At 50.4% G+C, this 57,671-nt stretch carries 42 protein-coding genes (2 of these 42 cut by a window edge); 23 read left to right on the top strand and 19 right to left on the bottom strand.

Annotation, left to right across the window (positions count from 1 at the left end):
- From hypD to BZK41_RS15725, 4 genes are all read left to right on the top strand, one after another.
- A protein-coding gene (gene hypD, locus BZK41_RS15740) for a hydrogenase formation protein HypD (protein ID WP_038633106.1) crosses the window boundary here: on the top strand, positions 1–528 show its 3' portion. 594 nt of this gene lie to the left of the window's left edge; 528 of the gene's 1,122 nt are visible here — the last part of the coding sequence; the start codon falls outside the window, past its left edge; its stop codon occupies positions 526–528.
- The gene (hypE, locus tag BZK41_RS15735) at positions 525–1,535 is read left to right on the top strand and encodes a hydrogenase expression/formation protein HypE (protein ID WP_079938761.1); all 1,011 of its coding nucleotides are present in this window, start codon (positions 525–527) and stop codon (positions 1,533–1,535) included. Before hypD ends, hypE begins: the two co-directional genes overlap by 4 nt.
- Before the next feature lie 219 nt (positions 1,536–1,754).
- Entirely contained in the window at positions 1,755–3,833 is a 2,079-nt protein-coding gene (flhA, locus tag BZK41_RS15730; RefSeq protein WP_032944751.1) for a formate hydrogenlyase transcriptional activator FlhA, read from the top strand.
- 44 nt (positions 3,834–3,877) lie between these two features.
- Positions 3,878–4,306 carry a TOBE domain-containing protein gene (locus tag BZK41_RS15725; protein ID WP_003825890.1) on the top strand — a complete coding sequence of 143 codons (429 nt, stop codon included), beginning with the start codon at positions 3,878–3,880 and terminating at the stop codon, positions 4,304–4,306.
- A 122-nt stretch (positions 4,307–4,428) separates the two neighbouring features.
- On the opposite strand, the gene BZK41_RS15720 is transcribed toward BZK41_RS15725, so the two are convergent.
- From BZK41_RS15720 to dcuC, 3 genes are all read right to left on the bottom strand, one after another.
- A complete protein-coding gene (locus tag BZK41_RS15720) occupies positions 4,429–4,773 on the bottom strand; it encodes a nitrous oxide-stimulated promoter family protein (RefSeq protein WP_003825888.1) in 345 nt (114 codons plus the stop codon).
- 86 nt (positions 4,774–4,859) lie between these two features.
- Positions 4,860–6,554 carry an NAD-dependent malic enzyme gene (locus BZK41_RS15715; protein ID WP_079938760.1) on the bottom strand — a complete coding sequence of 565 codons (1,695 nt, stop codon included), beginning with the start codon at positions 6,552–6,554 and terminating at the stop codon, positions 4,860–4,862.
- 51 nt (positions 6,555–6,605) lie between these two features.
- Positions 6,606–7,973, bottom strand: coding sequence for a C4-dicarboxylate transporter DcuC (gene dcuC / locus BZK41_RS15710; protein WP_079938759.1), 1,368 nt, complete (start codon positions 7,971–7,973; stop codon positions 6,606–6,608).
- Between the two features lie 353 nt (positions 7,974–8,326).
- On the opposite strand from dcuC, the gene BZK41_RS15705 reads away from it, so the two are divergent.
- Positions 8,327–9,220 carry a MurR/RpiR family transcriptional regulator gene (locus tag BZK41_RS15705; protein ID WP_079938758.1) on the top strand — a complete coding sequence of 298 codons (894 nt, stop codon included), beginning with the start codon at positions 8,327–8,329 and terminating at the stop codon, positions 9,218–9,220.
- Between the two features lie 46 nt (positions 9,221–9,266).
- Here the strand turns inward: BZK41_RS15705 and BZK41_RS15700 are convergent, their stop codons facing one another.
- Entirely contained in the window at positions 9,267–10,637 is a 1,371-nt protein-coding gene (locus BZK41_RS15700) for an adenylosuccinate lyase family protein (protein WP_079938757.1), read from the bottom strand.
- A 406-nt stretch (positions 10,638–11,043) separates the two neighbouring features.
- Here BZK41_RS15700 and BZK41_RS15695 point away from each other — a divergent pair, with 406 nt between their 5' ends.
- The 8 genes from BZK41_RS15695 (at position 11,044) to BZK41_RS15660 (ending at position 19,091) form a co-directional block, all read left to right on the top strand.
- Positions 11,044–12,084, top strand: a complete 1,041-nt coding sequence (locus BZK41_RS15695) for a porin (protein ID WP_032944758.1) — start codon at positions 11,044–11,046, stop codon at positions 12,082–12,084.
- Between the two features lie 10 nt (positions 12,085–12,094).
- Positions 12,095–12,868, top strand: coding sequence for a DUF4886 domain-containing protein (locus tag BZK41_RS15690; protein WP_079938756.1), 774 nt, complete (start codon positions 12,095–12,097; stop codon positions 12,866–12,868).
- 182 nt (positions 12,869–13,050) lie between these two features.
- Positions 13,051–13,968: a metal ABC transporter substrate-binding protein gene (locus BZK41_RS15685; protein ID WP_079938755.1), complete on the top strand. Its 918-nt coding sequence runs from the start codon at positions 13,051–13,053 to the stop codon at positions 13,966–13,968.
- Positions 13,965–14,780, top strand: a complete 816-nt coding sequence (gene sitB, locus BZK41_RS15680; protein ID WP_003825870.1) for an iron/manganese ABC transporter ATP-binding protein SitB — start codon at positions 13,965–13,967, stop codon at positions 14,778–14,780. Before BZK41_RS15685 ends, sitB begins: the two co-directional genes overlap by 4 nt.
- 2 nt (positions 14,781–14,782) lie before the next feature.
- Entirely contained in the window at positions 14,783–15,640 is an 858-nt protein-coding gene (gene sitC / locus BZK41_RS15675) for an iron/manganese ABC transporter permease subunit SitC (RefSeq protein WP_079938754.1), read from the top strand.
- Positions 15,637–16,488: an iron/manganese ABC transporter permease subunit SitD gene (gene sitD, locus BZK41_RS15670; protein ID WP_032944764.1), complete on the top strand. Its 852-nt coding sequence runs from the start codon at positions 15,637–15,639 to the stop codon at positions 16,486–16,488. The genes sitC and sitD overlap by 4 nt, the downstream gene beginning before the upstream one ends.
- A gap of 163 nt (positions 16,489–16,651) precedes the next feature.
- Positions 16,652–17,374: a cysteine hydrolase gene (locus tag BZK41_RS15665; RefSeq protein ID WP_079938753.1), complete on the top strand. Its 723-nt coding sequence runs from the start codon at positions 16,652–16,654 to the stop codon at positions 17,372–17,374.
- A gap of 94 nt (positions 17,375–17,468) precedes the next feature.
- Positions 17,469–19,091 (top strand): serine hydrolase, encoded by a 1,623-nt coding sequence (locus BZK41_RS15660; protein ID WP_079938752.1) that lies wholly within the window; start codon positions 17,469–17,471, stop codon positions 19,089–19,091.
- Positions 19,092–19,150: 59 nt separating this feature from the next.
- On the opposite strand, the gene BZK41_RS15655 is transcribed toward BZK41_RS15660, so the two are convergent.
- From BZK41_RS15655 to BZK41_RS15615, 9 genes are read right to left on the bottom strand one after another with little or no spacing between them, the layout of a single operon-like run.
- A complete protein-coding gene (locus BZK41_RS15655; protein ID WP_079938751.1) occupies positions 19,151–19,510 on the bottom strand; it encodes a hypothetical protein in 360 nt (119 codons plus the stop codon).
- Positions 19,494–20,018, bottom strand: a complete 525-nt coding sequence (locus tag BZK41_RS15650; protein ID WP_079938750.1) for a chemotaxis protein CheW — start codon at positions 20,016–20,018, stop codon at positions 19,494–19,496. Before BZK41_RS15650 ends, BZK41_RS15655 begins: the two co-directional genes overlap by 17 nt.
- An 11-nt stretch (positions 20,019–20,029) precedes the next feature.
- Entirely contained in the window at positions 20,030–21,706 is a 1,677-nt protein-coding gene (locus BZK41_RS15645; RefSeq protein WP_079938749.1) for a diguanylate cyclase, read from the bottom strand.
- Positions 21,707–21,723: 17 nt separating this feature from the next.
- Positions 21,724–22,083: a response regulator gene (locus tag BZK41_RS15640; protein ID WP_079938748.1), complete on the bottom strand. Its 360-nt coding sequence runs from the start codon at positions 22,081–22,083 to the stop codon at positions 21,724–21,726.
- Positions 22,084–22,105: 22 nt separating this feature from the next.
- A complete protein-coding gene (locus BZK41_RS15635) occupies positions 22,106–24,238 on the bottom strand; it encodes a response regulator (RefSeq protein WP_079938747.1) in 2,133 nt (710 codons plus the stop codon).
- Between the two features lie 11 nt (positions 24,239–24,249).
- Complete coding sequence (locus BZK41_RS15630; RefSeq protein ID WP_079938746.1) at positions 24,250–25,662, bottom strand: protein-glutamate O-methyltransferase CheR; 1,413 nt, start codon at positions 25,660–25,662, stop codon at positions 24,250–24,252.
- Positions 25,659–26,726, bottom strand: a complete 1,068-nt coding sequence (locus BZK41_RS15625) for a chemotaxis protein CheB (protein WP_079938745.1) — start codon at positions 26,724–26,726, stop codon at positions 25,659–25,661. The genes BZK41_RS15630 and BZK41_RS15625 overlap by 4 nt, the downstream gene beginning before the upstream one ends.
- Entirely contained in the window at positions 26,723–28,813 is a 2,091-nt protein-coding gene (locus BZK41_RS15620) for a Cache 3/Cache 2 fusion domain-containing protein (RefSeq protein ID WP_079938744.1), read from the bottom strand. The genes BZK41_RS15625 and BZK41_RS15620 overlap by 4 nt, the downstream gene beginning before the upstream one ends.
- Before the next feature lie 45 nt (positions 28,814–28,858).
- A complete protein-coding gene (locus BZK41_RS15615; RefSeq protein WP_079938743.1) occupies positions 28,859–31,069 on the bottom strand; it encodes an EAL domain-containing protein in 2,211 nt (736 codons plus the stop codon).
- Positions 31,070–31,678: 609 nt separating this feature from the next.
- On the opposite strand from BZK41_RS15615, the gene BZK41_RS15610 reads away from it, so the two are divergent.
- Genes BZK41_RS15610 through lapD form a run of 5 tightly spaced genes read left to right on the top strand, consistent with a single transcriptional unit; the run spans position 31,679 to position 38,312 of the window.
- On the top strand, positions 31,679–33,871 hold the full coding sequence (locus BZK41_RS15610) for an EAL domain-containing protein (protein ID WP_079938742.1): 2,193 nt from the start codon (positions 31,679–31,681) through the stop codon (positions 33,869–33,871).
- On the top strand, positions 33,864–34,796 hold the full coding sequence (locus tag BZK41_RS15605; RefSeq protein ID WP_079938741.1) for an amino acid ABC transporter substrate-binding protein: 933 nt from the start codon (positions 33,864–33,866) through the stop codon (positions 34,794–34,796). Before BZK41_RS15610 ends, BZK41_RS15605 begins: the two co-directional genes overlap by 8 nt.
- Positions 34,780–35,673, top strand: coding sequence for a transporter substrate-binding domain-containing protein (locus tag BZK41_RS15600; RefSeq protein WP_079938740.1), 894 nt, complete (start codon positions 34,780–34,782; stop codon positions 35,671–35,673). Before BZK41_RS15605 ends, BZK41_RS15600 begins: the two co-directional genes overlap by 17 nt.
- Positions 35,670–36,368, top strand: a complete 699-nt coding sequence (gene lapG, locus BZK41_RS15595; protein ID WP_079938739.1) for a cysteine protease LapG — start codon at positions 35,670–35,672, stop codon at positions 36,366–36,368. Before BZK41_RS15600 ends, lapG begins: the two co-directional genes overlap by 4 nt.
- 9 nt (positions 36,369–36,377) lie before the next feature.
- Entirely contained in the window at positions 36,378–38,312 is a 1,935-nt protein-coding gene (gene lapD / locus BZK41_RS15590; RefSeq protein ID WP_079938738.1) for a cyclic di-GMP receptor LapD, read from the top strand.
- A gap of 77 nt (positions 38,313–38,389) precedes the next feature.
- Here lapD and BZK41_RS15585 read toward each other — a convergent pair whose 3' ends face one another.
- Both BZK41_RS15585 and BZK41_RS15580 read right to left on the bottom strand, forming a co-directional pair.
- Entirely contained in the window at positions 38,390–38,665 is a 276-nt protein-coding gene (locus BZK41_RS15585; protein ID WP_079938737.1) for a hypothetical protein, read from the bottom strand.
- A gap of 62 nt (positions 38,666–38,727) precedes the next feature.
- Complete coding sequence (locus BZK41_RS15580; protein WP_079938736.1) at positions 38,728–47,829, bottom strand: retention module-containing protein; 9,102 nt, start codon at positions 47,827–47,829, stop codon at positions 38,728–38,730.
- A gap of 332 nt (positions 47,830–48,161) precedes the next feature.
- Here BZK41_RS15580 and BZK41_RS15575 point away from each other — a divergent pair, with 332 nt between their 5' ends.
- The 3 genes from BZK41_RS15575 (at position 48,162) to BZK41_RS15565 (ending at position 53,148) form a co-directional block, all read left to right on the top strand.
- Positions 48,162–49,505 carry a TolC family outer membrane protein gene (locus tag BZK41_RS15575; RefSeq protein ID WP_079938735.1) on the top strand — a complete coding sequence of 448 codons (1,344 nt, stop codon included), beginning with the start codon at positions 48,162–48,164 and terminating at the stop codon, positions 49,503–49,505.
- A gap of 90 nt (positions 49,506–49,595) precedes the next feature.
- Entirely contained in the window at positions 49,596–51,788 is a 2,193-nt protein-coding gene (locus BZK41_RS15570; RefSeq protein WP_253193769.1) for a type I secretion system permease/ATPase, read from the top strand.
- Positions 51,775–53,148, top strand: a complete 1,374-nt coding sequence (locus BZK41_RS15565; RefSeq protein WP_079938733.1) for an HlyD family type I secretion periplasmic adaptor subunit — start codon at positions 51,775–51,777, stop codon at positions 53,146–53,148. Before BZK41_RS15570 ends, BZK41_RS15565 begins: the two co-directional genes overlap by 14 nt.
- Positions 53,149–53,190: 42 nt before the next feature.
- Here the strand turns inward: BZK41_RS15565 and BZK41_RS15560 are convergent, their stop codons facing one another.
- Positions 53,191–53,796 (bottom strand): helix-turn-helix domain-containing protein, encoded by a 606-nt coding sequence (locus tag BZK41_RS15560; protein WP_071687043.1) that lies wholly within the window; start codon positions 53,794–53,796, stop codon positions 53,191–53,193.
- 455 nt (positions 53,797–54,251) lie between these two features.
- On the opposite strand from BZK41_RS15560, the gene BZK41_RS15555 reads away from it, so the two are divergent.
- Both BZK41_RS15555 and BZK41_RS15550 read left to right on the top strand, forming a co-directional pair.
- Positions 54,252–55,037, top strand: a complete 786-nt coding sequence (locus tag BZK41_RS15555; RefSeq protein WP_079938732.1) for a winged helix-turn-helix domain-containing protein — start codon at positions 54,252–54,254, stop codon at positions 55,035–55,037.
- Complete coding sequence (locus BZK41_RS15550; protein ID WP_079938731.1) at positions 55,037–55,549, top strand: hypothetical protein; 513 nt, start codon at positions 55,037–55,039, stop codon at positions 55,547–55,549. Before BZK41_RS15555 ends, BZK41_RS15550 begins: the two co-directional genes overlap by 1 nt.
- Before the next feature lie 152 nt (positions 55,550–55,701).
- Here BZK41_RS15550 and BZK41_RS15545 read toward each other — a convergent pair whose 3' ends face one another.
- From BZK41_RS15545 to BZK41_RS15535, 3 genes are all read right to left on the bottom strand, one after another.
- Entirely contained in the window at positions 55,702–56,235 is a 534-nt protein-coding gene (locus BZK41_RS15545) for a 4Fe-4S dicluster domain-containing protein (RefSeq protein ID WP_079938730.1), read from the bottom strand.
- Positions 56,232–56,828, bottom strand: a complete 597-nt coding sequence (locus tag BZK41_RS15540; protein ID WP_079938729.1) for a molecular chaperone — start codon at positions 56,826–56,828, stop codon at positions 56,232–56,234. The genes BZK41_RS15545 and BZK41_RS15540 overlap by 4 nt, the downstream gene beginning before the upstream one ends.
- Positions 56,829–56,912: 84 nt before the next feature.
- Positions 56,913–57,671, bottom strand: the 3' portion of a protein-coding gene (locus BZK41_RS15535; protein ID WP_079938728.1) for a DmsC/YnfH family molybdoenzyme membrane anchor subunit. 15 nt of this gene lie beyond the right edge of the window; the window shows 759 of its 774 coding nt (coding positions 16–774); its start codon lies off the right edge, out of view; the stop codon is at positions 56,913–56,915.

The raw sequence follows: 57,671 nt of genomic DNA, 5'->3' as shown, positions 1-57,671 counted from the left end.
CCGGGCCACGTCAGCATGGTAATTGGCACCGACGCCTATAACTTCATTGCTTCAGATTTCCATCGCCCGTTGGTGGTCGCTGGTTTTGAACCGCTCGATCTCCTGCAAGGCGTGGTGATGTTAATTGAACAGAAAATTGCAGCCCAAAGCCAGGTAGAAAACCAGTACCGCCGCGTGGTACCGGATGCCGGTAACGCGTTAGCGCAACAGGCCATTGCCGAGGTGTTCTGCGTCAATGGCGACAGCGAATGGCGCGGTCTGGGCGTTATCGAATCCTCTGGCGTTCACCTGACGCCGGACTATCAGCGCTTTGATGCCGAAGCACATTTCCAGCCAGCGCCGCAGCAGGTGTATGACGATCCGCGCGCGCGTTGTGGGGAAGTGCTGACGGGCAGATGTAAACCACATCAGTGCCCGTTATTTGGCAAAACGTGTAACCCGGAGACCGCGTTTGGCGCCCTGATGGTCTCCTCAGAAGGTGCATGTGCCGCCTGGTATCAGTATCGTCAGCAGGAGTGTGAAGCATGAGCAGCGTACAACTCGCCCACGGTAGCGGCGGTCAGGCTATGCAGCAGTTGATCAACAGTCTGTTTATGGAAGCTTTCGCGAATCCATGGCTGGCGGAACAAGAAGATCAGGCGCGTCTGGAACTGGCACAACTGGTGGCAGAAGGCGACCGTCTGGCGTTTTCAACCGACAGCTACGTTATCGATCCGTTGTTCTTCCCCGGCGGAAATATCGGCAAGCTGGCCATCTGTGGTACGGCTAACGATGTGGCGGTCAGCGGGGCTATTCCGCGCTACCTCTCCTGCGGTTTTATCCTCGAAGAGGGTCTGCCGATGGAAACGCTGAAAACCGTTGTTAACAGCATGGCGGCAACCGCGCGCGAAGCAGGCATCGCCATCGTGACCGGCGATACCAAAGTCGTGCAACGTGGTGCTGCAGACAAGCTGTTCATTAACACTGCCGGAATGGGGGCAATACCCGCCAACATTCACTGGGGCGCACAGACTCTCAGCGTGGGTGATGTGCTGCTGGTAAGTGGCTCTCTTGGCGATCACGGCGCAACCATCCTTAACCTACGCGAGCAATTGGGTCTTGATGGCGAACTGGTCAGCGACTGTGCGGTGTTAACGCCACTTATCCAGACGCTGCGTGATATTCCTGGCGTGAAGGCGCTGCGTGACGCTACTCGCGGCGGCGTGAATGCGGTAACGCATGAATTTGCCGCTTCATGCGGATTTGGTATTGAGCTGTCTGAAGCAGCCCTGCCCGTGAAGCCTGCGGTGCGTGGCGTATGCGAGCTGCTGGGTCTGGATGCGCTCAACTTTGCTAACGAAGGCAAACTGGTGATTGCCGTTGAACGCCAGGCCGCTGAAACCGTACTTGCCGCGCTGCGCGCGCATCCGTTAGGCTGCGATGCCGCAATGATTGGTGAAGTGGTCGAACGCAAAGGTGTTCGTCTTGCCGGACTCTACGGCGTGAAACGAACCCTCGATTTACCACACGCCGAACCATTACCTCGTATATGCTAGCAGCCGGTTGGCAGCATGCTGTAGCCGGATAAGACGCATTTGCGTCGATATCCGGCGTTAATGCTGCATTATCGCCTGATACCGCTTTGCCGATCGGGCCAACGGATTGTATATCCTGGCCAGTTCAGGGCAGGCCATCCGGCAATAATTTACGACTTATACCTATAATTCATTTACCGTTTTCGCACCGTTCTGCGGTGCTTTCCCTGGAAAAGCAATATGTCGTATACACCGATGAGTGACCTCGGACAGCAAGGCCTGTTCGATATTACTCGTACATTATTACAGCAGCCCGATCTCCCGTCTCTTAGTGAGGCGCTTTCGCAGCTGGTCAAGCGTTCAGCGCTGGCCGACTGCGCGGCTATTGTCTTATGGCAGGCACAAACGCAACGTGCGCGTTATTTTGCAACGCGTGAAAATGGTAAACCCATCGATTATGAAGACGAAACGGTGCTGGCACATGGTCCGGTACGCCGTATTTTGTCTCGCCCCGATGCGTTGCACTGCAACTATCATGAGTTCACGGAAACCTGGCCACAGTTGGCTTCAGGTGGACTGTATTCTGAATTTGGCCACTACTGCCTGCTGCCGCTGGCGGCAGATGGGCGCATCTTTGGCGGTTGCGAATTCATCCGTAACGAAGATCGTCCGTGGAGTGAAAAAGAATATAACCGTCTACAGACCTTCACTCAGATAGTCGGCGTCGTTGCTGAACAAATTCAAAGCAGAGTCAGCAACAACGTCGATTACGATCTGCTGTGTCGTGAGCGTGACAACTTTCGTATCCTGGTCGCCATCACCAATGCCGTGCTCTCCCGGCTGGATATTGATGAGCTGGTCAGCGAAGTCGCCAAAGAGATCCACCACTACTTCGACATCGATGCCATCAGTATCGTGTTACGCAGCGATCGCAAAAATAAACTCAGTATCTATTCCACTCACTATCTGGATGAACATCATCCGGCACACGAACAGAGTGAAGTGGACGAAGCGGGCACGCTCTCTGAACGGGTCTTCAAAAGCAAAGAGATGCTGCTGATTAACCTGAGCGAGCGTGACATCCTTGCCCCTTATGAACGCATGCTGTTCGAAACCTGGGGCAACCAGTTACAAACCCTGTGCCTGCTACCGTTGATGTCCGGCAATACTATGCTCGGCGTACTCAAGCTGGCACAGTGCGAAGAGAAAGTGTTCACTACCGCCAACCTCAAGCTATTGCGCCAAATCGCCGAGCGTGTGGCAATTGCCGTGGATAACGCGCTTGCCTACCAGGAGATTCACCGCCTGAAGGAACGTCTGGTCGATGAAAACCTGGCGTTGACTGAACAACTCAACAACGTAGAGAGTGAGTTCGGTGAAATCATCGGTCGCAGCGAAGCGATGTACAGCGTACTCAAGCAGGTCGAAATGGTGGCGCAAAGCGACAGCACCGTCTTGATTCTGGGTGAGACCGGAACAGGTAAAGAGCTGATCGCACGGGCTATTCACAACCTGAGCGGACGTAACGCCCGTCGGATGGTGAAAATGAACTGCGCGGCAATGCCTGCCGGATTACTGGAAAGCGATCTTTTCGGTCATGAGCGTGGCGCATTTACCGGTGCCAGCACGCAGCGGATTGGTCGTTTCGAGCTGGCAGATAAAAGTTCGCTGTTCCTCGATGAAGTTGGCGATATGCCTCTGGAGCTTCAGCCTAAGCTACTGCGCGTACTGCAAGAGCAGGAGTTTGAACGCCTGGGCAGTAATAAGCTGATCCAGACCGACGTGCGCCTGATCGCCGCTACCAACCGCGATCTGAAGAAGATGGTTGCCGATCGCGAATTTCGTAACGATCTGTACTACCGGCTGAACGTCTTCCCGATCCATCTGCCGCCGCTGCGTGAGCGCCCGGAAGATATTCCGCTGCTGGTAAAAGCCTTCACCTTTAAAATTGCTCGTCGGATGGGACGCAATATCGACAGTATTCCTGCCGAGGCTCTGCGCACGCTGAGCTGTATGGAATGGCCGGGTAACGTGCGTGAGCTGGAAAACGTGGTAGAACGTGCGGTTCTGCTCACCCGGGGCAACGTACTGCAACTGTCCCTTCCGGATATTGCCCCTTTGACGCCGTCTACGCCTCCGGTGGCAACCGAAGTCGCGCAGGACGGCGAAGATGAATACCAGTTGATTATGCGCGTATTGAAAGAAACCAACGGTGTGGTTGCCGGTCCCAAAGGCGCGGCACAAAGGCTGGGGCTGAAACGTACAACGTTACTCTCACGCATGAAGCGATTGGGTATTGATAAGGATGCGCTGGTTTAGTAAGTGCGGCTATACTGGGTCATATCTCAACGAAAGGAGGCAGTATGGCGGTATCAGCACGCAATCAATTAACCGGTACGGTGAGCGCAGTCGCTACGGGTGCAGTGAATGATGAAGTTGAACTGACGCTGGCTGGCGGCGCGAAACTGGTCGCTATTGTAACCCATAGCAGCCAGCAGGCGCTGGGTCTGGCGAAAGGGAAAGAAGCAATTGCCCTGATTAAAGCGCCATGGGTGACGCTGGCAACTGAAGACTGCGGTCTGAAGTTCTCTGCCCGCAACCAGTTTGCTGGCAGTGTTTCCCAGGTCACCGAAGGCGCAGTCAACGCCACGGTACATATCAAAACTGACGCAGGCTTTGAGATTGTTGCCGTCGTCACCAATGAAAGTCAGCAAGAAATGAAACTGAGCCAGGGAAGCCGCGTTGTTGCGCTGATCAAAGCCTCAGCTATTCTGATTGCCACCAAAGCGTAATCGCCATTCGGTACCGGATAGTTAATGCCCGATGGCGCTACGCTTATCGGGCCTACGCAACAATGCACTTGCTCTTGTAGGCCGGATAAGGCATCGCCGCCATCCGGCACAAAATTACCAGATTACTTCTTGCGCTGATATTTCTCAGGTAATTCCGGCACCGGACGTTTGTCATCAATCAGATGACGCACGGTCAGGATCGGGTGACGCCAGAGCATTCTCGGCCCAGCCCAACGCATGATTTGCTTCATCTCTTCGCGTTTAGCCGGCTGATAACAGTGTACCGGGCACTGTTTACAGGCCGGTTTTTCCTCACCAAACACGCACTTGTCCAGACGCTTTTGCGCATAGGCAAACAACGCATCGTAATGCCCCGGTTCGTCTGAAGCCTGCGGGCACTGGCTCTCATAGAGCGAAATCATTCTCTGGATCGTCATTTTTTCACGTGCAATACGTTTGCCGGACATGATGCCTCCATAGTTAAGTTGCATAAATAATACACCTTAATCATGAAGGCAACCAAGACCCGAGTACCGCTTACTCGTCACAACGGCTAAATTGCCCTGCGTTTATAAGGACGGTAGTGCGGTAACCAAAAGTTATCTTTGATGCTTTGCAACAGCGCGTCGTCGCTCATCTTCTCTGCCACGCTCGACTGCTGCGCTGCCTTACCGACCTCAAAGGCAATGCTGCGGGTCACCTCGCAGATTGTCCCAATCTCCGGCAACAGAGCGCCTTCCCCGTTACGCACTAACGGGGAAGCATCGGCCAGCGCACGGCTTGCCGCCATCAGCATAGCCTCTGTTACGCGTGTCGCGCCGCTGGCGATAGCCCCCAGACCGATGGCCGGGAAAACATACACGTTATTGCACTGCGCCACCGGAATGGAGCGTCCATTAAATTCAATCACACCGCAGGGACTGCCGGTCGCGATGATGGCCTGCCCCTCGGTCCAGCGAATGATATCTTCTGGTCGCGCTTCCATTCTCGAAGTGGGATTCGACAACGGCATAACGATCGGGCGCTCGCAGTATTGGTACATCGTGCTAATGACCTCCTGCGAGAACAATCCAGCCTGACCCGACACCCCCAGCATCACCGTGGGTTTGGCATTATGGATCACCTCCAATAATGACGGTGCCAGCCCCTCATACTGCCAGTCAGATACGGCCTCGGGAGACTGCGTCAGCGGCTGCTGGAAATCAGCTAAAGCATTATTGGTGGTCATCACCAGACCGTCGCGATCCACCATAAAAATGGTCCGTCTGGCTTCGGCGTCGCTCATTCCTTCACTGATGCGGCAGGCAATAATATGCCGGGCGATCCCACATCCTGCAGCCCCTGCCCCCACAATTACGATTGATTGCTGACGGAAGTCACGACCGCTGCCCCGGCAGGCAGCAACCAGAGTCGCCAGAGCCACCGACGCCGTGCCCTGAATATCATCGTTAAAACAGCACAGCTCATCGCGATAACGGTCCAGCAGCGGCACCGCGGTATGCTGGGCAAAATCTTCAAACTGCAGCAGAACGTTAGGCCAGCGCCGTTTTACGGCAGCAATAAACATTCCAATAAATGCGAAATAGTCTTCACCAGTTATGCGCGGATGACGCCAGCCGATATAGCGCGGGTCGTCCAGCAGTCGCGCATTATTCGTGCCGACATCCAGTAAAATAGGTAGCGTATTCGCCGGATTTACCCCGCCACAGACGGTATAGAGAGAAAGTTTCCCGATAGGAATCCCCATGCCGCCAACGCCCTGGTCGCCCAGCCCCAGAATGCGCTCGCCATCGGTGACGACGATGACCTTGATATCGTGCCGTGGAATATCATGCAAAATATCGTCAATACGATCGCGATCGGGCCAGGAGATAAAGACACCGCGTGCACGACGATAAATCCACGAGAATTTTTCACAGGCAGCCCCGACTACCGGGGTATAAACGATGGGCAGCATCTCTGGAAGATGCTTTTTCAACAGGTAATAAAATAACGTTTCGTTAGTATCCTGGATATTACGCAGGTAAATATGTCGAGCGTTGTGGGATTCAGCCTCAAGATATTGTTGATACGCCCGTTCGGCTTGTTCATCAATATTCTCAATGGCGCAAGGCAGTAGCCCACTCAGGTTAAAGTCATGCCTTTCTTGCTGCGTGAAGCTGCTTCCCTTATTTAATAATGGAGATTCAAGCAGTAACTTCCCCGTAAACGGGACGTATAAAACATCGTTTGTCACGTTGCCATCCATAAATTACAACCAGATAAAAAATAAGAGCCTGCATTTGCAGGCTCTCGGGATTCAAATCAGGACATAGTTGGCAACCAGCATCGCCGCGATACCGGCCAGCGCTGGAAGCAGCGTTCTTCTGACGATCATAAACGGTGAACATTCTCCTGCTTTACTCACCGCAATAATGATTCCAGCCACTGGGGACATTGAGCGCCCCATTCCCGCCATTAACTGCATAGGCAGGATCATATTGACGGCGCTCTCACCAAATTTTGCCGCAATGGAGGGGGCCAGGCCGGAGAAGGAGAAAAAGGCGGCAACGCCAGAGCCCGTCAGGACGGCGGTTACGCCCACCAGCGCGGTCATCACCAGGGTCATGCTGGTAAAGCCCAGTCCTGCGTTTTGCACAGACTGTAACAGGTAGTCCACCGCGCCAATTTTCTGCAGCCCCTGGGCATAGATATCAGCACACACCAGCAAGGAAACGATGCTGGTAAACATGCTGCCCATTCCTTTGAAAAAGACCTGTATCCCTTTGCAGCAGCTTTTGAAATCTCGGGTAGCCACCAGTTCAAAGAAAAATGCGACGACAGCGCCAAGGATCATCGCCGTGACCACGTCTATTTTGATGGACTTGATAACCAAAGGGCTAAAGACCAGCACTAGTACGACAGGCAGGACGGGTAACAGCGCGTAAATAGCGGGTACCTTTCGGCCTTCTTCTTCCGCTTGCGCCACGCTTTGCGCCCCCGGTACGAAGCCATCTTTTTTGTCGAAATACTTCGCGCTGAAGTAAATCACCACCGCCACGGCCAGCATCACCACCACCGCCACCGGCATCTGGTAATGCGCAAAGTAGATAGCACTTTCCATGCCAGCATGTTTAGCCGCCAGATTCGCCGTACCTACCGCGGGCCCTAGATCCATAAACGCGCACAGACCAATCATCGCGGCCGCAGAGGCTTTACTGACCCCCAGACGAACCAGAACCGGGAAGAATGTCACCAGCAGCAACATCGCCAGTCCCGCCGCACTTGAAATTGCCACATGCAGAAGCTGTGCGCAGATATACCCCAGCGCGAGGATCAGATAAGGCGCTTTAATTACCTGCAGCGGACGAATGCACATATTGACCATCGCATTCGACGCTTTAATGTGATCCATATAGCTGGCAAATCCACCCGCAGCCATGATGATAAGACCAATACCAGCAATTTGTGTGGTAAGCGATTCCTTTGCAAAGCTAAAGATATCCAACCAGGTTGACCCAGTGGATTTCGCTTTATCATAGAGAATACTGTTTTCAGGATAAAACAGTACGGTAATGGTCAATAATGCCAGTCCAGCGAGTAATAAAACAGTTTGCGGCTGATAATTTTTCACAATTAACCATGCAGCAATAACTGTTATCACTATTGCTATAATAAACGCCGTCATAATAACAATTCCTATGCCATACAAATCTGGTAGGGTTACCCGTCATATCATCATATCTTATGTAGGATTGTAAAAAACCACACCCATATATAAGCAGCAATAATATGTCCGTAAATTTATCGTATTACATACTCAAATATTAAGATTTAATTGTAATGGGTTATGTGGCTGTAAAATATGGGAAAGGTGTTTTCCCACCCCTTTTTGTGAGTAAGATCGCAACTCATCTGAATACGATTGTACCTTCCAAAGAAGGCCGGATACGGGTTTCCAACATATTCATTCTATGATTGACGTCGAAAGCGTATTACCCTATAACAACGTTGATATACAACAGCCATCGGGTGTTATCTATGTACAAAAAAAATACATTAAGTCTGGATGAGTATAACTCACTTACTCTTAATATGGGTGATCTGACTGAATCTGAGTGCCGACTTAATGAGTATATTAATAAACACTTCAATGAACTTCCCTATCATGGCATTGTTGATCTCTCACAAAATGCGATGGTAAGTAAAGCAACTATTGGCCGATTTTTAAATAAAATTGGGTTTACGGGTTATGCTGCTTTCCGCAAAGCATTAGACATTACTCTGTCAAAAAATAAAATATCTGCACCTTTTGAGAAAAACATCAAACTACGTAACAATCCTTGCATCACAACCGAAACTATCGTTACTGATTTCACCCATAAAGTATCAGAATTATTTAATCAATTTAAAAATAATATCGATATTGAAAGTCTTAATGCGTTTATCGATCTGGTACTGAACAATCAGCGTCATATTTATGTCGTCGGCCCGTCATCATCTCATGCAATGGCGACACATTTTTGTACACTGTTAAAGTACTTTCGCAGTGACATCACTCTGTTACCGACGGACATCAGCGAACTCCCCAAATGTCTCATCAATATTGAGGAAGAGGATGTCCTGATCGTGTTCTCCTACTATCGATTTAATCGGGTTGCCCTCAATATTGCAAAGTGGTTCAGAAAAAAGAATGCCGTCGTGGTACTGGTTACCAATTCAGAAGCGAACCCTTACGGTAAATTCTGCGATCTGCAGTTTGTTCTTCCCAGCGACGTACAGTCCATTTTTCAAAGCCGTATACTCGGCTTCTTTTTTATCGAACTCATATTGCATCTGGCTTATGAGAAAGGAGATAACGAGGGGAATTTTGCACAACTGGAGGAATTATTTGTCTTTTTCGAAACGTTTTCTGCATCAGCACACAACACTTAGCACCGCCAGCCGCCAGGAGAGTTATCCCTCCCGGCAGCAAGACGAATCAGGCAATCTCTACCGTTTTCACGCGATCGAACTCAGCTAAAGTTTCAGCGATTAGCGCGTCGTTAGCCCCGATATATGACAGCGGCTCGCAGGCGGCGGTAATTTCCTCTACAGACAATGATGCGCGGATTTCCGGGCTAGCCTGCACGATCTCCATGAAGCTGTGCTCTCCAGTAGCATGCTTTAGCAGGTTTTTCACTAAGTTATAGGCGGACTCTCTGCCGATTTTGGCGGCAAGTTTCATCGTCAGTGATTCCGACATAATAAAGTGCTTCGAGCAATCGAAATTAGCACGCATCTTCTCTTCATTAATGATGAGATGCGAAAGCAGATTCTTTGCGCGTGTCAGGCTGGTCGATAAAGCATTAGAGGCCTCCGGGAGGATTGTCCAGTTTAATACCCTCATTGAGGCGGCTCGCACATCCTGTTGATCCAGCATGGCCGGAGCGCCAGACGCATACATCCATCCCATCCTTGCCAGCGTTTGCATCATGTTACTGGCGCGCGGATTAACTTTGTGCGGCATCGTGCTCGACCCTCCACCACCTTCTCCCTCAAGCACTTCAGCAATCGGCGTGCGTCCCATTGTTTCGACATCGTTGGCCAGACGACACAGCGTGCCGTGAACAAGGGCAAAAAACTGCACAACTTCAACAACCGAATCCTGGCTGGCATTATTAATGCCGCAGGGTACGTTCAGACCCAGTGCCAACATCAGTCGTTCACGCGTTTCCATTCCCTGCTCGCCTACGGAGGCCAAATTACCTACCGCGCCGCCAAAGAGCCCGGTTACAGCTCGCGGGTACAGCTGCTGAAGTCTTATCAGATGGCGGTTAATCTCTGCCAGATAACTGCAAACATGCAACCCCCATGTTGTCGCAGAGGCATCCACCGAATTGGTGCGTGCAACCATCACCGTTCGGGTATGACGTATTGCCATCGCTTTCATCACTTCGCCAACATCGAGCAATTGCTCGCGCAGCAGCTGCAACGTTTGTTGCAGTCTCATCGCCATGCCAGAGTCCAGCAGGTCCTGGGTAGTACATCCCCAGTGCAGATACTGACTTACTAACGGTGTACCGCAAGCAGAGATCTGATCGATCAGCGGTTTTATCGCCATACCAACCGTCTGTGTTTCCTGTGCAAGGGCTGGCCAATCTATCCGTATTTCCCTGCACGTTTTTTCAATTTCGACGGCGGCTTGCGCAGGGATAATCCCCAGCTCACCTTGCACGCGAGCGACTGTTGCCTCAAATCGCAACCAACACCGCAGCAGATTGTCGTCAGACCATATTTCCCGCATCCGACCTTGGGTGAACAATGAAGAATAAAGATCAGAATCAAATACCGTTGTTTGCTTACCGAACATACAGCGCCTCTCCGGCCAATGAATGCGTCATAATCGAAAATGTGATTAATCAATTTTGCAGGATCTGTTTTCCAGATTATAGGGGAAAATAGTATTCCCACCCAAAAAACGGCAATGAGAATACAATATTCCCATTTTCAGTTTTTTCACCAAGTAGAAATGCGATGTACTTCACAGTAATTTGTGAATTACATTTTAAGTAGGCGTAATATTTCATAAAAAACGCGCATTAAATATAAGAACCATTAATACAACAGTGGAATTAGTGATATTTATGCGTGAATAATCACATTTCATCACGAGAAAAAATAATTCCCATACCGCTAACATTCCTTTTCCACAAACAATCACCCCGCTGTGAACTTTATTTTATGGTCAGGAAACTAATGTTGGTTTGAGGGATGACATGAAGCTAAAAAACTATTCACTAATATTACTAATGGGTATGAGTTCCTCGGCGTTCGCCTTAAACGTCTATAATAAGGATGGAAATACTCTGGATATCTATGGCCGCGTTGAGGGTAAAATTGCGAGTGGCCAGAATTCATTTGCTGGCAGTGAAAGCCGAAGCGATCTGGGTGGCCGTGTAGGTATTTACCTCACCCGAGATCTGGATCTTCTGCCAGATACCAAAATCGTGGGTCGCCTGGAATGGCAGGTGCGTACCGAAAAAAATGATAACAATACCGGTGAAAGCGATATGGAGGCCCGCTATTCCTATGTCGGTCTGTCAAATAAAACATGGGGTGAACTGATCACCGGGAGAACCAAAAACCCGTTGTATCAGGTTATGAAAATGACCGATAAGTACAAAAATTTCACCCCTAATATCTATAGCTATGGCATTACAACCATTGATGATTCGTACCAGTTCAACCGACAGGATGGTACCGTACAGTGGAACGCCAAATTTGCCGGAAATGAAATTCAGTTGGCATGGGTTTCCGGTAATGGCAACAGCGATAACGAAGCCCTGGATTACGGCGCGATGGCCAGCTATCGCAAGTCTTTCAAATTTGGTGATTTTAGAATTACACCAGCACTCGCGGCCAGTCGTTACAAACGACAGGATGGCGTAGTGACCACCGATGGGCGTAATCAAAACGATCAAATTATGGGAGGATTACAACTCAGCTATAAAGCCTATGAAGTCGCGGTAACCGCATTGCGTACTTCTATTTCTCGCGATAACAAAAGTGATAATAATTATAAAGGGATGGATTCACTCATTTCCTACAATTTTGGCACCGTCAAGGTTCTCACCGGATATAGTTTTTTAAATGAAGATGGTAAAGATATTGCGGAAAAAGAAGACTGGCGTGCTGAAGCACAATTAACATTGGCTGAAGATACGTGGTTATCATTTACTTACGATAAAGAATTCGCCAGTAAGAACAAAAAAACCAATGATGATGCGCTCATCGTTGGACTTCGTTATGATTTCTAAGAGATAACCGATGAAAAAGATAACTTTGCTTGCCACAGCAACGGCCCTGGCGCTGAGCAGTATCTGCGCTCACGCGGATACGTTATTAGCGCCTTCCGCACATGCAAAAATGGATGGCGAGAATAAAATCGTCGCGCTTTATGGTAACTCGTTCACGTTCTATAACAATAATATCAATACCCGATTACGGGATTTGACGCAGTCTTTACTGCCTGACCATGCCAAAGGCTATAAATATCGGGGGATCACGATTTCCAGCGGTCATTTAGGCTGGCAGATTGAGAATATGCGCTACCAGAATACGTTACAGAAATGGGATGTGGTGGTGCTACAGGGAAACTCCACAGAAACGATTTCAAAGAAAGAAAGCACCCGACAAAACTTCGTTGACTCTGCCACCCAAATGGCCGACATGGCACATAAAGCGGGTGCAAAAGTTGTCTATTTCATGACCTGGCCGAAGAAAGCTAAACCCGAAGACAGCCAAAAACTGGCGGACGCTTATATCTCGATTGCGCAGAAAACGGGGGGATATGTGGCTCCGGTAGGTCTTGCATTCGAGAAAGCGCGCAAGACCCATCCGGAAATCAACCTGTATTATCATGATGGTGTCCACCCTTCTATTTCTGGAACGTATCTTGCAGCCTGCGTATTCTTCGCCACCCTGTATAACCAGTCTCCGGTCGGCGGCGCGCTTCCTGTTGATACAGACATGACCCCTGCCACAGCCAAAGCGTTACAACAGGTAGCATGGGAAACCGTCACTGAGTTCCAAAAGTCATAATCACCGGGTTATTCATCCCCTTCACGCCGGCAATCGTACCGGCGTGAAACACATTATCCCCCATCTATTCCTTAGCACCCTACGCAAATAAGAATTATTTTCATTTGTTTATGCCATGTGCTATATAACATAGCAAAGGCTATATTCGATGATAAATTAACCACCTTGTTGAGAGGGATACTATGCCGCATCTGCCCCATCTGAAGTCATTTCTCCTTGCCAGCGCGTTAACAGCGCTGACGCTGTCACCCGCCTGGGCGAAAGAAAAATTCAAAGTGGTAACCACCTTTACGGTGATTGCCGATATGGCAAGCAATGTGGCAGGTGACGCGGCGGACGTTAGTTCTATCACCAAACCGGGGGCTGAAATTCACGAATATCAACCTACCCCAGGCGATATTAAACGGGCGCAAGGCGCACAGCTTATTCTCTCCAACGGTCTTAACCTCGAACTATGGTTTGCCCGCTTCTACCAAAATTTGTCCGGCGTACCGGAAGTGATGGTCTCAAACGGCGTGCAGCCAATGGGCATCAGCGAAGGGCCATACAACGGTAAACCAAACCCGCATGCCTGGATGTCAGCGGAGAACGCGCTTATCTATGTGGATAATATTCGCGATGCGCTGATCAAATACGATCCGGACAATGCCGCAACCTACCAGAAAAATGCACAGAATTATAAAGCGAAAATCCAGCAGACCCTGGCGCCACTGCATACAGAACTGGCAAAACTCCCTGCTGATAAACGCTGGCTTGTCACCAGCGAAGGCGCATTCTCTTATTTAGCTCGTGATAACAATCTCAAGGAGCTGTATCTGTGGCCGATCAATGCTGATCAGCAAGGCACACCCAAGCAGGTACGCAAGGTGATCGATGCGATCAGAGAGCATCATATCCCAACGGTATTTAGCGAAAGCACCGTGTCCGACAAACCAGCGCGTCAGGTTGCCCGTGAGTCTGGCGCGTATTACGGCGGCGTGCTGTATGTCGATTCGCTCAGCGCTGTCGATGGTCCGGTGCCTACCTATCTGGATTTACTGCGCGTCACCACGCAAACCATTGTTAACGGCATCAACAAGGGTCTGGAGAGCCAACCATGAGTCACTCTGCGATTACCGTAAATCAGGTTACGGTGACGTATCGCAACGGTCATACCGCATTGCGGGACGCCACTTTTCAGGTTCCGGGCGGCTCAATTGCCGCTCTGGTCGGCGTAAACGGTTCGGGAAAATCAACGCTTTTTAAAGCGCTGATGGGGTTTGTCCGCCTGGCGCAGGGGGAAATCTCAATTCTGCAACAGCCGGTTAATAAGGCGCTTAAACAGAATCTGATTGCCTATGTTCCTCAGTCAGAAGAGGTGGACTGGTCGTTTCCGGTACTGGTGGAAGATGTGGTGATGATGGGACGCTTTGGCCATATGGGCTGGCTGCGTCGACCAAAACAAATTGACCACGCCTGCGTGGATGCGGCACTGGCGCGGGTTGATATGCTGGACTATCGCCATCGTCAGATAGGTGAACTATCCGGTGGGCAGAAAAAGCGTGTTTTTCTGGCAAGGGCCATCGCACAGGACGGACAGGTTATTTTACTGGATGAACCCTTCACCGGCGTGGATGTAAAAACCGAGGCCCGGATCATCGACCTGCTGCGTGAACTGCGTGATGAGGGTCGAACCATGCTGGTCTCTACCCATAATTTGGGATCCGTCACCGAGTTTTGTGATTACACGGTGATGATTAAGGGCACGGTGCTGGCAAGTGGACCAACCGAAACCACCTTTACACCCGAGAATCTCGAACTGGCATTCAGCGGCGTGCTGCGTCATGTTGCATTGAGCGGCGGTGAACAGCACGTGATTACCGATGATGAACGCCCGTTTATTTCGCGACGCACGGCAAACGAGGGGGAATAACCATGAACTGGCTAACGGAGCCGTTTGGCTACCAGTACATGCTCAACGCCATGTGGGTCTCGGCGATGGTCGGTGGCCTGTGTGCGTTTCTCTCCTGCTATCTGATGCTCAAAGGCTGGTCGCTGATTGGCGATGCGCTGTCGCACTCTATCGTTCCAGGCGTGGCCGGAGCCTATATGCTAGGGCTTCCCTTCGCGCTTGGCGCATTTCTTTCCGGCGGACTGGCGGCGGGCAGCATGCTGTTTCTCAATCAGCGTTCACGTCTGAAAGAAGATGCGATTATTGGACTGATTTTTTCGTCTTTTTTCGGTATCGGGCTGTTTATGGTATCGCTCAATCCGATGTCGGTGAACATTCAGACCATCATTCTCGGCAACGTGCTGGCGATTGCGCCAGAAGATATTCTGCAACTGGCCATCATCGGGGTTATTTCGCTAACCATCCTGTTTTTGAAGTGGAAAGATCTGATGGTGGTTTTTTTTGATGAAAACCACGCGCGCTCTATCGGTCTGAATCCGGGGCGGTTGAAGCTGTTGTTTTTTACGCTGCTCTCCGTTTCCACGGTCGCCGCACTGCAAACCGTCGGCGCATTTCTGGTGATTTGCCTGGTGGTTACGCCCGGTGCAACGGCCTGGCTGCTGACCGATCGTTTCCCACGCCTGCTCACCATCGCCGTCGCTATCGGCAGCCTGACCAGCTTTTTCGGCGCCTGGCTGAGCTACTGGCTGGACGGTGCAACCGGCGGAATTATCGTCGTTCTGCAAACGTTGCTGTTCCTGCTGGCATTTGTCTTCGCACCAAAACACGGTCTGCTGGCAAATCGCCGCCGCGCCCGTCTGGTGAACGAGGAGCAAGTATGATCTTAACAACGCTGCTGGAACCCTTTCAGTTTGGTTTTATGGTCAATGCGCTGGTCATCTCCACCATTGTCGCCGTACCCTGCGCGCTGCTGTCGGTATTTTTAGTACTCAAAGGCTGGGCGCTGATGGGTGATGCCATGAGTCACGCGGTTTTCCCGGGAATTGTGCTGGCGTGGATTGCGGGCATCCCGTTGGCAATTGGCGCGTTTATCGCCGGGCTGTTCTGTGCGGTGGCGACGGGCTATCTCGACGATAACAGCCGCATCAAACGCGATACCCTAATGGGGATTGTCTTCTCCGGCATGTTCGGTGCGGGGCTGGTGCTATACGTCTCTATCCAGTCAGAGGTCCATCTCGATCATATTCTGTTCGGCGACATGCTGGGCGTATCGTTCAGCGACATCATACAAACCGCAGTTATTACGCTTGGGATAGCGCTTATTATTGGGCTTAAGTGGAAAGATCTGCTGCTGCATGCGTTTGACCCGCATCAGGCAAAGGCCAGCGGGCTTAACACCGCACTGCTACATTACGGCCTGCTGTGCATGATCGCCCTGACGATTGTCGCCACGCTAAAATCGGTAGGGATTATTTTGTCGATCTCCTTACTGATTGCGCCTGGCGCCATTGCGATTTTAATGACGCGGAAATTTTCCCACGCCTTGTGGCTGGCGGTGATTATGTCGGTCGTTACCTCGTTTATGGGCGTGTACCTGTCTTTTTTCATCGACAGTGCACCGGCCCCCACCATCGTTGTACTATTTTCACTACTGTTTGTGATGACCTTTATTTATTCCACCCTGCGCGATCGCCGTTTAGAACGGCGACGCCAGCAATACGACCTCTAACGGAGTGGGCAGTGATATGCCCACTATCGTTATTAGAATACGTAATGACAATATTCCCAGCGTTCTGAACAAATGCCCCGTTCTGAAACCATGCCATATTTACCAGCGCTATTTAATAATCAGATAGTCACTATCACATTAGATATAAATACAGGTAAATTTTATGAGCAAGATGAGAATGTCAGAAATCTATTCTGAACCAGAGGCCTATGGCTTACCACGCAAAGGTATAACACTTAATAATAAGGAAGCTGCGTTGGTGGTAGTCGATCCACAGATCGATTTTTTAAGTCCTCAGGGTATTGGTTGGGAGGTTTTCAAAGATAGCATTATTGAAAATAATACTGTGGAAAATCTCGAAACACTGTTTAAACTAGCAAAAGAAGTACAAATTCCTGTTTTTATTTCTCCGCATTATTACTTTCCGCACGACCATAAATGGCACTCTACCGCGCCGGGAGAAACATTTATGCACGGCACTGGAATGTTCAATCGTACAGGTCCACTGACGATGGATGATTTTGAAAATTCCGGCGCAGACTTTTTACCTCAATTTAAGCCATATATTTATGATGGCGAAACGGTTATTGCCTCACCGCATAAGATTTTCGGACCAGAAACTAATGACTTGGTACTGCAATTAAGAAAACGCGGTGTCTCACAGGTCATTCTCGCCGGTATGGCTGCCAATCTGTGTATTGAATCCCATATGCGTGAATTGATTGAACAAGGTTTTGAAGTTGTCGTCGTTAAAGATGCGACGGCAGGTCCGCGCATTCCGGAAGGTGACGGTTATCTCGCAGCTCTGACCAACTACCGCATCATTGCCAATGATTTATGGGACACCGACACCACGGTTGAAAAGGTAAAGGCAGCAGCTAAGTAATAGCTATGAGTACGGTTACCGAGGGTAATTGTATGTACAACATTGCTAATCCTTTAGCCATCAAAATAAATTTCATTAAGCGCGGAGCTTTTCCATGAATCTTAAGTTAAAGGTTATTTCGGCATGTATTTTACTTTCCATGTCAGTTTCAGCTATTCAGGTGTTAGCCGCTGCCAAAACAAATGAGACAACTTACTTAGTTAACCGTGGTGATCCTCAATTAAAGGTCAATGGCAAATATATCGATCAGATCATTGCTGAGGTAATGGCAAAAAATAATCTTCCGGGTTTATCCATGGCGATTGTTCAGGCGCCTTATATTCCGCGTTCAGCGGGATACGGTCTGGCTACGGCAGCCAATGATGAGCTTGCTTCCACCAAAACCATGTGGGGAATTGGCCCTATCACGCAGGCTTTTACTGCAGTAGCAGTAATGCAACTGGTAGAGCAAGGCAAATTGGATCTTAATACCCCTGTGAGCATCTATTTGCCTGGCCTGCCGGAAAGCTGGCATAACATTACGATTCTGGAATTAATGCAGCACTCATCCGGGATCCCTGATTTCAGATCTTTCGGCTATAAACAAGAGCAAAAATATACACCTGCGCAGCTGGTTGATCTTGTTAAAGATAAACCACTCGAATTTAAAAACGGTACGGATATCAACTCCAGCGCAACTGACTTTATCCTGTTAGGTATGGCTATCGAGAAAGTCAGCGGAATGAGTTACGTAGACTTCGTCAACAAATACCAAATTACGCCGTTAGGTCTGCAAAGCACCATGTTCGCAAAAGACATGCCAACGAAAGCATTCCTTGATCGCCCGACGCCTGATAAGCAGCACAATCAGCATTCGAAATTTAAGTCAGAAATTGACTGGATCAACCCTGTTGAGCCTGCAACAGGATACGTCGCAGCGGGTGACAAACTGGCGCCTGTCAGCGCGATCGCCACTGATAATCTGTACGCCTACGGTGGTCTGTGGTCGTCAGCGGAAGACATCAGTAAGTGGGATATCGGTCTTGCCGGCAGTACGCTGGTTAAAGATAAAAAGCTGCGCGACATTATCTATAGCCCGGCAAAACTGAAAAACGGTAAAGTCGTGCCTGCCATGGCCGGCTGGGAATTTACCCGCCATCCTGGTTTTCTGGAAATCAAAGGAACCACAGGTGGATTTAGTGCCTATCTGAGCCGCTTTACCGCCGGTGATGAACTGGTTTGCGTGACAATGCTGACCAACAAAGAAGGTGTAGACATGACTCAGGTGGCTCGCGATATCGCTGAAGCCTATAAAATCGGGCTGGGTTCTGGGTTAAATTCAGAGAAGATCAAAAACCAGGAAAGTAAATTCTCTGTTGATGAGACGGTCTCCCGACTGAAAGCCATTCTGAAAAGCGAAGGCGTTCCGGTATTCGCCGAAATTGATCACGAGAAAAATGCCGAGGGCGCGGGAATGAACCTCAGGCCTACGAAGGTCCTGGTATTTGGTAACCCTAAAGTCGGCACAAAACTGATGCAGGATAAACAGGGTGTGGCGCTGGATCTGCCGTTACGTGTCTCCGTATGGCAGGATAAGATCGGCCGAGTTTGGGTCGGTTATGAAAACCTGGATGACGTAGCAAAAACCTACGATCTTCAGGACAAGCAGACCATTGATAAAATTGACAACTTTATGACTAAGCTGGTCAGTCGGGCTGTCGATGCTTATATCCAGTAACTGGATATAGCACTCCCAGCCTTCTCATGCTGCGGGACCGTTAAAGCTCCCGCAGCGTGTCAGCGCCAGCTTAATAACGGGCTAAACGCCTCGCGGCCCACCAGGGCACGAAGTGCAGGCAGATGACAGTTACGCGCCAAAAGCGGAGGTACGGCAAAAATAATGTCGCTGGAGAGCATCACATTCTCAAGTTGTCCCCATAGGTACCAGCCGGTTTCAACGCCACTGTCGGGGACGCGCAAATGCAAATGCCATCCCTCTTGCGGCTCGTCGGTAATCCCCAGCCATTGGCTAAATCGGGGGATTTCAGGCATAACCTGAGTCACTAACGAGCACACACCCACCTGGTTTGCCGGTATATACAACGTTAGCGCTCCCAAAGTAATACGTACCGCCGCCAGATTAGTGGGAGCCGTCATAACCGCTGGTCTCCTGATAACGCTCAAAGACCAGATTCAGATCGAGCAACGTGTACCAGGTTTCCATCACGTTAACGACACCCACAGCGATGCTTTGTAACGCCGGGGGCAATGAATCTCCTGGCAAATGAATCTGGCTTTCGGCGACTTCCAACACATCAATCAGTTTATCTATCAGGATCCCACTTTGCATTTTCTCGGCGCAACCAATCAGAATAGTGCGCTTACCTGCCGAATTGACGGTAGGATTATCGATCAGGCTGTCCAGTCTCATCACCGATTCCACCCGTCCACGATAGTTGATGACCCCTTCAAGCATTGGCGCGCAACAGGGAACCCAGGAGATCGGGCGCTCTGCAAGGATCTCTTTAATTTGCGCCCCATAGAAGGCAAAATTTTTACCCGCCAGTTGAAATAACACCAGAGTACGCTGGGGTTCATCAACGTTTTCACACTCCGGCTTTTCACCATGGTTCAGCGCAAGAATCTGCTCCAGCTGTTGGCTCATATTGACTCCTTTTACTCGGCAATGCAGAAAGTGTTACGGCCATTTTGCTTCGCGGCATACAGTGCCTGATCGGCACGTTCGCGCAGCGTTTCAATCCGATCGCCAAACTGCCACTGGGCAATGCCCGCGCTGAAGGTGCTGTGAAAACTGGCGTCGTTAACGGAAAACGTGACCTGCTCGTAATCCCTGCGCAATCGTTCGACCACGCGCGCGGCCTTGTCACTGCTGGTGTTGGGCATAATGATGACAAACTCTTCACCACCATAACGGCCAACGATATCGGTGCTGCGTAAGCGGTGGGAAAATAACTGCGAAATACCGACGATCACCTGATCGCCGACCGCATGACCGTAGGTATCGTTAACGCTTTTGAAGCGATCCAGGTCCACCATCACCATACAAAACGGGTTGCCGCTGTAGTTCGACTCGGCAATCGCGCTTTTGAGAAAATGGGTAGTCGTTGAGTGGTTATATAACCCGCTCAGGCTGTCCTGCGACATGCGGGCACGCAGGACGCGCATTCTTTCCGCGCGGATCGATACGGCGCGGATCAGCTCCTCAGGATCGCTCTGTTTGAGGATAAAATCCTCCGCGCCAATGCTCATTGCTCCCAACTGTGCATGCTTGTTGGTCTCGCTGGAGAGATAGGCGATAGGCAGGCCAATATGCTGCGGTATTTGGCGAATCAGTTTTGTCAGTTCCTCACCGCTGAACTCCGGCATGTGGTAATCCATCAACACCAGATCGATCGGCTGCGCATTCAGTACATGCAGCAGATAGTGAGGTTTTTCCAGCACATGCACTTCCATGCCCGCCATGCGCAGCATCTCCGCGTTGTATTCCGCCACCGCGGGTTCGTCATCGATCAACAATACCTGGTAAGGCTTTTTCAGCGACGGTTGGGTCAGGCGATGAAGTTCCTGGACTAAATCGGTGATAGACGCAGGTTTTACGTAGTAGCCATCGCAGCCGGATTTGATGGCGTTGACGCGGGCATTAAAATCGCTATGACACGAGAGGAACAGCACCGGGAAAGGTTTGCCCACTTTTTGTTTCAGATCCGACATCGCCAGCGGTCCACCGTAGGCGTTGTCCGGAAAGCTAACATCCATAATCACCACGGCAGGCGGTTGCGACAATACGGCCTGAGTGAAATCCTGCGTGTTCGCGAACACATGGCAGGTAAAGCCGAAACAGCGCAGTTGGGTCGCGAGCAGCTCGACCTGGTCAATATCATCATCACACAGGTAGATAGGCTTACTGGCCCGCCGAACGTATCCCTCTTCCGGGCGCTGCGCGGCGATCGGTAATGTGAACTCCGTATCGCTGATACGATGTTCAAGATTGAGCTGCTCCTGGGTCAGGGTGTACAACCACCTGATGATTCGCCGCAGCTCATCGTAATGCAATGTGCTTTGCTCTGTTTCCGGCTCTGTTAGTAAACGCTCACCTTCTGCTGAGGCATTTGCCAGCGGGCTAAAGCCAAAGGACCCTGCCGAACCGTGAATACTGTGCAGCAGAATATGTAGCTGTTTGCGACAGGCTTCGCTAGGTTCTGCGACCAGTTGAACGAGTAATCTTTCCGCTTGTGCCAGCATGTCGGGAATTCGGCGTAGAAACCCCTGCCGCAAACGCGCTATTTTTTCCTGCGCAGCCGCCATCGCTATATGCTTATTTTCTTGTTTCATCAAACACGTAGGCTTATTCAATTAATCGCAGACGGTTGCAGTAGCGCATTGACAGCAGCCCCCAGATTTTCCGCAAGGTTTTCATCTTTTTTCACCCAACGGTCGTACAGAGCATCGCTGGCCGCTACTTCATTGGCACTCAGTAAAATAAAAGGCTTAACCCAATCCTGAGCGCGTAACAGCGCCAGCAAATCCAATCCACTGATCTCTGGCATATGCAGATCGCTAATCACCAGGTCGATGTTGTTATCCGAGTCCAGGCACGCCAGGGCGGAAATCGCGCTTTCCACAATCACTACATCGTAGCCGTCCATTTGCAAAAATATGGATGCCAGTTCAGCCGCAAAAAGATCATCATCAACTAATAAAATTCGCATTTTCTCTCTCGATTTTGCGCCATCAGCACAAAAGCATTTTTAATGTTTTTATCAAACTGTCCTGCTCGAAATCGCCCTTGGCGATGTAGGCATCCGCGCCCACCTGAATCCCCCGTCGCCGGTCCTCTTCCTTCGCGCGGGACGTCACGATGATGATTGGCGTATGCTGGTAGTTTTTCTCCCCACGCAACGATTTGGTGAAGGTGAAACCATCCATAAACGGCATTTCGACATCCGTCAGTACGGCATCAAACTGGGTCAGTTTCGCTTTTTGCAGCCCCGACAGCCCGTCTTCTGCCAGAGTCACCTGATAGCCGTGCGCTTCCAGCACGTTCTTTTCTATCTCACGGGTATTCAGTGAGTCATCGACCACCAGCACATGCCATGCGTCCTGCGTTACGCTCGTGGCGGGCGCTGGTGTACTGGTTTGCCGTGATTGTTGCGCCATCGCCATCAGCGCTGGAACGTGCAGGATGCTGACCAGTTGGTTATCCGGTGTTTGTACCATCCCGGAGACCAGCGACTGCTGTTGCATATGCTTCGGTAACGGTTTAATCATCATCTTGCGTTCATCGAGCAGCTTATCCACCTGCAGCGCCATTTTGCTGTACTGGTTCTGCACCACGATTAATCGCTGTCCAGGCGTTGAAAAGCTGCTCTGGCGTTCATGAATGCCCAGCAAGCTGCCTACGCAAACCACCGGGATAAACTCGTTATGCAAGATAATGGCAGGACGTCCGGCGATATCGCTAATCCCCTGAGCCGTGCATTCCACCACCTCAACCACATACTGCGCAGCCAGTCCAAACAGGTGCCCCTGCTCTTCAAATTGCAGAATCCGCATCATGGTTAACGAAACAGGTAACCGCAGGTTAAAGCTGGTTCCGACTCCCGGGCGGCTATAAACCTGCAAATCGCCTTGCAGGTCGGTTACCACTGTTTTGCGCACCACATCAAGGCCAACGCCGCGACCGGAAAGCTCGGAGACGATCTTGCTGGTCGAAAAGCCGGGATGAAAAATCAGCTCATTACATTCCTGCTCGGAGAGCTGCCCGGCCATTGAAGCAGGAACCAGACCTTTACTGACCGCCTTCGCGCTGATGGCCTCATAGTTAAGACCGCGACCGTCATCTTCGATACGCAGTAATATCCCGCTGCCGTCCTGCTGGGTAGTAATGGTAATCGTGCCGCGGGTGGATTTACCGAGCGCCAGACGTTCGTCGATCTCACCAATCCCGTGATCGACGGCATTACGCAGCAGATGCGTCAGCGACTCCGAAAGCCGGTCAATGAGCTGGCGGTCGATTTCCACTTCTCCGCCAACAAAGCGGCACACCACCTGCTTATTCAGTGTGGAAGCCAGTTCGCTGACCTGCAGCGAAATGGGTTCAAACAACGTTGACAGTGGCAGCATACGGATCCGCGCCGCCACGTCGTATAATTCAAACATCTGCAAATGCTGGAGCTGGACGCTCTCTTTTAACTGGGCGCTGAAGTCATGGATTTGCTGGCGAAGCTGTTCAGCGCTCAATCCCGGTAACCGCGGTACCAGCTGACTCAGGTTTTGTATCTGCTGTTCCAGGCGATCGTGTCCGGCGAGCACTTCCCCCAGAATGTCGATCAGGCCATCGAGCTTATTCAGTTTTACCCGAACGAAATCCGCCTGCTTAATACCGGAATCCATGCTGGCTGGCATCGCAGGCGCAGGGACCACCGGTTTTTCTGTTGCCCCGGCAGTTTCAACAGTCAGCGTGATCTCCTCTCCCCGACTGGCGCGGGCAAGGCGTTCGCACAGCCCGGCATCCGCCGGGGGCAACTGATTATCCCCTTCGCTGACAAAAAGCTGGGTAAGCTGACCAGAAAGATACTCCACAGACTCATGGATCAGATTGCCCAGCGCCCTGTCTGGCGTCAGTTTGTTATCACGTAGTTCACTCAATACATCCTCAAGATGATGCGTGACATCGGCAATACTTTGCAGCTTCAGCATCCGCGCGCCCCCTTTCAGGGTATGCGCAGCGCGAAACATCTCGCCAATCCAGGCGTCGGTATGTTCATCAGCGGAGAGGAGAAACGCCCCTTCGCTGATCGTCTGCAAATGACCTCTCCCTTCATCAATAAAGCGCAGAACGAATTTTTTCAGATCGATAGCCATAATCGCTCTTATTAGCCACTTTGATGGGCGAATTGCGCCAGTTGATGTTCACACAGGAAACGAAACGTATTGCCAGGAAATACCATTGGCAAACGCAGACGACAAACCGAAGACGGATTGTTTATCTCGTCGTTCAGTAACTGCATCACCACGCGATAAGTCCGTTGAGCGGGCTGGCGTAACTCGCTTTGCCGGTACATTTCGGCCAGATAATAGTGTGCAGGCCAGTAGCCAGGTTCCTGATAAACCACCTGCTTGAACCAGGCGATGGCCTGCTGGGTCTGGTGTTGCCACATCATCGCCAGGCCGAGCAGCATTTTGGCCTCTGCCGACCACTCATCCTGTGCGAGGATCTGCTGCGCGTTTCCGGCTGTTTGAGAAAATTCACGCTGCTCGAGGGCAATAACCCCCTGGATCAGCAACGCATCCTGATTACGGGGATCGTCGCGTAATACGCAGGCGATACACTTTTCGGCTTCAGAAAAGCATTTTTCATCGAGGCTGGCGCGTGCTTTCTTCAGCCAGTCATTACTCTGCTGAGCCGTAGGTGCCAGAGGAACCTGTTCAACCACCGTTCTCGGCTGCGGAATGCGCACCGCAACTCTGGGTACAGGCGCAGCCTTTGGCGCTTCACGATGGTGGCAAAAATAGAAAATCCCCTCTTCCTGCTCCAGCTTCAGAATGTCGAAATTGTTAGCCAGCGTTTCCGCATTGCCAAAAAATAAGGCTCCCTGCGGTTGCAACATCTTCAGTAAATTACCGTGCAGTTTGCGACGCGTTGGCGTATCAAAATAGATGGACACATTGCGCAGCAAAATGATGTCCACTTCCGGCAGTAACTGTTCTTTTATAATGTTGGTGCGATGGAATGAGACCTTCTCACGGATCTCATCATGCAGCCGGTAGAGGTTTCCCGAGCGGGTGAAGTAGCGTTGCTGAATACTCGGGTCGACACCGCGAAATGAGTAGCTTGAATAGCAGGCGTTGCGGGCTTTTGCCAGGATTGCCGGGTCAATATCACAGCCGTAAATTTCGATGCGCTGGGCCATCTCGTCCAGGTATTTCTCATGCAGCTTGATCGCCAACGAGTAGGCTTCCTCTCCGGAAGAGCATCCGGCACTCAGAATTCGCACCGGGCCGCTGCGCTGTTGTAATAGGCGCGGGATCCATTTATCGCAGATTAAATCCAGCGTATCGCTTTCACGGAAAAAATAGGTTTCGTTAATCGTAATCAGCGTAATAAAGCTATCAAACTCATTCTGCGAGCTACGCAGTTGTTCATAGTATTCATAGTAATCATTGATTTTTCGCTCGGCCATTCTCCGACCCAGCGCCGTTTTTAGCAGCGCTTCCATGGCGTTATCGAAGTGCAAACCGACCCGTTCTTTGATCAGGCGGGCATAGTCAGGAAGATTAGGGATCATGGCAATTTACTCTCAACATGCCCGTGGCAAGCCATCGAAAGCAGCACCGCAGCAAGACCATCGAGGGGGATCGTGCGGTGTATCAGTTGCTTGTCGATCGCGTTCTTATTCATACCAAATACCACCGAACTCTCTTCGTCCTGCGCCAGCGTTCTGCCACCTCGCCGGACAATAAGCTCAATGCCCCGACAGCCATCGCTGCCCATGCCCGTCATAATCAGTCCGACGGCTTTTTCGCGAAACACCTCAGCCACCGACTCCAGCAACAGGTTGCAACTGGGATGGTAAACGTCGCTTTCCTGTCTTGGGATCGCCGCTAAACGCTGGTTGCTTTTGACGATCAGGTGCTGCTCCGGCGGCAATATATACACATACCCCGCTTCCACCCGATCGTGTTCCTGCGCCAGTCGCACCTTCAGATCGGTCACGCTATCCAGCCAATGCACCATATTTTTCGCGAAGCCATCGGCAATATGTTGGGCAATAAGAACCGGGCACGGAAACGTACCGGGTAGATCCTGCAACAGTTTACTGAGCGCCTGCGGCCCGCCCGTCGAACAGGCAATCGCCAGCACGAAAGGCCAGTCCTGCGACGTCTTTACAACGTCCATCATCGGTCGCACAGTGGGAATTACCGGTTCGCCTGGATAGCGTAATCCCTTGATATGTCGAATAACTTTCACTCCGACCAGTAATTCTACTTTACGATGCAGGGCATCTGTTGAGAGTGGTGAGTCACTGCTGTGGTGCAACACTGCCAACGCGCCACGGGAAATGTAGTCATCATCCCATTGATTCTGTGGACAAAATCTCATAACAAGGATGGGAATTGCGCTGGTTGCCATGATCGTTTCCACGAGCTCGACGTTATCGACGCTTGAGATATCCAGCGTCAGAATCAGCAGGTCAGGCATCAGCTGTTGCAACAGTCGGATCGCCTGTCTGCGGTGGGCTGCTTGCCCCACCACCTTAATGTGCGGGTGATCCTCCAGTTGCCTGACCAGTTCATTACGCGATGCGCTGCCCAGGTCGAGGATCAGCACCCGAATGTTGCTGCTATTCATGCATCTGTTTCCGTCAGTGTGAATGAGGACGAAGCCTCTTTCAGCGCTTTCGACAGTTGTGTCATATCCTGACTGACAACCAGAATGTCTTTGATAGATTGCGAGGTATAGTTACTGGCAACAACGATCTCACGCAGCGCCATGACCACCTGATTACTCGCCGTTTTCTGTTGCTGTGTTGATAGCGATATTTGCAGCGCCGCCGTCGAGGTTTGCTCGGCCGTAACAACAATATCGTTCAGGTGCTCGGCGCTAACTTTACAGGCAATTGCGCCCGCTTTAATGCTCTCGCCGCCTTTTTCCGCGTTCAGCACCAGACGATTAATCGCGTTTTGGATCTCGCTGATCTTATTTTCAATTTCAACCGTCGATTCCGTCACCGAATCCGCCAGACGGCGGATTTCAGCCGCTACAACCGAGAAACGCTTGCCGGCTTCCCCGGCGCTGGCAGCTTCGAGCGCTGCGTTAAAGGCGATAAGTTTCGTCTGATCCGCGACGCTGTTAATGATCACCATCACGCGACTGATCTCCGTCGACTTATTACCGAGCATCATGATTTCACGCATGTTTTGCTGGTTGTCGGTATCAATATCCGTCATACGCATCAGCAATTGCGACATCGACTCAGAACCTTTATTGCAATCCTCAAGCGTCTGATTGGCAATATCCACAACCGCCCGCGAGTGTTCGGCTATCTGTGTTGATGAGGCAGACAACTCTTCCATGGTGGAGGTAATTTCAGCCACTGAAGATGAGGTTTCCACGCTGGTTGACGCCTGCCCATCGACCGCTTCGGTAATATGCAACGATGCCTGATGTACCGAATTTGCATGAGAAACCATACCGCCTACCAACGAATGCAGACGCTGACGCATCATCTCTACCGCACTCAGCAGTTCGCCGATCTCATCGTGGTGATCGACCTGAACATCTACCGTTAAGTCACCTTCGGCAATGGTTTGTGCAATCCCCAGTACACGGTTTAAGCGCCGCGAGATCAGGAAACGACTGGCCACAGCAATCAGCAGTAAAATGATGGGCAGCAACAGTGCGGTGAACAGCAGCAGACCGTTACGCACCAGATTACTGCTCCTGGAAACATCATCAACGTAGCTGGTCGTGGCTATTATCCAATTTATCCCTTCAACGTATTCATAAACGGCAATTTTGGTCTTCGGCAATGCGCCATAACCACTCACCCAGTTGTAGTAAGTGATGCCATTCTTATGTTCGAGCATATCGGCAAACAGCTTAAAACCATTGGCATCGGTAATATTAATTGCCTGCTGGTTATTCAACGAGGGATGGACCAACATGCGACCCGGTTCAAATCCGGCATCCAGCACGTAGGCATAGCCATCTCTACCAATATGCACATTCAACAAACGCTGAATGATCGGCTGCAAACTCTGTTTGACATCAAAACCTACCGCGACGGCTCCCACCACCTGACCATACTTATCAGCAATCGGTTCGTAGTGGCTAATAAACTGTTTACCGAACAGCGTGACCACACCGGAAAAGGGTTTATTTTTCAAAAGCAGCGGCAACGCCGGGTTATCGTGCCCTAGCGCTGTTGCTGTTGCCGTATTGCCTGAACTCGCCAGCAACGTACTGCTGACACGCACAAATTGCTCGCCTTGCAGAATAAACGTACTGGCAAATACGCTGGTTAACTCGGTGAAATGCGAGTTGGTATTCGGATTGCTCAGCACCGCTTTTAATTCAGTAGAGTCCATATAACGCAGCGGCTTATTGGCAACGTTTTGATAATTATTAATATAAACATTGCTGTAATGTTCCGCATCGCGAGTCACACGCTGGAACTCGTTAGAAATACTGTTGTGGAATATCCGCGTGTTGGTTTTAATCATCTCCAGCGCATTGACCTGCAATTCTCTGGAAAGATAAGACGATAATATAAAAGAGGCGCCAATCAGCAACGTTGCGATACAAACAACCAAAATCATACCGAGCTTCATCGCCACACCGGGATGGATGTTGTGCAGCCAGGACAATAGTCGAGCGCGCGGTCCCTCACTGATGCTATTCGCCGTTCGATTTTTTACTTTAATAATGTCACTCATGATTTTTATTCTCTACCTGAGAAGAAATTACTCTTTTTTTGGTCATCAGGAGCTAGCGCCCTGTGATTCGAGCGTGAACAGCGGCGTAGGTTTGCCAATGTGATATCCCTGAAACCAGCCCACATTCATTTTTTCCAGACAGGCCTGAATAGCGGCGTTCTCGACAAATTCAGCAACTACCTGCATTTTTTTCATTTCAGCAACGCGGCAGAATGACTCAACGATGTAGTAACTAATTTCACTTTCGGTGATCCGTCGAATAAAAGAGCCATCTATTTTCAGGATATCTGCTTCGATGTTCATCAAGCGCGCATGACTCGCAAACCCAGTTCCAAAATCATCAATTGCCACCCGACATCCCAGCTGACGTATTAAACGTAGTGTTTCAACGGTTTGTTCTTTGTCTGAAAGCGTATCGGCTTCCGTTATTTCAAAAATAATCCGCTGTGGCTCCACCGCGTAGTCGTGCAGAAGTTGGGTGATCTTCGTAACAATATTTGAACGACACACCGTCACCGGTGCCAGGTTAATAGAAAAACAACGCTGCGGGTGGCTACGCATAAATTTGAGAGTGTTTTCGATAACCCAGAGATCGATATCCGGTGCCAGCCCCGCATCATGAGCAACCGGCAGGAAACTGTTCGGTGGAATAAATTCTCCCCGTTCGTTAAGCATACGGATCAATATTTCATGATACGGCTCTTCACCGTGAGTACTGACAATAGGCTGTGCCATCAGGACAAACGCATTGTTATCCAGTGCATTTTGCAGCGCAGTGCGAATTTCCGTTTTATCAACAATGTGGTTGCCAAGGATCCGGCTATGCTGCGCTTCAAGGTTTTCCGGCCTGCCGTTGGTGAGTGATAAACCCGCCACCATGCCCAGTTTCCCCACCAGCTGATAAATGTCATCACTCAGATCGTTAATCAGGCAATAGCCCAAACCACTGCGAAAACCCAACCGATGGTTGTTGTAAAAGAGACGAAAACTGTTGGCGGCCTGATACAGATCGCATAGCCGCTCCCAGGTGCCATTTTCCAGCCGGATAAGCAGATCGTAACCCGCGTGGTAATAGACTTTCTCACTTTTCACCAAATGTCTGCGCAAATGCTCAGCAAGGATCTTCTGGTAGCGGGCGCGGAAATGAAAACCATAACGACGCGAAAAAAGCTCCAGCTCGGGGATCTGTATCAGACATACGGTCGCGCGCTCAGTGGTAAATAGCTCCGTCTTCAGCGCCCGTAAATTTGCCATGCCTGTCATCGGGTCAGTCAGCCCCAGCAACAGCGCCTGGTTAAAGCGCTGACGGGTAAATTTTGCCAGTACCCCCATGATCACAATGGTGAGCGTAAAGACAAAGATCAACGTCGAAACCAGCGCCTGATGCAGCATGAAGTTAGCATCGCTGGCGATATAGCTGTCGTTATGTTTGCCTAAAATGATTAATACGATCGTCCACACCAGCATAGTGAACAAATGACCAATTTTAATTGATCCCCACAGCATCAACGGGAACAGCAAGATCAGACTATAGAGAGAGAAAAAGACGTTCAGATTGTCCGGTGATGTTAAAAAGAACATCAACAAGAAAAGCAATGCACACCATGAAATAACACCGTAGGTGCTGATATTGCCTTTGCATTGTTCGGCAATTGCCCGCCAGAAAGTAAGCAGGAAAGAGGGTCGACGAATAATGCGATAAATCTTGTAAAATAAAGGGATCCCCGTCAGGCAGCCGTTGATGATCCCCTGAATACGTACCAGCATGCCCAGACTCAACGCCGGAATGTTATTCACATCAGGGCGTTGTCCGTGGGCGACAAACATGGCAAAGAATTTGCTGAACACCAGATACAGCAGGACGTTATAGCCGCAAAGCCAGATCAGGCGATTAAAGCTAATTTTGATGCGACCAAAGCTAACGCAGCTGCGTCTGCCGGTGAACTTGCGGTACGCGGCATAGCTTAAGGTTGAGGCGATGATCAGGCACAACGCATCTACCCGTTCGTTTTGCGGGCCGACCACAAACATGACCGTCAGGAACAGAACAAATCCCGGCAACACCCGAAAACCAAACAAGACCAATGCGGCAGAAAATACGGCTAGTTTGAGATCGTAAACTGTTAAAATAGTATTATTGAGAACGCTGTAACCGTTAAGATATTGTGCCAGCGGGTAAAAAAGGCCAGGTAAAACGAGTGGCAGGCACCATTCCCGAAAGTTTTTTACAGTGTTTGTATTTATTATTGCGTCCAAATCAATTTATCCGCTATGCACTATACCAATAGGACTTTAATCCAGACTCGAATGTCACAAACAAATCCTTTTGGGTCAGCCGATGAACCATAGCTAAATTGTCAACATTGACCGCGCACTGAGAAAATAAAATAAGGTTCTATATTGAAGCACGCATATTATTCATATCAAATCAGGAAATAAATACCCATTTATAGACAAAAATGGACATCCTGTGTAGATGTAATTACTCAGATACCTGCCAAATAATCTGCTAATTCATTGATGTTGTGTAAAAAATGACAAAGTCACTGCCAGTTTTCCAGCACCTCCAACCAGTACGTATAAAAAACCTTCTCATGCACCACGAATGTCAACATTAATATCCTGAAAGGGCATGATGAAAATGTATTTTTATGAACATTTTTGCTTGTTGACGATATGAGCAGCGTTATCTATATTCGCATACCGTTATTTTTGTCATTACTCACCATGGTTCAATGTTAGTTATTTGTTACGTCATTACATTTAACATCTTTCATCTACTTATTTGCAACAACAATATTCCATTAAGTAATAACAGAAACTAAATTTAGCATCGCATAATCTTTTCAGGAATTAACATAATCCGTGGCAAAGTCTCTGTTTTCCCTTAAAGCAATAAAAGGGTGGCAACATTCCATCACTGGCAAAATAACGCAATTCTTGCTGGTGGGTATCATTATTGCGTTTAGTGCTGGTGCGTTTACCAACTGGAGCCTGATAGATAACTTTTCTTATCAGCAGTGGGTGCAGCGGGCTGAAGCAAATGCACAGATTATGACCTACATCATCCGCAACGTGTATACCACCGTTTCGGTCGAAACCAGCGATGCAGGGCAGATATCCCGCATTGTCTCCGACAGACAGATTGGTGACACCGACTCTATTATGCAAACCGGTTATAACCCGGTTGACGTTCTGGCACTGGCATCAGTACAAACCCATAGCCCCACCTGGTTGTTTCTGTATACGCCGGAGAAAGGATTTGTTGGCATCAACAACAAGTCAGAAGCTGGTGATGGGATCATCTCTTTCCCCGGTCGTCTGCCGCGCGATGTGCTGGGTAACTACTATGTTGGCTTTGCCCAGATTAATGGCGAAGAGTGCTTTATCAGCGCCGTTCCTATTTTGACGCCTTCAGGTGAGATCCTCGGGAGCCTGATAAGCAGCATCGGTAAAAAAAGCGATCTCTACGCCACTTACGATGCGATGCTGAAAAAGAGCAGTATCATTTTTGTCCTGATTTTGCTGGTAACGCTGGCACTGGTCACGATGTTTATGCGCCGCTTATTCCGCCCAGTTCCGCTGCTAATTAACTCCCTTACCCGCATCGCCCATGAAGAGACGGACTGTATAACGCCCTATCTTGATCAGGACGATGAGATTGGACATCTGGCCGGGGCGATTGAAAAATTGCGTGTCGCCATGAAAGAACGCGGCTATCTGCAACGCATGCATGAAATGTCGCAGAAGATGGAGCATATGGCCCATCATGATTCGCTGACCGGATTGCCCAACCGCGTATCGTTTGGCCTGGCTTTAGATAAGCGCGTCAGTGAACTTCATCAGGAGGACAGAGCGTTCAACCTGCTGTTGATTGACCTCGACAACTTCAAGCCGGTGAACGACACCTTTGGCCATAAAGCGGGCGATGAACTGTTAATCAGCGTTGCCCAACGCCTGCAGTTATTGCTGGGACCCAACGATATCGTGGCGCGTCTGGGCGGTGATGAATTCGCTATTTTGCAACATGTCGATGACAACGCCATCAAAGAGGCACATCGCCTGGCGAAGCGAATCATCCGCGCGCTGAGCACCCCGTTTACATGGAGTACCCATACATTTTCTATCAGTTGTAGCATCGGTATTACTACCGCGCCCTGGCAGGGCAACAATAGCTCTACGCTAATGATTAATGCCGACCTTGCCATGTACGCGTCTAAACATCACGGCCGGGGTTGCTTCCATTTCTTCGAAGACGGCATGGTGATGATGCAAACTCACAGCCTGTTTATTAATCAGGAAATTATCGATGGTATTGATAACAAGGAGTTCGAACTTCATTACCAGCCAATCATCAATCTGGAAGATGAAAGCGTGTATGGCTACGAATCGCTCATCCGCTGGAATCATCCAACTAAGGGACTGATTTATCCTGATTATTTTATCAACATAGCCGAAAGCTCTGGCCTGATCGTACGTTTGGGCGAATGGATTATTCGTCAGTCCTGTGAAGCCGCTGCCAAATGGCCGGAGCGTATCAGGATTGCCGTCAATATCTCGGCCTACCAGTTGCACAGTCCGGGACTGGTTGACGTTATCAAAGATGCGTTACGCACCAGCCAACTTTCAGCCGAGCGCCTTGAAATAGAAATTACCGAATCCGAGAAACTGGATAAATCGATTGCCTTACCCGTGCTACAAGAGATCCGCTCTCTGGGCATCGAAATCGCGATGGATGATTTAGGTACTGGCTACGCGGCACTGGATTATCTGCTGATCTATCCTTTTACCCGCATCAAGATTGCACGCACGCTGGTCGACAAGCTCCAGCAAGATAATGCCAGTCAGTATTTGATTGTGATGCTGATTCAGTTTGCCCATAAGTACAATATATCGGTCACCGCTGAAGGGGTAGAAACCGCGCAGCAACGCGACATTCTGCGCGACATTGAGTGCCAGAATGTTCAGGGCTATTTCTTTAGCTATCCTCTGCGCGAGCGTGAAGTGCTTTCCGCATTTGCCGCTGAGGCCATTGAAGAAGGGCTGTGCAATGTCTGACTTCTTTCGCCCGGTAAAGGGCATGCTGACGATTTTTGCCCTGTTAATAGTTTTAGCAACGCCATGCTTAGCAGGCTCTCCCCTGCCGTTGCACACGCTGGAACAGATCGCCAGCAAGAAAAGCATTACCCTTGGTTATCAGGATGATGCGTTTCCTTTCTCCTGGCAGAATGGCAACGTACCTGCCGGCTATTCCATTGATATTTGCAACAGTATCGTCAGCGCGCTCAAGACAAAACTTCAGCTTAAAAATCTGAAGGTCGAGTGGGTAAAAGCTAACTCGGCATCACAGTTTGTCCTGATTAAAAATCACATGGCAGACATCATGTGTATCCCGGCCTTTTATTCGAAAAGTCGCCACAGCATTAGCGAGTTCTCGCTGCCGTTTTATTTTTCAAGCACCCGCTTCGTCATGCGTAAAAATAAAAACAACGACAATCTGACAGAACTTTCCGGACATAGCGTACTGGTAAAAAGCGGCACGATTTACGTTGAACAGTTGCAAAAAGTGAATGCTGCCAATGATCTGGATATTAATATTCAACTCGATACCAACAATATTACCGCATTCAATGAACTGAAGAGCGGTGAGTATTCTGCACTGATCTCCAGTACGGTTCTACTCAAAGGGATGATCGCGCAAACGCCAAATCCTGAAGACTATAAACTTTCCGATATTGCGCTCAGCGCCCCGTTACCGGCCGGCTTGTTACTGCCGTTACACGATAAAGAATTTAAAGAATTTGTTGATGGCACGCTCTCTTCCCTGATGACCAGCAACGAATTTACTGCGCTGTACAATAAATGGTTTCAGTCACCGATTCCGCCGAAGGCCATTAATTTAAACATTCCCATGTCAGATAACCTGAAAGCATTAACGTCTGCTAAAAAGAAGATCAGTTTTGATTATGAAAAATATAATTAATCGTGAGATGACAAGGGTGAAGCGTACGGCGCAATGGCTGTTTTTACTGGCAGGCCTCGTCATCTCCCCCGCACTGATGGCGCAACAGAACGCTGCGACGCTCGATCATATTCAGAACAGCAGCGTGCTCAACGTGGGTTATCGCCAGCTGCCGCCATTTTCTTTTACTGACCACAATGGCAAAGTCACGGGTTATACCATTGCGGTATGCAACATGATTGCCGATAAGTTGCGCCAGTATCTGAAACTCAACAATTTAACTATTCATTATATTCCCGTGAATTTTGCCGAACGGTTCTCCGCATTAAACTCGCGTAAAATAGATATGGACTGTGGCGTAAATACCAATGCGCCGGAGCGGACCTCCAGTGTGTCATTTTCTGAAAACTATTATACCGCAAAGATGCGCATCATCTCTTTACGTAAAAATAATATACGGTCAATTGCCGATCTTAAAGGTCGCACGGTGAGTCTGACCGGAAGCTCAAAAGATTTGCTGGAATTTAATAAAGCCAACAGAGAGCAACACCTTAATATTTCAACGATTACCAGCACCACCATAAAGGGCGCATTTGAGAAGATGGCGCATAATGAATCCGCTGCTTTCTTTGTTGATGATATTTTGGCCTGGCCGCTAATTAATCATAGCGAGCAACCTGAACTGTTCGGCGTCTCTTCTGAGAGCATCGGTAATGATATGCACTATGCCATTATGATGAGGAAAAACGATCCGCAGTTTGTGACGTTTGTTGACAGTACGCTGAAAGATTTTTTTGCCTCGCCGGCCAACGTGCAATTACGTAAAAAGTGGTTGTCCCCCTGGTCCTGCGAAAAGCTGAAAAACCCGTCACCGGGCAGTTGTCAGCATAGCCATTGAACATTATCCGCCGCTGCTTACGCCATCGCCTGCTGCGCCTGTGGAAAATCCCCGGGGCGCTGCTGCTATTGCTGTCAGTCCATTCGCTACGCGCAGCCTGGGATTTTGCCAATATTCAACAAAAGTCCGATGCGCTTTATGGCCCGGCTACACCAGAAGCGCAGCAACGGATCAGCGCCTGGCAACAGCTTCTGCTCCAGTTGCGTAATGCTGACGAGCAAACGCAATTACGCGCTGTAAATCAATTCTTTAACGAGAAGATCCGCTATACCGAAGACATTGATGTCTGGCATAACGTCGATTACTGGGCAACCCCTATCGAGTCGCTGCGCAAGGGTGAGGCAGATTGTGAAGACTACGCGATCGTCAAATATTTCACCCTCCGCCAGTTGGGCGTATCCGAAGACAAACTTCGCATCACCTATGTTAAAGCCCTGCGTTTAAACCGCGCACACATGGTGCTGACCTGGTACGCCACCCCTGAGGCGATTCCTTTGGTTCTCGACAGTCTGACCAGCACTATTTCTCCTGCGACGCAGCGCATGGATTTATTACCCGTCTACTCCTTTAACAACACCGGCCTTTGGCTCCCTGGCAATCAAAACAATAAACGCGTTGGGGACAGCAAGAGGCTTTCTCGCTGGCAGCAAGTTTTCACAAAAATGCGGGAAGAAGGCTTCCCGATGGATAAATAGGAATCGCCCGTGTCTCTTTTTAAACAGTTACTTCTGGCAATCTCTCTCTTTATGATGATTGTATTCAGCGGCAATTTTATTGTGACGCTGGAGAGTTCTCGCAATCAGTCCAATAACCAACTCCTTTCACATGCCCAGGATGCCGCAACGGCGCTAGGCGTTTCGCTAACGCCCAACGTCAACGACCCGGCAATGATCGAGCTGATGGTCAGTTCCATTTTCGATAGTGGTTACTACAAAAAAATCCGCATCGTCGATCTGGCGAACGGTAAAATAATGCTTGAGCGCAATGCGGCAGCGTCAATTCCCAACGTCCCGGCCTGGTTCGTCGATCTGGTGGATGTTACCCCGCAAACCGGTGAAGCAACGATTATGCGCGGCTGGCAGCAGGCTGCTCGCGTGGAAGTGACCAGCGATCCTATCTTTGCAGTGCAGCGTCTGTGGGACAATACCTTAGGTAATCTGTTGTGGATGCTGTCCTGTAGCCTCGCCTGCTTAATCGCCGGCAGTTTGCTGCTGCGCAAACTGCTGCGCCCGCTCAATTACATGGCAAAACAATCAGAAGCTATTACCCGCCGCGAGTTTCTGACACTCCACGAGCTACCTAAAACGCCGGAATTACGTCGCGTTGTAGGCGCCATGAATTTAATGGCCGCGAAGCTTAAATCGTTATTTGAAGAGCAAGCTATCTACAGCGAACGCCTGCACAATGAAGCTTATCTCGACAGCCAGACCGGAATTGCCAATCGCCGGGCTTTCGATATGCAGCTTGAGGCGCGGCTAAGCGATGCCGATACCGCACCGGGTTATTTGATGCTGGTCCGCGTCCAGGATTTAGGCGGTCTGAATCAGCGCTTTGGCGGGCCGCATACCGACAAACTGTTGCTCAATATCGCCAACCTGCTGAACGCGCATAAAGAAAAATATGCGTCTCTTGACAGCACGCTTGCCCGCATTCGCGGTGGTGAGTTCGCCCTGCTCTGCCCTGGCGTCACACATGGTGAGATGTTGGATTTGTGCAATTCGCTGAGCCAAAAACTGACAGCCTTTTACGCCACCGGAATGTCAGACCAACAGCCAGTTGCCTACACCAGCATGGTGCCGTTTAGCGCCGGAGATAATGCTCAATCATTGCTGATCCAGGCCGATCGCCTGCTGGTTGAAGCCGAAACACACACCGACCATCAGGTGGTTCCCACCACTGAAGTCCCTGCGAGTACAGAAGATCAGCATTTGTGGTTTGTTCGTCTGGAGCATGCACTCGATAAGCAGCAGTTCCAGCTGGTTTATCAGCCGGTAGTCGATTGCCGCCAGCCGGACAAAATCCTGCATTACAAGGTGCTGTCGCGCATTATTGATGAGCAGGGTAACGCCATTACCGCGGGACGGTTCCTACCCTGGATCCACCGCTTTGGCTGGAGTCATCGCCTCGATAAAGTCATGTTGAAACTGACATTGAACCGGTTGAAAACCGCGCCCGGAAAATTGGCGTTGAGTATCTCCGGCAGTTCTGTCGCCAGTGCGGCCGCCACAGCTGAGCTACTCACCCCGCTGCGCTATTCACCGAAATTAGCCAGTCAGTTGATTCTGGAACTGGATGAAAATCAGTTACCCGGTCCCCATCAGATGGCGGCATTTGTTAAAACCGTCGGTCAGCATCGCTGCTCGCTGGGTCTGCAACACTTCGGTAGCCGTTTCGATATGATTGGTCATCTGTCGCAGTGGGGACTTGCTTATCTGAAAATCGACAGCAGCTATATCCGCAATATTAATGAAGAAAACGATAAACGTTTATTTATTGAAGTGTTATGCAACGCCACGCGCAGTATTGATTTGCCGCTCATTGCCGAACGTGTTGAAACGGAAGGCGAGCTTATGGTGCTGCAAGAATTAGGGGTTGATGGTGCAATGGGGCAATTATTAGGTGAGCCCGCGCCATTGTGATCAAACTGGCGTCTTGATACGCCTGTGTATAGCCGGATGGCGCTTTGCTTATCCGGCCTACAAACTGCCTGCATCAGCTAAAATATACGTTCATCGTTACCAAGCAGTTGTTCTAACCCGCCAAGTTCCTGGCGCGCGTTCGCGCGATTCATTAATTTAACCTGCGCCATCGGTGGAAGATCGGTAATGGCAATCACGCCTTTACGGATCAACAGGTAAATCAAATCGTCGAGTACGCGAACCATCTCCAGGTCGCTTTTTTGCAGCATCGCTAAAGCCTGCTGGTTATCATTTTCAGGGCTTTTTGCCACGCCTTCTGCCTGCACGTTTGCAGCAGATGAATCAGAATTCATATCAGTGCCTTTTCATTTTGCATGATGCTGCTGCCCTGTTTACACAGGACAGCAGGCAATCGTTAGTGAGTGTGGTTTTGATCGGGTTTAGCAATCAGGTGATCCAACGAGTAGCTCGGAGAATGCAGATCGCTGCTTGCCGGAGTCGACAGTGCAGTATCAATCCCATGCGCCACCTTCGCCGGGCTGGCGATCAGGTGATGATCGCCGCCGCTTTGAATATACTTCGCAATATCCACACCTTCATGCAGTTCACGGGCCAGATCGCTGAGATCAACTTTTTCGAGCACCCCCTTCGCTTTATCATCGGCGCTGAGCACCGCTGTCGCCTGGCCGTGTCCGGTCGCTGCTGGTGCGTAAGACAGAGATAATGCGTTGTCATCGAACAGGTTGTGCAGCGCCTGATGCATCGCTGCATGATTCCCTTTATCCACCGAATGTCCTTTCACTGGCGCGGGATCGTCCATCGTCACGTTCAGCGTTTGCGTGTAAGGTGTGGTATTTCCGTGGTCATCATGCGCCTCGATCAATACGTTCACGCGGTTATGACCAGCCCGGAATGCGGAAGTCTCAACCTCAATATCATAGGTCAGCCCATTATTGCCCTGATGAAGAATAGCATCGTACTGATGACCATTTACCAGCGCTTTAATATGACCGCCGTCCTGTACATCACCGCTCACGCTGCCGGTAATATGCGTGACGGCATCCTGTGATTCGGCACGTGAAATATGGTTGTCCCCGGTAACCTTATCGACGATAAGCGTGGCGTCTGCCTGTTGATCAACAGAATAGCTGTGGGAAGTTGTCTTTGAATACGGGTTGCCCGGCGCATCATGACCTTTAACCTCAACCGAAAACGTGGTGTTCACTTCCATGACATGGCTGTCCACATCAACGTGCCAGACCCGATCGCCATTGCTCAGCGTATCTACCGAACCGGTAAATTCCTGACCGCCAATTTTTAATTTGATCGAATCCCAGACATCAACATCACCGCCAAGATGCCCGGTGACCCTCACCGTCGCGCCCTGGAGTTCCTGATGATTCAAAACGTTATCCGCGGTGACGTTATCAATATCCATCGTTCCCGCAGCGGTTCTGTCGATGGTAATAGTCTTATCGGTATTGACCTTATCACGGTTACCGGCATCGTCATGGGCGATAACATGAGCGAGGATCTTTTGATCGTGAATCAGGTCAGTCGTACTGGCGTCTACGCTAAAGACCTTTTGACCGCAGCTATTTTTAACATCAGCAACCAGATCTTTACCGTTAACGGTGATGGTCACCTGATCGCCAACATCCACGTCCCCGGTCACATAGCCGCTGATGGTGGTTTTCGCATGCTGAGTTTCCTCATTATTCAGCACATCATCGATGGACACCTTATCCAACACGATGCTGGCATCCACCTGCGTGTCGATAGTGACCGTTTTGTCGTTCACGGCATGCATTGGATTCAATGCCGCATCGTGCCCATGCACGCTGACATGAATAGTCGGATCGTTCTGCAGCCCGACCGTACTCACCATCGCTTTGTAACCCAATTGCCCGTTCATATGCGGCAGCTCAATGACTCGCGTATGAACCGTGACACCATCGACGAGAATGTCGACTTTATCACCGAGATGCACATCGCCATCGACCTGACCGCTGACTTCAACGGTTCCTGCTTTTACCTCATCGGCATTGATAACATCGTCACCACCAACGGTATTGATGGTCACGCTGCCCGTTGTCGTCGTATCAATTGAATAATTCTGCGTGAAGCTGGCGGACTGCACATTCTTATGCTCGTCATAACCCATCACTTTCGCCACAATGGCATGATCCGCCAGCAGGTCTTTGGTGTAGATATCAACAGTGTAATGATGGCTCTGGTCCACCGTGGCCGCATATTCATTACCGTTAACCGTCAGGGTCACCTTATCACCCGGATGCACATCTCCCGATACTGAACCCGTTACGGCTATCTTAGGTTGCAGCGATTCCTGCGCATTCAGCACATTGTCCTGCGCGATCTTATCGATAGTGACTCCAGCATCGGCACTCAGATCGACCACTACATGGCTGCTGGCAGAGGCACTCCCCAGGTTTCCATGATCGTCCGTCGCCGTTACCGTCGCCTTAATATCCGGATTATTGTGCAGGTCATTGACGCTGACATCTTTCGACCAAACCCATTGACCATGTTGCAGATGAACAACGGCTGTCAACGTATTACCGTTAACCTGCAGATTCACCACGCTACCGTCATGGATACCTTCACCGCTGACCGTACCGCTAACGGTTACTTTTCCAGCCTGGGCTTCTTTGCCATTTATCACATCATCCCCGGCAATCTTATCCATCGTGACCTGCAGCGGATTTTCCGTGTCTACGGTGATGTTTTTCTGCGCTGAGTCTGTTGCTGTCCCTGCTGCGTTTTTCACTGTAACGGAGACATCAAACGACGGATGCGCCTGAAGCGCTGTGGTCGGGACATCAACCTCATATGCCAGCTGTCCCGGCATAGTCGGGATAGCCTTAACGTGCCCGGTGTATGAAACATTGTTAATAGTAACAATAACGTCATCACCAATATGAACATCGCCAGTCACCAGACCACGGATGGGCGTTGTCGATTTCAGCGCTTCGTCATGATTGAGAACATCATCGCCCGCCACCTTATCAACGGTAAGGTGCACGGTCGGTTGGTGAGGTTGTGTTGTTCCTGTACCCGGCGTTGTCGGTGGGGTGTGCATACCAAAAGGCGTATTGGCAGGGGTGTAAGTATTGGTTACCCACGGGAGATCTATAAATTTATGTTCTACTGCTGTCGCGGTGTTGCCATGATCATCATGGGTGGTGATGGAGACAGTGATATTGCCGTCGTTATTCCAGTACGGAGTCAGAATATCCAGCGTGTAGCCCAGTTTCCCATCCGGGAGGGTAATAACCTGCGTTTCCAGATGCGTGTTGTTGCCCACATCAACTGTAACCAAATCATGAAGCTTCGCATCTGGGGTAACATGCCCGGTTACCGTCACAAATTCAGGGCGGTTTCCTGCTGGCAGGTCCCAACCTCGCCAGTTCATCGCAGAATCAATGGTGATCCCTGCGTCAGCAACGGTATCAACCACCACCGCCATGCTGTCATAACCACGCGCGACGTTGCCTGCCGCATCGGTCGCTGAGACTTCCGCATGGATCTTCGGCGACATCAGCAGATCCAGTGTTGAGACCTGGGTGCTGAACACCAGCCGACCGTACTCATCATGCACCGGCGCATAGTAGGTCTGATGGTTGATAGTCAGTTCCACAACATCACCAACGCGGACGTCGCCGCCGACGCTTCCGGTGACGGTAGTCAGCGGATAATGCGCCTCGGAATAGTTAATTACCGAGTCATGATCTTTGGTGATTAGCGGATCGATATGAACGATAGCTTCCGCGTGCGGGTCAATTGCCACCGCACTGTGCGCATCCGCGGTTGCATTATTACCCGCCGCATCGGTAGTCGTGATAGTCGCAGTAATATGTGGATCGCTTTGCAGCCACTGAGTATCAACATTAATGGAGTAACCCAGTGTGCCCAGATTTGGCAGGTGCGTCACTGTGGCATCAATCATATGGCCACCGATATTCAGGTGCACCAGATCATTAATTTTCGCGTCACCACCGACTGTACCACTAATGGTCGTTAAAGACTTACCCAGTTCAACGCCGTTCAGTACATCATCCCCTGTTACGGGGTCAATGGTAATTTCGGCCTCAGCTTTACTGTCCAGATTAACATCATGGTGCGCCACAATATGGGCATGGTTCTGCGCCGCATCCGTCACATCCATTGAGACTTCAATATGCGGGCTGGCAACCAGATCGGCGGTCGACACCGGAAGATGGAAACCCATCTGATGGTTGCCACGATCTTCCACCACCCCGGCATAGTTATGGCCATTGATGGTCATGGTAAACGGATCGCCAGGATGGACCTCACCGCTCACCGTACCGCTCACTATCGTATAGCCATGCATTTGCTCTGCAAGATTCAGCGTATTATCCGGCATCACGGCATCAATGGTTATCTGCGCATCCACACGGGTATCGATAATAACGGTGGTTTCTGCATTGGCCGTGGCCGGGTTGCCCGCGCCATCGGTGGTGCTCACCGTCGCGGTTAAATGCGGATCGGAGATCAGGTCTGCGGTGCTGACTTTAATGCTGTAGCCGAGAACTCCGCCCCCCACATCGTGCACTTTTCCCGTCAGGACGTGACCATTAACGGTGAGATAAACGACGTCATTTACATGAACATCCCCGGCCACTTTCCCGGTTATCCAGGTGAATGGCTGTTTTGATTCATCGCCGTTGACCATGTTATCGCCAGTGACCGGATCGATCGTCAGCATTGCCTTAGCATGTAAATCAACCACCAGGTCGTGCGTTATTTCCGCTTTATGAAAATTATGCACATCATCTTTGCCGACTACGCGGGCAACGATATGCGGGTCTTTGACCAGATCGCGGCTCAGAACGTCCAGCTTATATCCCAGCGCATTGTTATGTTCCGGGAGTTGCTGAACGATTGTGTCGTAAGTATGGCCGTTGACAATAACCTGAACTTTAGTCCCTACATGCACATCGCCCGAAACCGTCCCCATCACCTCAGTGAGGTGTTTCGCGGCTTCTGCGCCGTTCAGCTTGTCATCGCCTGCCACCGTATCAACGGTGATTTTAGCATCGGCATGGTTATCAATATGCACAACACGGGTTGCGGTAGTAATGACCTCATTTTGCACCGCATCGTGAGAGATAACCGTGACGCTCACGGTCACATCTTTATCCTGATCGGTTTTATTATCGCTGAACACCGTTGAGTTGACCGGGACCTGATACCCTAATTGACCGCCGCCAAGATCAATCACCTTGCCGTTAAACGTCTGCTTATTAATTTCAACGCTCACCGCATCGCCAACCTGCGCGTCACCACCCACCATGCCGCTGATGAGCTGCATCGGCGTATCCAGCTCAAGATGGTTAAGTTTGCCGTCATCAGTGACGTTATCAATATGGACGGTACTTTGCGCCTGCGTATCCAGCGTAACGGTTCGATGCTCCACCGCAACCGCCTGATTGCCCACATCATCGTGACTGACCAGCGTCACCATCACGTCGTTGCTGCCTTCTTGCAACACACCTGTTGGAACAAACACTTCGTAGCGCAGAACGCCGTGATCGTTAACCACCGTGCCGCTAAAGTCCTGTGTTTGTCCCTGTACATGGACAGTCACCACATCGCCCGCTTTGGCATCCAGGCCTTTCGCGATACCGCTAATCAGCGTCGGCATGCGGTTTTCAATCGCGTTTACCACATCATCCGACGCGACGATATTCGTCGTCACCGCGTTTTTGGCAAAGTTATCGATATGAACTTTATGGCTATCGGTAGCGATGGCAAGGTTACCCGCCGCGTCATGAGAGGTGACCGTGACGTGTACATCGACATCGGTCAACACATGGTCGCTGTTGTTCGCAAACGACGATGAGTCCACATCAATGCTGTAACCCAGATGCCCGTGACCAAGGTCAATGACCTTGCTATCGTACTGATGACCATTAACCACCAGTTGTATTGGGTCGCCGACTTTCGCATCTTCCCCACCGACAATGCCCGTAATACGCTGTGTTGTCGCGGACAGTTCCTGGTAATTGAGGACATTGTCCGTAGCGATATTATCCAGCGAGATAGTGTTATGCGCATGAGTATCAAGGGTGACAATACGGTGCGACTCACTGGTTACTTCATTGCCCAGTGCGTCATGGCTGACCAGTGTCGCAACCACTGCGTTCTTACCTTCATGCAGGGTTCCATGTGGCAGAACCACTTCATAACGTAGCTGGCCGTTTTCGTTGACCACCTTGCCGTTAAAGTCTTGCCCATGAAGGCTTATTTTCACCGCATCGCCCACTTTGGCATCGCCGCCAGCGACGATGCTGATTATGGTAGGCATCCGATTTTCAATGGCGTTGACCACATTGTCCGTGGCCACTGCGTCAATTTTAAGCGTGTTTTCCGCGTAGTTATCGATATGGACTTTATGGGAATCCGTCGCGATCGCCAGGTTTCCCGCTGCGTCATGAGAGGTGACCATCGCGGTAATTTTCACATTCGTCAACACATGACCGCTGTTATCAGCAAATGCAGAAGAATCCACATCGATGCTATAACCCAGCTTACCGCGGCCAAAATCAATCACCTTACCGCTGTACTGATGGCCATTTATCTCCAGTAAGACCGGATCGTTTACCTTTGCATCCTCACCGCCAACGAAACCGGTAATCGTCTGTTTAGCCGCCGACAGCTCAGTAAAGTTCAGGGTGTTATCGGCGGTGACATCATGAATATTGACAGTGTTATGCGCTTTGGTGTCCAGTACCACGGTTCGGTGCGCGAGCGCGGTCACTTCGTTGCCCGCCACATCGTGGCTGACCAGCGAGACCACCACCTCATTTTTGCCTTCCAACAAGGCCGCTTTCGGCAGCGCCACTTCATAGCGCAACTGGCCGTTATCATTAACGACCGTTCCGGTATAGTTTTGCCCATGCATGCTAACAGTGACCACATCGCCTGCTCTGGCATCACCGCCAGCTGCACCGCTAATCAGCGTTACCATACGGTTTTCAATGGCGTTGACTACATCATCCGTCGCTACCGCATCAATGCTGACCTGGTTGATAGCGAAGTTATCAATGTGCACGCTGTGAGTGCCGGTGGCGATCGCCAGGTTACCCGCCGCATCGTGAGAGGTGACCGTGACCTTCACTTCCACATTACCGTCAATCGGTACGCTGTTGTTGGCAAAGTCAGAAGTATCTACCGTGATGCGGTAGCCCAGCGCATTGTTGCCTAAATCGATAACCTCCCCGCGGTACTGGTGACCGTTAATCTCGAGTTGAACCGGATCGCCGGGTTTAGCATCTTCATTGCTGCCGATGGAGCCGGAGATGACCTGGTTACGAGTGTACAGCTCACTACGATTCAGGGTGTTATCGCTGTCTACATCATTAATTGTCAGAGAGTTGTGCGCCTGAGTGTCCAGCGTGATGGTACGGTGCGCCAGCGCGGTCACTTCGTTACCCGCCGCATCATGGCTGACCAGCGTTACCACTACATCGTTTTTGCCTTCCGCCAAAGTTCCTGTCGGTAATGCCACTTCGTAACGCATCTGGCCGTTATCATCGACCACCGTACCGGTAAAAATCTGCCCCTGTACGCTGACGCTGACCGCATCGCCTGGTTTAGCATCACCACCCGCCACACCATTTATTAGCGTCGTCATACGATTTTCAATGGCGTTGACCACATCATCCGTTGCTACCGCGCCAATGTTGACCTGATTAGTCGCGAGATTATCAATGTGTACGCTGTGGGTATCGGTGGCAATCGCCAGGTTACCCGCTGCATCATGGGAGGTGACGCTGACCTTCACTTCCACATTCCCATCTACCGGGGTGCTGTTATTCGCAAAGTCGGAAGCGTTAACCGCAATACGGTAGCCCAGCGTGTTATTGCCGAGATCGATAACCTGACCGTTGTACTGATGACCGTTAATCTCCACCAGTAGCGGGTCACCTACTTTAGCGTCTTCGCCGCTGACGGTACCGGAAATCACCTGATTGCGCATATACAGCTCTACACGGTTCAGGGTGTTATCGTCGGTCACATTGTCGATAGTCAGCACGTTATGCGCCTGGGTATCCAGCACCACGGTGCGGTGCGTCACGGCAGTGGCTTCATTGCCTACCGCGTCATGGCTGACCAGCGTCACCTGCACATCGTTGGCCCCCTCTTTGAGGGTTGCGGAAGGCACAACGATTTCATAGCGGAGCTGACCATGATCGTCGAAAACCGTGCCGTGAAAAGTTTTACCCTGAATGGTCAACGTGACCGGATCACCCGCTTTCGCATCACCGCTGGCAACGCCAGAAATAATGGTCGGCATACGAGACTCATTAGCGTTGACGACATCATCATTCGCCACCGTTTCAATGGTCACGGCATTTTGCGCATACAGGTCGTTATCGACATGATGATCCGTGGAAACAATGGTGGTGTTTCCTGCATCGTCAGTAGAAGTTAATGTGGCGTGAATGTTCGGGTCATTCAGTAACCCCTGAGTCTGTACCGGTATGGTATAAGTCAGAGTCCCATTACCCGGGTCGGTAACAACACCGGTATATTCTTTACCATCAACCAATAAAGTGACGACATCGCCTGGTTTAGCATCGCCGCCAACCGTCCCGTGGATCAGGGTTTGCGGTTGACGTGACTCTTCGTAGTTAATGAGGTTATCCGGCGTGACGTTATCAACGGTAATGTCGATGTTTGGTCCGGTAATATCAATCAGCGCATGGTCAAAACTTTCAGCCGTTCGTCCCGTCACATCGGTCGCAATTGCCACCACTGTTACATTTCCCGGAACCAGTCCCCCCAGATCGGTATCAATATTCCAGTGCCCGTTGCTCACCGGAACAGTAACGGTAAATGTGTTTTTTTGGCTATCGGTGAAGGTGAGTGTGATGTGATTTTGATTACTGGTGCCGCTTAAATGGGTCTGGTGGAATTCATTTTTGTTAATGAAACCGTCGTTGCCGGCAAACTCGGTAATTTGCACCTCAGGCGGGAAAACACTCGCGGAACCGGCATCAATCCCCCCAACTGGCAAGTTGATATCCCAGTTCGGGCTTCCCAGACCTTTGGTGTTAAAACCTGCTGTCGGATCAACCACCTGTCCGGTTAATTCAAGCTGAACCAGTGTATGACCGCCGCCGCCACCTTCCAGGGTTACTGGCGCTTCATTACCTGCAGCCGTGGCTTCCAGCACCTGCGTCGGGTCAGCGCCATCGGCAATGGCCTTTTGTGCAGCGGCAATATCCTGAGCGCTACTGTCCGGATTATGGCTGGCCTGTAGCCCGTGCTCACCCCAATGGCTATTACGGCCTATATCAAGCGTTTTTCCGTCTGGTAAAGAGATACTTACCGCGCCGCTGGCTCCGGTTACAATTTCCTCACCGCTATATACCCTGTCGCCTTCATGAACCTGTCGTTGCACGCCATTGGCATCAACAACGTAAACCTGTCCAATGATTGCTTTGATCACACCGAGTAATTTGCTCACCGTAACCTCACTTAATTACCATCATTATTTTTATAAACTCGTTAATATATTAACGAACAAATATCACATTCAATTAATGTAAACATTAATATCTCAATGTAGAAAAAAACACATTTTATAGAATGCAATTACATGAGACTTGACTGGCAAATGAATATAATAAAAAATAACCAAAAATAAAACACGATGTGACAAAACATGTCGCTGAATAGCTGATTACAGCCATCAATTAAGATAATTCACATTTGTTAATTAATATAACGTGTTTGTAAAAATGGATGATAGCGACGACAACTGGATGTCATAACCGTGAGATATAAGGCATTCATGTCATGAAGAAGTTTTTAGTTTTTCTGCTTTCATTTTTTTCAATAAATGCAGTTAACGCAGAAGACTTACAAAATACCGTTAAAGATGCATTAGCGAATCATCCTGAAGTTAATGCTGCAATAAATAGTCGTTATTCCTCGGAGCAAGAACTGCGGGCGGCTCAAGGTGGTTATTTGCCATCACTGAATTTAAATGCCGAGGCCGGGCGCAAAAATGTTGATGATGCAACTACCCGCGCGGCAGGCCGCAATAACGGTCTGACTCAGTCACCTAACGAGGCGACTATCAGCCTTGAGCAAAATGTATTCAACGGTTTTGCCACCAACAGCGAAGTGGCGCGGCAAAAAGCGACCGTAGACTCACGCGCCTACGGTGTGATGAACACCAGCGAAAGCACCGCTTATGCGGTGATTCAGGCCTATTTCGACGTGCTGCAACGCGAAGAATTTGTTCGCCTTGCCGAAGACGATCTGGCGAACCACGAGCGCATTTACGACCAGATAAAACTGCGTACCGATCAGGGCGTTGGGCGCTCCGGGGATTTTATGCAGGCCGAAGCGCGTCTGGCACAGGCGCGTAACAACCTGCTGACCGAGCAGACTAACCTTGAAGACGCGAAAACCACCTTTGTCAGCGTGACGGGCATGGACCCGCAGGGCTTAAGCCAGCCAGAGAGCATTGACTCTCAACTGCCAACCTCGCTGGAAGATGCCAAAAGTCGGATGGAAAAAAATAATCCATTACTGAAGTCTGCCAATGCGGATATCGAAGCTGCGCACCAGCAGTACGAAGCGTCGAAATCAACCTTCTATCCACGTGTGGACGTTGAGCTTTCCCGTGGGATTAGCAACAACACCGATACCACCCGCGCACACACCGAAGAGTGGGAAGCGATGGTCAAACTGCATTACAACCTGTACCAGGGTGGCAGCGACAAAGCCAACATGAACTCCCGTGCTTATCTGCACAAGCAGGCCCAGGATGTACGTAATAACACGCTGCGCCAACTGAATCAGGAGTTGCGCCTGGCCTGGACCGCACTGCAAAACGCGCGCGCTCAGCTTCCTTCGGCAGAAGAATACGCCGACCGCAGCGTCAAAGTGCGCACGGCTTATCAGGATCAATTTAGTCTTGGCGAGCGTACGCTGCTGGATTTACTCGATAGTGAAAATGAAGTGTTCTCCTCTAAACGCCGTCTTGTTGAATTACGTTATCTGGCCATGACCAGTGGCTACCGTATTAGCGAACGCACCGGGGAATTAATGAACATTCTAAAAATTACACCGCCGCCTTCGGGGCAACCGGTAGATTCAGCAGAAGAAAATAACTTACCGGAACTTCATTAATAATTATTAATCCCCCAATAAATCTCTGACCTGCACGCTTATTATTAGCTTGCTATTATTTAATAGTGCACGGTCAGAATGGTTGCGAAAATGAGTGCACAAGCCGAATTATTAAATGACGTCCCTGAGAATTACACCACCCCTAATTCTCAACATCACGACCCACGTAGCCATAATGACGACCCGTTATTAGATAGCTTACTAATTCTGTGTTCTCTGCACGGAAAACCGGCGAGTCGTTCAACACTAAGCAGTGGCTTGCCATTAGAAAACGATCGGCTCACGCTGAATATATTTCCACGCGCGGCGGCAAGGGCCGGTTTAAAGGCGCGAGTCGTCACACGCACGCTCGATAAAATTCCAGCGATGTCTCTGCCAGCGGTCTTGTTATTGAACTCTGGGGGAACCGGGGTGTTGTTGGCCTGGAACGATGACGGTAGCGCCCGCTTTATGCCCAGCGAAAGCGAAGGTGGGGAAATTTGCGTTGATGCCGCCACGCTTGAGCAAAACTATGCGGGCAAAGTCATTTTTGCGCATCCGCGCCACGAATTCGATTTGCAGGCAGAGGCCTTTCTGCCGCGTACTAAATCCTGGTTTAAAGACACGCTGAAGTTGTCGCGTTTTCTGTATATGGATGCGGTGTTGGCCAGTCTGTTAATCAACTTGATCGCACTCGGCACTCCGCTCTTTACCATGAACGTCTATGACCGCGTCGTGCCGAACCAGGCAACTGTCACGCTATGGGTCTTGGCAGTCGGTATCTGCCTGGCTTTTGTCTTTGATCTGATTTTAAAAATGCTGCGCGGTATCTGCCTTGATATTGCAGGTAAGAAAAGCGATCTCATCATCTCTTCGACCCTGTTTGAGCGCATTATCGGTATGGAGATGAAAGAGCGCCCGGCGCGCGTGGGCAGCTTTGCACAAAACATTCACGAGTTTCAGTCACTGCGTGATTTTCTCTCATCCCTTACTTTGACGACGATTATCGATCTGCCCTTCACCCTGTTACTGCTGGTTGTTATTGGCATTATCGGCGGCGCGCTGGCATGGATCCCGGTACTGACATTACCGATTGCCCTGTTGTGCAGTTGGGTACTACAAAAACCGGTCAACGCCGCGGTGGCAAAAACCATGAGCCTCGCCAGCGAACGCCAGGCGCTACTGATTGAAACCCTGAGCAGTCTGGATGCCATCAAAGTGAATAATGCCCAGAGCGAACGCCAGTTCCAGTGGGAACAAACGCTGGGTAGCCTGAGCCGTCTCGAACTGCGGGTGAAAACCTTATCCAGTCTGGCCAGCAACCTCACCGGCTGGTTCCAGCAAATTTCAGGTGTGGTGATGATCATCGTCGGGGTGTACATGATTATCGACGGCAAACTGAGTATGGGTGGTTTGATCGCCTGCTACATGCTTAACGGTCGCGCCTTGATGCCGCTGGGCCAGCTCACCGGCCTTATCGCCCGCTATCAGCAGGCGAAGCTGACCATCAAAAATACTGAGAAAATGATGTCGCTGACGCAGGAGCGCCGTGCGGATGAAAACCCGCTCAAGCGTGAACAGTTACAGGGCAGCATTGAATTTCGCGATGTGGATTTCAGCTATCCGGAGCAACAAAACCTGTCGCTGCACAAAATTAACCTGACCATTCAGCCCGGTGAACGCATCGGCATTATCGGGCGCAGCGGTTCCGGTAAAAGTTCACTGAGTAAACTTATTGTCAATTTATACCAGCTGAGCGCCGGGAACCTGCTGATTGACGGTATCGACTCTCGTCAGTTGGATGTGAACGATCTGCGCCACAGCATCGGCTACGTGCCGCAGGATATCCAGCTATTCAATGGCACGCTGCGCGATAACCTGCTGTGCGGAGCGCGCTATGTCGATGACGAAACTATGCTGCGAGCGGCAGAGCTGGCGGGCGTCAACGAATTCGCGCGCCTGCATCCCGACGGCTATAACCTGCAGGTCGGCGAACGCGGCTCCCAGCTTTCCGGCGGGCAACGGCAGGCGGTGGCCCTTGCACGCGCGCTGTTGCTTGATCCCCCACTCCTGCTACTGGATGAACCCACCAGTTCGATGGACAACACCAGCGAAGAGAAGATCAAACACGCGCTGGCCCCCTGTATCGCGGGAAAAACGTTATTACTGGTCACACACCGCGCTTCCATGCTGTCGCTGGTTGACCGTCTGATTATTGTTGATAAAGGTCGCATCATCGCAGACGGTCCGAAAGGGGTAGTGATGGATGCGTTGAAAAAGGGGCAAATTAATGCGTCTCGCTGATCTCCTGACTCGTGCCCGCAGCTATATGCAGCACTATTTTCGCGGTCGTGATGAAAATCAAACCGACAGTATTAATGAGGTTAGCCAGGCCATAATTGATGACGCCCCAAGAGTGATACGACTGACGCTGTGGGTGATCTTCGCGCTGGTAGTGCTGTCCTTCATCTGGGCTGGCTTTGCCAAAATAGATGAAGTGACACGCGGTGAAGGCAAAGCGATCCCTTCATCAAAACTGCAAAAAATCCAGAACCTGGAAGGGGGAATTGTCACCGAGCTGTATGTGCATGAAGGGCAAATCGTTAACGCCGGAACCCCATTACTGCACCTCGATGACACGCGTTTCGCCTCCAACGTTGGCGAAACTGAAGCCGACAAACTCGGTCTGCGCGCCAAGGTAGAACGTCTGACGGCTGAAGTTGAAAACCGGGACTTTGTAATTTCACCCGAGATAGCCAGCCAGGCACCGGATGTCGCCCGGGGAGAAACCGAGCTTTATAACAGCCGTCGGGAACAATTTCACAACGAAATATCCGGGCTCGAAGAACAGCTGGTGCAGAAAAAGCAGGAGCTGCGCGACTTTGAGTCAAAGGAAGAACAGTTTAAGCACAGCCTCGGGTTAATCCGTCAGGAAATCAAAATGTCCGAGCCGCTGCTCGCTTCAGGCGCCATTTCAAAAGTCGAGCTGCTGCGCCTGCGTCGTACCGAAGTGGAAACCGCCGGGCAGCTCAATTCTATTAGTTTGTCGCTGCCCAAGGCCACGTCAGAGATTAAAGAGATTGAGAATAAAATTGGTGAAAGCCGTGGCCGTTTCCAGAGCGATGCACTGGCCCAACTCAATGAGGCGCGTACGAATCTGAGCAAGACGCAGGCCAGCGTTAAAGCACTGGAGGATCGGGTGAATCGTACCATGGTCACCTCACCGGTGCGGGGTATCGTCCAACAGGTAATGGTGAATACTATCGGCGGCGTCATTCAACCGGGCAGCGATCTGGTGGAAATAGTGCCGCTGGATGACAAACTGTTAATCGAAGCCAAAATACAGCCGCGCGATATCGCCTTCCTCCATCCGGGTCAACATGCGATGGTGAAATTTACCGCTTACGATTACACCATCTATGGCGGTCTGCAAGGCGAAGTAGTGCAGATAAGCCCGGACACCGTTACCGATAAGCAGGGCCGCAGCTTTTATATTGTGCGTTTGCAAACGGACAAAAACTACCTGGGAACAAAAGAGCATCCGATGCTGATCATTCCCGGCATGGTGGCGAGCGTCGATATTCTCACCGGTAAGAAAACGATTCTGAGCTACCTGTTAAAACCGATTATTCGCGCACGCGCGGAAGCACTCAGAGAACGTTGATCGGTTGCGCTCCCTTACATTTTTGCCGGGGAGCGCATGAGTTTATAACGGCGTGCAAAAAGAGAGCTTTCCACGATTCAGGATGATTTTCCCGTCATTAACCAGTTCCTGTAACACCTTATGGATGGCGCTACGTGAGATATGGTTACGGGTCAAAATAAAAGTATACACGGACGTTTTCTCACGTACCCCAGGCTCCATCGCCCAGATATATTTCACGTGTTCAATAATCTGCTCACGTATAGTGCGGTGCGACTGCAACGCCTCACGCTGGAAATAACGTTGAAGATGATGCGTTAAGATATCAAACGCCTGCTTCCATAAGTTTTTAGCGGTAAACAGGAGATCGGCATTTTGTACGCTCATCGCCCACATTTCACAATCGGTATCACAACGTAAATAGTGGCCAGCCACTTCCGTACGCATTTGTGGCAGGCCGAGAATGGCAGGTGCAGAAATACTCACCGTGACTAAATCGTTTTCCACACGATAAACAGAGACAGTCCCTTTCTCCAGAAATAAGATATGTCCATCGGTCTTCAAATCAATACGCTGACGTTTTTTACGTAACGACAGCCATGCATTATCCGACTTCTTCATTTCATCGCCAACGAGCACTACAGCATTTTCAATTTCTTTCTGGAACATGGGACTCTCTACCGCAAATTATGGCTTAGTCAAAAAGATGGTTAAATTTACTCAGCACTAAAAATAAATGTCAGCTCACAAACAAGCTGACATTTATTCCCATCTACATCTACCACCGGCATTCCCTGGTGCCATTGACGCGTTAAGGTTCATGCTGTTTTCGCGTGGTGGTGCCAGGCAGTATATGGCGCTGTCCATAAAGAATTAATGGCAATCATCTTTGTCGACATTTTTTCATCTTTCTGTTCTTTACAGAGTAGCCAAAAAGATACAATCAGTTGATTTTAATGAGCTTTATTTTCATTAAAAAGTTATCATTCTTGTTATATCATGATACTAAATTGCAACACTTCGCGGTTCTCGCTGTGGGATCAGGTCCATACTGGTGGTCTTTATAGGCTCAGTGGTATCATGACTAACCAACCACCAGACGCATCACCAAGAGTAGAGACAATATGTCTGAGACTGGCAATGTCAGTTATCTGATTGAAAATAGAATAATATTTACGCCAGCCACCCAATGTCTGGCGCGGGTAGATCACCCCAATCAGCGGATAAAACTCAAACACTCAGCGTCGCTATGTCTTTTATTACTTATTCAACATCGCGGGCAAGTGGTTTCGCAAAACGAATTGCTGGAATTCGGTTGGGGTAAAAATCACCGCCAGGTGAGTTTCAACGCCTTTTATCAAAGCATTCTCTCGTTGCGTAAAAGCTTGCTGCAGCTGGAACTAGAACAACCGCTGATTACAACGATCCCCCGCAAAGGGCTGATCATTCAGGAAGAGTTTGATATTCAGGTCATTGAAACACCGGAGGAGAACGCTGCTTCTGCTGAAGAATCCTTAGCATCAGATGCCACTATTGAGGAATTTTTGGCTGACAGACCGCGTCAACCTTTGATAACGACAGCAGAAACGATAATGTTGGCACTTACCCTTATAATTTGTGTGCTTATATTATATCCGTGGCAAGCCAGCGATGATTATTTCTCCGGCTATATCGCCGCGACCAAAACACCAACAGGCTGTCAGTATTATTTCAATAACGATGCCAGTAACTTCTCCCGGCATACCGCGTTTATCGACAAAAACCCAGGATTGTGTCAGAGCCATAAATTTATTTATATCACAACTTATCCTGAGTCTAAGAAACTGTCCGCGCTGGTGTGTCGCTCACCGATAAAAGCCAGACAGGGAAACGCCTGTCAGCCGGTATATTACCCACGGTATGATAGCTAATGAATTTATATCCCCGAACTTCCCGCATCCAGACAGGTATTATCCTGCTGCTTTGTTTTGCTGCGCTAATTCTTACTGTCGTCTATCGGTACAGTAAGAACAATGGCGGATTACAGGATCTTACCTGCCGCTCAGCCATCGAAATTGTACGCAATACAAGCTCGTTCCGAGGGATTATTGATATCAAAACCGGGGGCAGTAAAGGTATTGTGAATATTGATGGCATTATCAAAGATGCTGAAAATAATGAGCAGACCGTGCAACGCATGGTACTTTTTACACAATCCAGCTACGGCTCAAGCCCGGTTTGGATTTCACAGAAAATCCAAATTTCCAATCGCGAAACGGCTCCCGCCAGCCTTATTCAGGAACTCCTCCCCGACTTTTTCCTGACCAACACCAGCGTATCCAACGTCGATTTTTTTGCGCTGAACAGCGCGACATACCTGATTACCAAAGAGGGGATCCCCTATCTGTACTGCCAGAATTATGCTTTGCCGGAAAATGAATAATCAATAAGCGTTCTGGCGGCAAAACCTACGGATGAATCTCAGCCGTTGATGGAATATCTCCGAGCCTGAAGGCAAATCTGCCCTATAAATATCAGTTAAACCTGCGGCAATTCAGTACACGGGAAGACACCACGCAATTCCAGGCTGGAGGGTTATCTCAGTCTGATGGCATCAGCGTTACACTGCACCCGGCATTCACCACAGCCTGTGCAGCGATCGCTGTCCAGCACAGGGATCCCCGCCGCGCCGATGGTACAGGCCTGTTCGGGGCATGCCCCGATACACTGGTTGCACGGACGTAATGGATTAATGCAGGCAGTACTGAACGTCGGGCGCAGTCCGGTATTAAAACGCGTCTGTATACGCAGCGCATCGCTCTGGCATGCGGTGATGCACAAGCCACAGCCATCGCAACTGGCATACTCAATAGCCAGTTGCGGGTAACCGTCTTCATGATGGATCAGAATCCCCATTTGGCAGGCATCAATACACTGGTTACAGCGAGTACATTGTGCGATGAATTGTGCCTCAGGCACAGCACCCGGCGGAAGCGGGTGTGCCAATTGAGATACCGGCAACGTCGGTGTCGTGTGTTTTGCCGCACTGACAAACGCACGAAATAGCCCGCGTCGACTAACATGTCGATGCGTCATCAGCGCCTGATAATATTTCTCTGACTTGTTCATCCGAAGTACAGCCGTTTCACCGCAGGTTGCAATGCACGCTGCTGCTCCATATCCTGCAGATAACACGCGGTTACAGCGGCAAGACGCGTATAGAACGGGCTCACTGCGCTGTCCTGCACTCGTTCCAGGTAGCGATATCCCCACGGTAGCAGATGCGCCTCGAATAACTGATTCACCGCCGCGTCTTTACCTGCCTCCAGCAACGCGCTACTGGCTAACAGCATCAGGCCAAACTGATCGTCGGGTTCGCTCTGGTGCGAGTCAAACGCCATTCCCTGCGACTGTAAAAATGCGCGGTATTCCGAGGTGGTATCCCCCATCAACAAATTATCGCGTTCCAGCCAGACGGACCCCCACGGCGGTGCGGGCATTTCCCCCTGCCCTTCAAATAGCACGGAAAACTGCCACGCAAGGTCATCTGCATCTGGCAAGGGCCAGTCAGCACACAACCTGACTATCTGCGCCGGATCGCGCCACGGGTACAGTTCGGGCAGCGTGGGTAGGCTGTCGAACAGCGCTTTCACCTCCGGGCGTTCGGGTGAGTAGTAAAATAATGCACCAAGGATCCTCGGTAATACGGCACTGGTTGGCATAATGGAAACTCCTGAAAAAGTGCCTGAAGGCGGTAAGTATCCGCCCAGACTTCAGGGCCGGACACGCGGTCCAGCCCATGAGGATTACATCGGTAAGGTCCACAGATTGTAGAACGCAATCCTGCCCACCAGCTCAGCCACGATGACAACCACGGCGGTCATTGCCAGAACGGTGACGCTGGACTTCCGTCGCGACCAGGCCACCACCCCAACAATGCCCACAGCCAGCAGCGCAGCCTGCGCGGTAAACCAACTGGTTTGCGCCGCCGTTAACGCACCGTCCGCACTCATCAGCGTCGACATATACCCCGGACGCAAGCAGAAGCTGGCGAGGATCGCCAGCACGCTGACCAACAGGCCCAGACGCAGCCCGAACAGCCCGGCCAAAATGCCACCGCCAATCAGCGGCGTGAGTACCATCATCACCGTTGTATAAGAGGTGCGCCAGGTAACCACCGTCGGCAACTGGTAGATTTGCGGGATCGCCAGAATAAAGGCCACGCCCACCGCCGCTGCCAGCCAGACCAGCACTTTACACAGCGCGTTTGCGCCACGGTTAAGTAGCAGACCGAGAGAGCCCAGCCCACCGAGCGTAGCAAACACTGCCGACAGCACAATTTCGTTACTCATCGGTGAATGACCCACGCGCAGCAGCATATTCAGCGCACGCAGCGGTTGCCCTACGTGGATAATCCCCAGCAGTACCCCAACCCCAAACAGGCACATGACGGAGAACAGGCCGATGGCCATCCGTCGCGCCTCGATTTGCCCCAGAGTGCCCCCAATCAGCAACAGAATAAATGCGCCAACTGCGCTTTGGGTAAAGACGGTAAAAAAGACCAG

Source organism: Citrobacter sp. A316 (assembly GCF_002042945.1).
Taxonomy (GTDB): domain Bacteria; phylum Pseudomonadota; class Gammaproteobacteria; order Enterobacterales; family Enterobacteriaceae; genus Citrobacter; species Citrobacter portucalensis.
The sequence above is the reverse complement of the archived record's forward strand: the minus strand, read 5'-3'. Positions and strand labels throughout refer to the sequence as shown.

Bases quoted from the DNA above. Each gene is read 5' to 3' on its own strand.
- hypE (WP_079938761.1), top strand. From the start codon at position 525: ATGAGCAGCGTACAACTCGCCCACGGTAGCGGCGGTCAGGCTATGCAG.
- flhA (WP_032944751.1), top strand. From the start codon at position 1,755: ATGTCGTATACACCGATGAGTGACCTCGGACAGCAAGGCCTGTTCGAT.
- BZK41_RS15725 (WP_003825890.1), top strand. From the start codon at position 3,878: ATGGCGGTATCAGCACGCAATCAATTAACCGGTACGGTGAGCGCAGTC.
- BZK41_RS15720 (WP_003825888.1), bottom strand. From the start codon at position 4,773: ATGTCCGGCAAACGTATTGCACGTGAAAAAATGACGATCCAGAGAATG.
- BZK41_RS15715 (WP_079938760.1), bottom strand. From the start codon at position 6,554: ATGGATGGCAACGTGACAAACGATGTTTTATACGTCCCGTTTACGGGG.
- dcuC (WP_079938759.1), bottom strand. From the start codon at position 7,973: ATGACGGCGTTTATTATAGCAATAGTGATAACAGTTATTGCTGCATGG.
- BZK41_RS15705 (WP_079938758.1), top strand. From the start codon at position 8,327: ATGTACAAAAAAAATACATTAAGTCTGGATGAGTATAACTCACTTACT.
- BZK41_RS15700 (WP_079938757.1), bottom strand. From the start codon at position 10,637: ATGTTCGGTAAGCAAACAACGGTATTTGATTCTGATCTTTATTCTTCA.
- BZK41_RS15695 (WP_032944758.1), top strand. From the start codon at position 11,044: ATGAAGCTAAAAAACTATTCACTAATATTACTAATGGGTATGAGTTCC.
- BZK41_RS15690 (WP_079938756.1), top strand. From the start codon at position 12,095: ATGAAAAAGATAACTTTGCTTGCCACAGCAACGGCCCTGGCGCTGAGC.
- BZK41_RS15685 (WP_079938755.1), top strand. From the start codon at position 13,051: ATGCCGCATCTGCCCCATCTGAAGTCATTTCTCCTTGCCAGCGCGTTA.
- sitB (WP_003825870.1), top strand. From the start codon at position 13,965: ATGAGTCACTCTGCGATTACCGTAAATCAGGTTACGGTGACGTATCGC.
- sitC (WP_079938754.1), top strand. From the start codon at position 14,783: ATGAACTGGCTAACGGAGCCGTTTGGCTACCAGTACATGCTCAACGCC.
- sitD (WP_032944764.1), top strand. From the start codon at position 15,637: ATGATCTTAACAACGCTGCTGGAACCCTTTCAGTTTGGTTTTATGGTC.
- BZK41_RS15665 (WP_079938753.1), top strand. From the start codon at position 16,652: ATGAGCAAGATGAGAATGTCAGAAATCTATTCTGAACCAGAGGCCTAT.
- BZK41_RS15660 (WP_079938752.1), top strand. From the start codon at position 17,469: ATGAATCTTAAGTTAAAGGTTATTTCGGCATGTATTTTACTTTCCATG.
- BZK41_RS15655 (WP_079938751.1), bottom strand. From the start codon at position 19,510: ATGACGGCTCCCACTAATCTGGCGGCGGTACGTATTACTTTGGGAGCG.
- BZK41_RS15650 (WP_079938750.1), bottom strand. From the start codon at position 20,018: ATGAGCCAACAGCTGGAGCAGATTCTTGCGCTGAACCATGGTGAAAAG.
- BZK41_RS15645 (WP_079938749.1), bottom strand. From the start codon at position 21,706: ATGAAACAAGAAAATAAGCATATAGCGATGGCGGCTGCGCAGGAAAAA.
- BZK41_RS15640 (WP_079938748.1), bottom strand. From the start codon at position 22,083: ATGCGAATTTTATTAGTTGATGATGATCTTTTTGCGGCTGAACTGGCA.
- BZK41_RS15635 (WP_079938747.1), bottom strand. From the start codon at position 24,238: ATGGCTATCGATCTGAAAAAATTCGTTCTGCGCTTTATTGATGAAGGG.
- BZK41_RS15630 (WP_079938746.1), bottom strand. From the start codon at position 25,662: ATGATCCCTAATCTTCCTGACTATGCCCGCCTGATCAAAGAACGGGTC.
- BZK41_RS15625 (WP_079938745.1), bottom strand. From the start codon at position 26,726: ATGAATAGCAGCAACATTCGGGTGCTGATCCTCGACCTGGGCAGCGCA.
- BZK41_RS15620 (WP_079938744.1), bottom strand. From the start codon at position 28,813: ATGAGTGACATTATTAAAGTAAAAAATCGAACGGCGAATAGCATCAGT.
- BZK41_RS15605 (WP_079938741.1), top strand. From the start codon at position 33,864: ATGTCTGACTTCTTTCGCCCGGTAAAGGGCATGCTGACGATTTTTGCC.
- BZK41_RS15600 (WP_079938740.1), top strand. From the start codon at position 34,780: ATGAAAAATATAATTAATCGTGAGATGACAAGGGTGAAGCGTACGGCG.
- BZK41_RS15585 (WP_079938737.1), bottom strand. From the start codon at position 38,665: ATGAATTCTGATTCATCTGCTGCAAACGTGCAGGCAGAAGGCGTGGCA.
- BZK41_RS15575 (WP_079938735.1), top strand. From the start codon at position 48,162: ATGAAGAAGTTTTTAGTTTTTCTGCTTTCATTTTTTTCAATAAATGCA.
- BZK41_RS15570 (WP_253193769.1), top strand. From the start codon at position 49,596: ATGAGTGCACAAGCCGAATTATTAAATGACGTCCCTGAGAATTACACC.
- BZK41_RS15565 (WP_079938733.1), top strand. From the start codon at position 51,775: ATGCGTCTCGCTGATCTCCTGACTCGTGCCCGCAGCTATATGCAGCAC.
- BZK41_RS15560 (WP_071687043.1), bottom strand. From the start codon at position 53,796: ATGTTCCAGAAAGAAATTGAAAATGCTGTAGTGCTCGTTGGCGATGAA.
- BZK41_RS15555 (WP_079938732.1), top strand. From the start codon at position 54,252: ATGTCTGAGACTGGCAATGTCAGTTATCTGATTGAAAATAGAATAATA.
- BZK41_RS15550 (WP_079938731.1), top strand. From the start codon at position 55,037: ATGAATTTATATCCCCGAACTTCCCGCATCCAGACAGGTATTATCCTG.
- BZK41_RS15545 (WP_079938730.1), bottom strand. From the start codon at position 56,235: ATGAACAAGTCAGAGAAATATTATCAGGCGCTGATGACGCATCGACAT.
- BZK41_RS15540 (WP_079938729.1), bottom strand. From the start codon at position 56,828: ATGCCAACCAGTGCCGTATTACCGAGGATCCTTGGTGCATTATTTTAC.